The organism is Lysinibacillus sp. NPDC097231 (assembly GCF_044761885.1).
Taxonomy (GTDB): domain Bacteria; phylum Bacillota; class Bacilli; order Bacillales_A; family Planococcaceae; genus Lysinibacillus.
Genome location: NZ_JBIWDH010000043.1, coordinates 1 through 42,251 on the forward strand (window position 1 = coordinate 1; position 42,251 = coordinate 42,251).

Annotated in this window: 38 protein-coding genes; 10 read left to right on the forward strand and 28 right to left on the reverse strand. The window is 36.9% G+C overall.

Features of this window, described 5'->3' with window-relative positions:
- Positions 1–308 precede the first annotated feature (308 nt).
- Entirely contained in the window at positions 309–1,193 is an 885-nt protein-coding gene (locus tag ACIQXF_RS20140; RefSeq protein WP_402786662.1) for a nucleotidyltransferase-like protein, read from the reverse strand.
- 149 nt (positions 1,194–1,342) lie between these two features.
- Between ACIQXF_RS20140 and ACIQXF_RS20145 the strand changes: the two genes are divergently transcribed.
- The gene (locus ACIQXF_RS20145; RefSeq protein ID WP_402786665.1) at positions 1,343–1,693 is read left to right on the forward strand and encodes a YgzB family protein; all 351 of its coding nucleotides are present in this window, start codon (positions 1,343–1,345) and stop codon (positions 1,691–1,693) included.
- Between the two features lie 244 nt (positions 1,694–1,937).
- On the opposite strand, the gene perR is transcribed toward ACIQXF_RS20145, so the two are convergent.
- The 3 genes from perR to bcp form a co-directional block, all read right to left on the reverse strand.
- Complete coding sequence (gene perR / locus ACIQXF_RS20150) at positions 1,938–2,381, reverse strand: peroxide-responsive transcriptional repressor PerR (protein ID WP_402786668.1); 444 nt, start codon at positions 2,379–2,381, stop codon at positions 1,938–1,940.
- Between the two features lie 216 nt (positions 2,382–2,597).
- Positions 2,598–3,542 (reverse strand): D-2-hydroxyacid dehydrogenase, encoded by a 945-nt coding sequence (locus ACIQXF_RS20155; protein ID WP_402786671.1) that lies wholly within the window; start codon positions 3,540–3,542, stop codon positions 2,598–2,600.
- A complete protein-coding gene (bcp, locus tag ACIQXF_RS20160; RefSeq protein WP_402786673.1) occupies positions 3,539–4,015 on the reverse strand; it encodes a thioredoxin-dependent thiol peroxidase in 477 nt (158 codons plus the stop codon). Before bcp ends, ACIQXF_RS20155 begins: the two co-directional genes overlap by 4 nt.
- 131 nt (positions 4,016–4,146) lie before the next feature.
- Here bcp and ACIQXF_RS20165 point away from each other — a divergent pair, with 131 nt between their 5' ends.
- From ACIQXF_RS20165 to ACIQXF_RS20175, 3 genes are all read left to right on the forward strand, one after another.
- Positions 4,147–5,433 (forward strand): glutamate-1-semialdehyde 2,1-aminomutase, encoded by a 1,287-nt coding sequence (locus ACIQXF_RS20165; RefSeq protein ID WP_402786675.1) that lies wholly within the window; start codon positions 4,147–4,149, stop codon positions 5,431–5,433.
- A 282-nt stretch (positions 5,434–5,715) separates the two neighbouring features.
- Positions 5,716–6,804 (forward strand): FUSC family protein, encoded by a 1,089-nt coding sequence (locus tag ACIQXF_RS20170; RefSeq protein ID WP_402786678.1) that lies wholly within the window; start codon positions 5,716–5,718, stop codon positions 6,802–6,804.
- 180 nt (positions 6,805–6,984) lie between these two features.
- Positions 6,985–7,617 carry a TerD family protein gene (locus tag ACIQXF_RS20175; RefSeq protein ID WP_402786681.1) on the forward strand — a complete coding sequence of 211 codons (633 nt, stop codon included), beginning with the start codon at positions 6,985–6,987 and terminating at the stop codon, positions 7,615–7,617.
- A gap of 148 nt (positions 7,618–7,765) precedes the next feature.
- Here the strand turns inward: ACIQXF_RS20175 and ACIQXF_RS20180 are convergent, their stop codons facing one another.
- From ACIQXF_RS20180 to mutY, 19 genes are all read right to left on the reverse strand, one after another.
- Positions 7,766–8,800, reverse strand: a complete 1,035-nt coding sequence (locus ACIQXF_RS20180) for a toxic anion resistance protein (RefSeq protein ID WP_402786684.1) — start codon at positions 8,798–8,800, stop codon at positions 7,766–7,768.
- A 20-nt stretch (positions 8,801–8,820) separates the two neighbouring features.
- The gene (locus tag ACIQXF_RS20185; RefSeq protein ID WP_402786687.1) at positions 8,821–10,452 is read right to left on the reverse strand and encodes a YceG family protein; all 1,632 of its coding nucleotides are present in this window, start codon (positions 10,450–10,452) and stop codon (positions 8,821–8,823) included.
- Between the two features lie 265 nt (positions 10,453–10,717).
- Positions 10,718–11,533 (reverse strand): HAD family hydrolase, encoded by an 816-nt coding sequence (locus ACIQXF_RS20190; protein ID WP_402786690.1) that lies wholly within the window; start codon positions 11,531–11,533, stop codon positions 10,718–10,720.
- A gap of 12 nt (positions 11,534–11,545) precedes the next feature.
- Entirely contained in the window at positions 11,546–12,646 is a 1,101-nt protein-coding gene (locus tag ACIQXF_RS20195) for a cysteine protease StiP family protein (protein WP_402786693.1), read from the reverse strand.
- Complete coding sequence (locus ACIQXF_RS20200; RefSeq protein ID WP_402786696.1) at positions 12,637–13,992, reverse strand: phosphoribosyltransferase family protein; 1,356 nt, start codon at positions 13,990–13,992, stop codon at positions 12,637–12,639. Before ACIQXF_RS20200 ends, ACIQXF_RS20195 begins: the two co-directional genes overlap by 10 nt.
- The gene (locus tag ACIQXF_RS20205) at positions 13,973–15,166 is read right to left on the reverse strand and encodes an HpcH/HpaI aldolase/citrate lyase family protein (RefSeq protein ID WP_402786699.1); all 1,194 of its coding nucleotides are present in this window, start codon (positions 15,164–15,166) and stop codon (positions 13,973–13,975) included. The genes ACIQXF_RS20200 and ACIQXF_RS20205 overlap by 20 nt, the downstream gene beginning before the upstream one ends.
- 89 nt (positions 15,167–15,255) lie before the next feature.
- A complete protein-coding gene (locus ACIQXF_RS20210) occupies positions 15,256–16,002 on the reverse strand; it encodes a TerC family protein (RefSeq protein ID WP_402786702.1) in 747 nt (248 codons plus the stop codon).
- Between the two features lie 30 nt (positions 16,003–16,032).
- Positions 16,033–16,608, reverse strand: a complete 576-nt coding sequence (locus ACIQXF_RS20215; RefSeq protein WP_402786705.1) for a TerD family protein — start codon at positions 16,606–16,608, stop codon at positions 16,033–16,035.
- A 35-nt stretch (positions 16,609–16,643) separates the two neighbouring features.
- Positions 16,644–17,225: a TerD family protein gene (locus tag ACIQXF_RS20220; protein ID WP_402786708.1), complete on the reverse strand. Its 582-nt coding sequence runs from the start codon at positions 17,223–17,225 to the stop codon at positions 16,644–16,646.
- 27 nt (positions 17,226–17,252) lie between these two features.
- Positions 17,253–17,873 (reverse strand): TerD family protein, encoded by a 621-nt coding sequence (locus tag ACIQXF_RS20225; RefSeq protein WP_402786711.1) that lies wholly within the window; start codon positions 17,871–17,873, stop codon positions 17,253–17,255.
- 422 nt (positions 17,874–18,295) lie between these two features.
- Positions 18,296–19,189 (reverse strand): nickel transporter permease, encoded by an 894-nt coding sequence (gene nikC, locus ACIQXF_RS20230; RefSeq protein ID WP_402786714.1) that lies wholly within the window; start codon positions 19,187–19,189, stop codon positions 18,296–18,298.
- Positions 19,190–19,204: 15 nt separating this feature from the next.
- On the reverse strand, positions 19,205–20,209 hold the full coding sequence (locus ACIQXF_RS20235) for an ABC transporter permease (protein WP_402786717.1): 1,005 nt from the start codon (positions 20,207–20,209) through the stop codon (positions 19,205–19,207).
- Between the two features lie 240 nt (positions 20,210–20,449).
- Positions 20,450–22,066, reverse strand: a complete 1,617-nt coding sequence (locus tag ACIQXF_RS20240) for an ABC transporter substrate-binding protein (RefSeq protein WP_402786720.1) — start codon at positions 22,064–22,066, stop codon at positions 20,450–20,452.
- Between the two features lie 21 nt (positions 22,067–22,087).
- Complete coding sequence (locus ACIQXF_RS20245; protein ID WP_402786722.1) at positions 22,088–23,077, reverse strand: ABC transporter ATP-binding protein; 990 nt, start codon at positions 23,075–23,077, stop codon at positions 22,088–22,090.
- Positions 23,052–24,065, reverse strand: a complete 1,014-nt coding sequence (locus tag ACIQXF_RS20250; protein ID WP_402786725.1) for an ABC transporter ATP-binding protein — start codon at positions 24,063–24,065, stop codon at positions 23,052–23,054. Before ACIQXF_RS20250 ends, ACIQXF_RS20245 begins: the two co-directional genes overlap by 26 nt.
- Before the next feature lie 276 nt (positions 24,066–24,341).
- Positions 24,342–26,066 carry an ABC transporter ATP-binding protein gene (locus ACIQXF_RS20255; protein ID WP_402786728.1) on the reverse strand — a complete coding sequence of 575 codons (1,725 nt, stop codon included), beginning with the start codon at positions 26,064–26,066 and terminating at the stop codon, positions 24,342–24,344.
- A gap of 397 nt (positions 26,067–26,463) precedes the next feature.
- Positions 26,464–27,015: a nucleoside tri-diphosphate phosphatase gene (gene ntdP, locus ACIQXF_RS20260; protein WP_402786731.1), complete on the reverse strand. Its 552-nt coding sequence runs from the start codon at positions 27,013–27,015 to the stop codon at positions 26,464–26,466.
- A gap of 294 nt (positions 27,016–27,309) precedes the next feature.
- Positions 27,310–27,495: a gamma-type small acid-soluble spore protein gene (locus ACIQXF_RS20265; RefSeq protein WP_402786734.1), complete on the reverse strand. Its 186-nt coding sequence runs from the start codon at positions 27,493–27,495 to the stop codon at positions 27,310–27,312.
- A gap of 66 nt (positions 27,496–27,561) precedes the next feature.
- Complete coding sequence (gene mutY / locus ACIQXF_RS20270) at positions 27,562–28,596, reverse strand: A/G-specific adenine glycosylase (RefSeq protein WP_402786737.1); 1,035 nt, start codon at positions 28,594–28,596, stop codon at positions 27,562–27,564.
- Positions 28,597–28,801: 205 nt separating this feature from the next.
- On the opposite strand from mutY, the gene ACIQXF_RS20275 reads away from it, so the two are divergent.
- On the forward strand, positions 28,802–29,788 hold the full coding sequence (locus ACIQXF_RS20275) for a metal-dependent hydrolase (protein ID WP_402786740.1): 987 nt from the start codon (positions 28,802–28,804) through the stop codon (positions 29,786–29,788).
- A 46-nt stretch (positions 29,789–29,834) separates the two neighbouring features.
- Here the strand turns inward: ACIQXF_RS20275 and ACIQXF_RS20280 are convergent, their stop codons facing one another.
- The 3 genes from ACIQXF_RS20280 to recX are packed head-to-tail and all read right to left on the reverse strand — an operon-like array spanning position 29,835 to position 31,235.
- The gene (locus ACIQXF_RS20280) at positions 29,835–30,104 is read right to left on the reverse strand and encodes a YfhJ family protein (RefSeq protein WP_402786743.1); all 270 of its coding nucleotides are present in this window, start codon (positions 30,102–30,104) and stop codon (positions 29,835–29,837) included.
- Between the two features lies 1 nt (position 30,105).
- Complete coding sequence (locus ACIQXF_RS20285) at positions 30,106–30,435, reverse strand: YfhH family protein (RefSeq protein WP_402786746.1); 330 nt, start codon at positions 30,433–30,435, stop codon at positions 30,106–30,108.
- Positions 30,432–31,235, reverse strand: coding sequence for a recombination regulator RecX (recX, locus tag ACIQXF_RS20290; protein WP_402786768.1), 804 nt, complete (start codon positions 31,233–31,235; stop codon positions 30,432–30,434). Before recX ends, ACIQXF_RS20285 begins: the two co-directional genes overlap by 4 nt.
- Positions 31,236–31,623: 388 nt before the next feature.
- Between recX and ACIQXF_RS20295 the strand changes: the two genes are divergently transcribed.
- Positions 31,624–32,442 (forward strand): polysaccharide deacetylase family protein, encoded by an 819-nt coding sequence (locus tag ACIQXF_RS20295; RefSeq protein WP_402786749.1) that lies wholly within the window; start codon positions 31,624–31,626, stop codon positions 32,440–32,442.
- Between the two features lie 43 nt (positions 32,443–32,485).
- Positions 32,486–33,865 (forward strand): 23S rRNA (uracil(1939)-C(5))-methyltransferase RlmD, encoded by a 1,380-nt coding sequence (rlmD, locus tag ACIQXF_RS20300; RefSeq protein ID WP_402786751.1) that lies wholly within the window; start codon positions 32,486–32,488, stop codon positions 33,863–33,865.
- Positions 33,866–34,519: 654 nt separating this feature from the next.
- Here rlmD and ACIQXF_RS20305 read toward each other — a convergent pair.
- Entirely contained in the window at positions 34,520–35,701 is a 1,182-nt protein-coding gene (locus ACIQXF_RS20305; RefSeq protein WP_402786754.1) for an MFS transporter, read from the reverse strand.
- Positions 35,702–36,070: 369 nt separating this feature from the next.
- Here ACIQXF_RS20305 and ACIQXF_RS20310 point away from each other — a divergent pair, with 369 nt between their 5' ends.
- Entirely contained in the window at positions 36,071–36,256 is a 186-nt protein-coding gene (locus ACIQXF_RS20310; protein WP_402786757.1) for an SE1561 family protein, read from the forward strand.
- Positions 36,257–36,317: 61 nt separating this feature from the next.
- Here ACIQXF_RS20310 and ACIQXF_RS20315 read toward each other — a convergent pair whose 3' ends face one another.
- On the reverse strand, positions 36,318–37,115 hold the full coding sequence (locus ACIQXF_RS20315) for a YwqG family protein (protein ID WP_402786760.1): 798 nt from the start codon (positions 37,113–37,115) through the stop codon (positions 36,318–36,320).
- A gap of 1,001 nt (positions 37,116–38,116) precedes the next feature.
- On the opposite strand from ACIQXF_RS20315, the gene ACIQXF_RS20320 reads away from it, so the two are divergent.
- Together ACIQXF_RS20320 and ACIQXF_RS20325 are read left to right on the forward strand one after the other, a co-directional pair.
- Positions 38,117–39,652: a fumarate hydratase gene (locus ACIQXF_RS20320; protein ID WP_402786763.1), complete on the forward strand. Its 1,536-nt coding sequence runs from the start codon at positions 38,117–38,119 to the stop codon at positions 39,650–39,652.
- A gap of 351 nt (positions 39,653–40,003) precedes the next feature.
- Entirely contained in the window at positions 40,004–41,908 is a 1,905-nt protein-coding gene (locus tag ACIQXF_RS20325; RefSeq protein WP_402786766.1) for a heavy metal translocating P-type ATPase, read from the forward strand.
- Positions 41,909–42,251: the final 343 nt, after the last annotated feature.

Sequence of the window (42,251 nt, forward strand, 5' to 3'; positions counted from 1 at the left end):
TATGATGTCCAAAATTTGTTTCGTTCACTAACTCAAGGTTAGCTACTAAAAACTTTATTGATTACGTTTTGCTTGTTCAGTTTTCAAGGTTCATTATTAAGTCGTGTTTTCAGCGACTTCTTTATATTAACATTTAACTTAATTTGTGTCAACAACTTTTTTAAAAGTTGTTTTGAAGTTCATTAAGTTTTCGTTATGTCTTAGCGACAATTAATATAATACAATATCAATATATTATTCGTCAACAACTTTTTATAAAAAATATCGAGGTATTTTTCCATACCTCGATTACTAGCATACTATAGTCCTTACTCCATTTCTAGAGCTTCTTTATTCACCTTATAATGACGGTGGAAAATCATCTCGCTTTTTGCAACGATAGGTTCAATTTGAATATAACCTTTGTCTACTAGGTATTCAACAAATACTTCTAAATCAACTGAATAGTTTACGAGCTCGTCGTGATCATGTAATTCCTGAATTGTCCAAGTCTCTTTTGTTTGCATTACTTCTAATATATGTTGAGCACCGTCTCTTGTACGTGAATGTATTAAAAACTCACTTGCTAAAAACAGTAACTCTAATCGTTTTTCAATCGGCTCATTACTCGTTACAAGCTCCTCGTATAGTTTATAAATCGCCGGCTCGATTTTTTTCACTTGAGACCAAACAGTTACTTCGGGGTAAAGTCCACTATCGATGATCGATAAACGGCCTAAATGATGTAGCGAATCTACAACATGATTATAGGCATCGAGATAACTCCCCTTATCAAAATATTCTTTTCCTTCTAAGTAGCGTCGAATTAATTTTGAAAACTGTATGCCAGTCTTTATTTTACGACCGCTAAACGGAAACTCCTGTAATTCGATCTTTAATTTATGAAGGAATTCATTGCGATCAAATAAGACTTTACCAAAGAAAATCCAATCGACCACTTTTTTATTAGAGCCAATTAGCAGCCATTTTCGGATTATTTTCTCAGTAACAGTATGTAATGCTACTTTATTTCCTTCATATAAGTAATGTTTCGTAAAGACTGGTTTTTCAGCTTCCTTAACAATAACAAGCAAGATTGTATCAAATGTATCCGTAACATTACTTTGCTCCTCGCGCTTTTCCACTAAGATAACGCCTAATGTATTCGACTGACTTGCACGTTCCTGGTATATTGTACGCAAAACTTGCTCCATGTTCAGCCCCCCTCTATTCGCTTTTTGCCTTTTATTTCGTTAAAAATTCGACATACTCTAAAAGTATTCCTGCTTTCCATGCTCTCAAAGCTAAAATACTTTGTTCTTATATGTTATAGTAGATTTTAGATTGGGAGGCAAGATGTTATATGAAACCTTACAAAAATAAAATTAATAAAATCCGTTCATTCGCATTGTCACTTATTTTTATCGGCTTTATAGTTATGTATGGGGGAATCTTCTTTAAAAACAATCCTATCTTAGTATTAATTTTCATGACTCTTGGTGTACTATGTATTGTTGGTAGTACAGTGGTATATGCTTGGATTGGGCTTCTCTCAACAAGAGCCGTTCAGGTAGAATGCCCTAACTGCCATAAGCACACAAAAGTATTAGGTCGTGTAGATATGTGTATGTACTGCAATGAACCATTAACATTGGATCCAACTCTGGAAGGAAAAGAGTTCGACCAATCTTATAATAAGACGAAAAAATCCTAGCCCTTATTAAAGAGCTAGGATTTTCTTATCCCGCCTTAATTTATCCGTATCGAAAACCAAGCGTCAGGTACAAGACTCCCATTTTAAGACTTAGTAAAGCAAAAAAATGCCCGTAAAAGCCTGATTGAGGCCAACACGATGTTGGTTACACAAGCGTTTTTCGCAGGATGCGGAGTACTTAGCTTGTGTTCCTCTACAATAATCAGTGGTAGATGAAGAAAATCCCCACTGATTAAGTTTCACTTTATTGCACTTTTACAGATACACCTTTACATGATGGACAAGTACCGTAAATCTCTAAACGATGCGAATGCACATCAAAGCCTGTTACTTGTGATGCAAAATGTTCAATTTCATCGAGTCCAGGATAATGGAAATCGACTATTTTTCCACAGCATTCACAAATCATATGATAATGATCATTTGTAACGAAATCAAAGCGACTTGAAGCATCCCCATAAGTTAGTTCCTTCACTAAACCAACTTCACGAAATACACGAAGATTATTATAGACAGTCGCTACACTCATATTAGGGAATCTCCCTTCAAGTGCTTTATAAATTTCATCGGCAGTTGGATGTGCCATTGATTGAATTAAATATTCCAAAATAGCATGACGCTGAGGAGTAATACGTACACCAGTTGTTTTTAACGTGTCAAGTGCATCTTGTAAATGCGTTGCAGACATCGTCATGCACCTCTTTCATAAATATTATTAATTGATAATTGTTATAAATAGTGTATCGAAAAAAACTTACTTCTGTCAACAATCATACACATTCTAAACTAATTTCATTTAAGTATTAATGGGGAGCATAAGATATATCTCTAGCTTTCATTTGCCCATAGCTAAATCTTTATCCAGTAAGCTAAGAACTTAACAGGCTTCCCTTTACCGCCCGCCTTAATAGCCTCTCGATAAATCCATTACATTTTCTAAATCAGTTTCACCGCGTAACCACTTCTCCAAACTTGGCTTAAAGATCTCTAAGCTACGTTCAACATATCGAGTTGAGTGACTTGAAATGTGTGGGGATACAATAACGTTCGGTAAAGTCCATAAGGGATGATCCGTAGCTAAAGGCTCATGTTCAAATACATCTAAAACCGCATAACCAATTTCGCGTGCTTGAATGGCATGGATTAGAACGTTTTCCTCTACTAAGTTTCCACGACCAAAATTCATGAAAATAGCGTCATTGTTCATCGCTTTAAAATGTTCTTCTTTCAATAGATGTGTAGTCTCTGCAGTTTTAGGTAATACAGAAATAACAATATTAGCCTTAGGTAAAGCTTCGATTAATTGATCAAATCTTATCATATCATTCATATAAGCTGCTTCTTTCCCTGAACGGTTACAGCCGATTGTCGTAACTCCAAATGCTTGCAGCAAACGTCCTACTTCTGAGCCAATCGCTCCAGGTCCTAGGATAAGTGCTGTACTATCACGTAATTCACTTTGCTTCGCTTTTTTTGACCATTCACTGTTCTTTTGCTGCTCATATATCCAAGGCACTGCACGCTTAATCGCTAAAATATGAGCAAGCATCGATTCTGCCATCGGAGTTTTATGAATCCCTCGTACATTTGAAACTAAAATACCCCGATCAATAATAGCTTGAGCTGGCATTTTTTCTATTCCCGCAGAAGCCACAAAAATCCACTTAACATTTGATGCATACTGAATATTTTCATCATTTAAATCTTCACCATATGTAACTAGCACGTCCGCTTTTTGTAGTTCATCGTTTGATAAGCCATTTTCAAAAATAAAATCCACTTGTGGAAATTCTGCTACTAGTGGTTCTCGTAAGTCAGGTCTTGGTTCAAATGTAAAATAGATTCTCATTTTTCTGCCTCCCATTCCGCTAAATATGCATATACTTCTTCGATATGATTTTTCACACGTACTTTGCGCCAAGCTTTTATAACATTTCCTTCTGTATCAATTAAAAAAGTTGAACGCTCTATTCCCATATATTCTCGACCGTACATCTTCTTCAGTACCCAAACCCCATACGCCTCTGCCACTGCATGATCCTCGTCCACTAATAGCGAGAACGGCAATCCATGCTTATCTATAAACTTGGTATGTTTTTTTGCATCATCGGGACTAATACCAAGTACAACTGCATTTAATTTATTAAAATCCTCATGCTTATCACGAAAATCGCAAGCCTCTGTAGTACATCCTGGTGTCATATCTTTAGGATAAAAATATAAAATAACATTTTGTCCTTTGAAATCTGCTAACTTAACCATTTCTCCTTTGTCATTCATAAGGGAAAAATCTGGAGCTTTTTTTCCTTCTATTAAAGTCATATTAATCTCCTCCTCTGTATGCTCTATTTTACTCTAAGTAACAAAACAAGTCATATTCCTTAATTTCTTTGGATTTCTCGCACTGATAGGTCTACAATAGATGGAGTATAAAGATTTAGGAGGCAATATATATGAATCACACAAAATCTGAAGCAGTACACGCAGAAGCGCTACAGCATATCGTTGGTGGTGTAAATAGCCCTTCTCGTTCTTATAAAGCAGTTGGCGGAGGCTCCCCTGTTGCAATGGCTCGTGGGAAAGGGGCTTATTTTTGGGATGTTGATGGCAATCGTTATATCGACTATCTAGCAGCTTACGGTCCTATCGTTACTGGTCACGGTCACCCCCATATCGCAAAGGCTATTACACACGCAGCTGAAAATGGCACTTTGTTTGGTACTCCAACTGAATACGAGGTTACTTTTGCTAAAATGCTAAAAGAAGCAATCCCTTCAATGGATAAAGTACGCTTTAACAACTCTGGTACAGAAGCCGTAATGACAACAATTCGTGTTGCCCGCGCTTATACTGGCCGTACAAAAATTATGAAATTCGCTGGCTGCTACCACGGTCATTTTGACTTAGTATTAGTTGCTGCTGGTTCTGGTCCTGCGACATTAGGTACACCAGACTCAGCTGGTGTTACAGCTTCAACTGCAGAAGAAGTAATTACTGTACCATTTAACAACCCTGAAGCATTTACGGAAGCTATGGATAGATGGGGCGATCAAATCGCTGCTATTTTAATAGAGCCTATTGTTGGAAACTTCGGTATTGTAGAGCCAAACCCTGGCTTCCTAGAGTTCGTTCATGCAACAGCAAAGGAAAAAGGCGCATTAACAATTTACGATGAAGTTATTACTGCATTCCGCTTCCACTATGGCGGCGCTCAAAACTTATTAAGCTTAACGCCAGACCTTACTGCACTTGGTAAAGTAATTGGCGGTGGTTTACCAATCGGTGCATATGGTGGCCGTAAAGAGATTATGGATACAGTTGCTCCGCTAGGCCCAGCCTATCAAGCAGGCACAATGGCAGGAAACCCAGCGTCTATGCAAGCTGGTATTGCCTGCTTAGAAGTATTACAAACTCCAGGTATTTATGATGCAATGGATCGTCTTGGAGGTATATTAGAGGACGGTATCTTAACTGCTGCAAAAAAACATGATGTAACAATTACTGTAAACCGCCTCAAAGGTGCTCTTACAATTTACTTTACAGATGTGAAAGTAGAGAACTATGAGCAGGCTGAAAACTCAGATGGTGAAATCTTTGGCCGCTTCTTTAAATTAATGCTTGAGCAAGGTATTAATTTAGCTCCTTCCAAATATGAAGCATGGTTCTTAACTACAGAGCATACAGAAACAGATATTCTTGAAACAATTAAAGCAGTAGATTATGCATTTTCACAATTGTAATTCTGTGGGCGTACAAAAGTGAAAATCGTCTATTAACAGCAACGAATTACTTTTGCATCGCATAAAATATATTCTTTTTTAAAAAGGCGGCTCCCCACTGAGTCGTCTTTTTCAATTAATGATATACATATCTATGTATTTTATGAGCACTTCCTTCTATAATGTATAGAAGCATCAATTATACCTCGGCATAATTGACTGCATTTATCTCATAACCTATTGAGGTGGAAGACCTCTACTGAAAGAAGTTAAAATTTTAGACAGAAAGGACATCCATTTTCTATGAAATTAGGTGCCCGTGTATTTAAAACTGGTGTAGCCATCGTGTTTGCACTATTTATCGCTGAGTTGCTAAAGCTACCATCACCTGTTTTTGCAGGTATTGCAGCCATCTTTGCGATTCAACCATCTATTTATCGCTCCTATCAAACGATTGTTGAGCAAGTACAGGCCAATATTATAGGAGCTACCATCGCGGTCATTTTCGGCTTACTTTTTAGTCACCATGTAGTAGCAGTTGGCATTGCAGTCATTGTTGCTATCGGTATAATGTTGAAATTTAAACTTGAAAAGTCATTGTCCCTAGCACTTGTTACAGTTGTAGCTATTATGGAGATTCAAGGAGATGACTTCCTTACATTTGGTCTTATTCGCTTTATTACCATATTAGTTGGAGTGTTAGCAGCATTTGTTGTCAATCTGTTCTTCCTACCACCAAAATATGAAGTAAAGCTTTTCCGTAAGATTTACTTTTTACAGGATGATATTATTCGATGGACGCGACTTGCTGTTCGTCAAGCATCTGAGCATACTTCTACAAAAGAAGCATTAAGCAAATTTAAGTCTCGTATGCAACGCGTTGATACACTATATGATTTTTATAAGGAAGAGCGTAATTACTTTAAAAATAAAAAGTTTGTAAAGGCACGTAAATTAGTTGTGTATCGTCAAATGATCACAACTTCAAAGAAAAGTTTGGAGCTGCTTCATCGTCTTCATAATCATGAAAACGAATTAGTAAAGCTACCGACGCAATTTCATCTAATGATTCAAGAGCGGCTTGACTTCCTGCTAACTTACCATGAGCAGCTACTGCTAAAATATACAGGGAAATTGAAGCCCGAACATTCAGAGTGGAGTAAAAACATCGACTACATTCAACGTAATGAGTTAATGGAAATTTTCATCAAACAGATTACCTATGCACATGATGAAGGTGATACTGAATTTTCGAGCTATCATTTGCTTTATATTCTATCGCGTATTTTAGATTACGAAGAAAACTTAGAGCATTTGGATACGCTCATCGTGTCATATCAGAGCCATCATGGTCATGAAATCAATGTGGAATTTGAAGAGGAATTTATTTAATTATTTCTAGTTACGTAGCAAATGAAATGGGAAATTAGTATATTACCAAATAAATAGGTTGAACGACAAATTGGTACAATTCAATTTGTCGTTTTTTCATTTTCTCAATATGAAATTGTATATATCCCAACAATTTATTACAATGGATATAAATAGATAAATGGTAGGTGTTTATATTTTATGGTGAATTTAGGTAAAATCGAATTAACGAAGAAAGGTCAATTTGTAAATTTAACAAAATCGCAAAATCAAGGAATTGGAGAAATTCTCGTAAATTTAAATTGGAATCAGCAAACAGTGAAAAACTCAGGCGGTTTTTTATCTTCTTTATTTGGCACGAAATCTAATGGAGGTATTGATTTAGATTTAGGTTGTTTATACGAAATGACAGATGGTAGTAAAAGTTGCGTTCAAGCTCTTGGTAATGCATTTGGTAATTTGCATTCCTCGCCTTTTATTGAGCTAGATGGTGATGATCGTACAGGTATGTTAAACAACGGTGAAAATTTACGTATTAACGGAAGTAAAGTTAGAGAGATTAAACGTGTATTAATCTATACTTTCATTTATGAAGGGGTAGCGAACTGGGCCGAAGCAGACGGTATTGTGACGGTCAACTACGGAACTGGCCCAAGCATTGAAGTTCGTTTAAATGAACACCGTAATGGCAAAAACATGTGTGCCATTGCCATGATTGAAAATGTAAATAATGAAACGTTTAAGGTTGAGCGCCTCGTAGAGTACTTTAGTGGACATAAAGATATGGACAACGCCTATAATTGGGGGCTTTCATGGCGTGCAGGAAGAAAATAAGGACGAACAAATACGTACAGTGTCTCATTTTCACTGCTAAAATCCAACCTTCTCACGCTACAATCATCTAAAGAAAAGAACATACATAGACAAAACGATTCACAAAAGCTGACAACATTTAAAAGAAATGATGTCAGCTTTTAAATGTTTATGTCCTCAATGCCATCAGTTGTTTCTCCGATGCATTGCGTTGTGCCGTTAGCTCATCGCGAAGCTTACGGTAATTAGAAATACCTAGTATAATGGTATCCCATATTTCTTCTAGTGTTTGTGGTGTTTCAGATTGTTGAGCCATCGACATGCTTAATTGTACCGTATCATTACTAGTTTCTCCGAATTGCCTCATACGATTTTCAAAAGCTGCTAACGAATCATTTTGTAGTTTTTGACGCTTTTCATTGATTGAATTCATAATCCCCATTTTAAAAACAGGGATTGTTGTAAGAAACGCACTATTAATTTGTTCCATCAACTCACTATTACCAATACGAAGCATCTCAATTTGCGGAGCTGTTAATATGGCGACCATACGAGTTTTCTCCAACTCATCTATTTTTAATCTAAGCATTTCAGCAATCGTTTGCAAACTATTTAGTTCCATTTTTGCAATTTGGTTGCCTGCTTCGGATTGCTTTTCAAACATTGGTATCAACGAAGTTGTAACTTCATCCAATTTAATTTCCGATGCTAATATATATTTTTCTAATTCAATATAATACACCAAGTTCTCATTATATAAACGTGCAAGCATACGGTTATCATTTGCCAATGCATCTTCCATACATACAAATTGATAATGAATCTTCTCAATATCTTTACTCAAAGTATTGTATTTTACATACAAATCCTCATCTTTTTTGACCGAACGTTTAAATAGCTTTTTGATAAAGCTTGTTTCCTCTATTACTTCTTTTCTATCGAATTTTGACATCAATTCTTCAAGTTGCTTTAATAATTCATTTGATTCATTTATTTCTGATTTCGCCAGCATTTTTAAGATTTGGTCTGAGAAATGTGACAGCTTTGTTGCAGAATCTTTACCTAATGCTATTAAATCAAGCTGATTTTTAATATTAATGCGATTTACAATTTGTTGTATCTCTGGACTTTGAAGTAGCTGCTTTTTAGTAATCTCTGCTGTTTCTACTGTTAGTTGATTAAGTGTAATTGGTACAATTGACATAGTACGCCTCCTTCCCAAACTCAGAAAAAGCGATTAAATATTTTTTTTATCATTGTATCTGATGGAGACTTTTGTTGCTTTGGTTCTTCATATTGTAAGTCAAATACCATATGCTCTAAACGATGCACATCAAAAGTATCCTCAAGTAAGTGCTTTTCTAAATCTAGCTTACCTGTCGGATTATAGAATACAATATCAATACCGAAGCGATTTAAAAATGCAAACAAAGTAATGTCTTCGCGCGATAATGCCGGTTGCTCTGGTGCTTGATATACTACTAGCTTCGGCACCTCCTGTGAATAATCAAAGCTCTGTAACAAACGTAGTATTTCTTGAGGAATCATTGTCATTTGTTTAAATATAAAGATTTGTAAATCGTATAATGATTCGTTGGGCTGTTGTTTTAGTATTGGTTGTTCACATGAGGCTTTCATTGTATGTGCAATAGCATATTGTAACTCTATTGACAATTCGCCATATTGCCACCAATCGCTTTGAACGATACGCTCTACCGATAGCTCACCATTTACTAAGCAATGCTTATAGTGAAAATGGTAGTTGGCTCTACTAGTTTTCATATATGGAAGCTCTTGCACAAACACAGTTAGCGGACTAGCTAGGAGTTTATGCATATAATGCCAATACTCCTCCCGCATACTTGATACGCCGCTAATTTTCGCGAAAATTACTGGTATTATTACTTCATTATTAATCACTTCAAATTTTGGTCGAACCATCGCTTTCTCATTTGAATAAATAAAAATATCATCGTAAGTCATACGTAACGTTAATGAACGTGGCATATGATCATTAAACTGCCATGGTCGATAAACACCGGATTCCTGATTATACATTAGTTGTTCAAAATGCTGACTCGAACGATAACCAACTGTTGCCTGACGATCGCGTAACTTTTCTGGAAAAGGCTGTAATGATGTTTGATTAGCATAAGAATACGTAATAGAAAACATATTTGTAGGATCAATATCAGCAAATTCATCAACTTTACCTGGGTGAAAGATCAAAACATCACAGCCAAGTTCCATCAATAGTAATAAAAAATAACGCTGGCTTAGTGTTGTTTCACCATACCAAACAACCTTTGGGAAATCATCAGTAGGCTTCATGGATTTTGTCCATTGAATCCAATGATTTTTTAACCATTTCACCATATCAATTAAAAATCGGCGAAAATCATCGGCAAGTAAACCAAGGGATTGCTGGTTTTGGAAGCGTTCTACAACTCGAATCATTGCAAGCTGTAAATGTCTATTCATAAACGCATCATCGTGCTTTGGGATTAACTGATTACCATACATCATAGCAACCAATCGATTAATGGATAACCCTTTAGGTGTTTCCTTATGTTGTTTAAAAATATTTTGTAGCGCATGGAAATCCTTTTGCTCAATTTGCTTATTTAATTCTTCACTTAATATATGAATTTCCGATTTTTGTGCCAAATTATACAATTCATTAAAATAATCATCTTCCTCTAATGGCACACCTAATACACGTACAGTAATACGACTAAAACTTACTTGCTCAGGTCCTATCTCATACATTGGACGAATCTTCGGTGAATCTTGGAACTCCTGTAGCCAATCAACAGGATCACGTTCCAAAACTGACTGTATTGTGAAGGTTTTCAAACAAACATCAACTCCTTGAAATCTTCCTCAGTAAATTTGCTCAAGAATAACACATTTACATCTCCTGTGAGCTCTATACTGTGAGCCATAACATTTAGATACGACAGTTGATTGAAAGCATAAAGTAAAACCTTAGTCAGTGAAGAGTTTTTTATCACTACTGACTATTAGTTTTATCAATCGGACTTTTACAGGTAGTAAGGTTAAGTTTCCTACCTATTATTTATTTTCTAGTTTTTGATTCAAAAAGACATTGATTACTTAATTATATTTCTATTGGCTTTGTTGCAAGTCGCAAAACTGCTTCAAGCAATTCTTTTGTAAAGGCTTCTCCACTATTTGCTGAATATGTTGCATTCCTTAGCACTTGGGGCTGTTTTTCTTTTAAATCTCCATGATGAGGTGTATAAGCTATATCTGCCATCGCTAGCATTCCATAATCCATAATAGAATCACCCGCTGCTAGGTGTACATCATATGTACAAAGTTGTTCTTTCATATACGTGATTGCGGCTTCTTTCGTTAACACTTTAGGCATAATATATAATTTTTTACCCTGTAAAAGTACATGCCAGCCATGCCTATCAAATTCCTGAACGATTGCTTTTAATTCATCATGGCTTAAAATATCATTATTGACATGATGTACATAGAATAATTCATCCATAAAAAATGATTGCTGTAGCCATAAATCTGATTTTACGGTTTGAAAGTGTCTTACAATATCCTCTCTAGGTATGGAAGAATCTTCAATACGTTTACGTAATGTTTTTGTCCATTCTCCATTTGGACGACCATTTTCTAATATTGTACCCCCATTACTTGTAATTGCAAAATCAGGGCCAATTTCTTTTATAAAATGAATACGTTCATATTGATATAAAGCACGCGTTGTTACAGGTACAAATATTGCTTGTTTATGTACCTGTTGTAATAATTTCGTTGTTGACTCAGTCATCATGCTAATGATTTCATGATCTCTTTGTTCAACTACGACAGTTGCTGTTGCGGGTGGAAACTTGTCCATCATGTGCCTAGAATAAATTAATGTACGATCTAAATCAGATGTAAATAATAGCATATTTTGTCTCCTCTATACTTCTTTAATTAAGCCGCAACATGAATAAGACATGTTCGAATACTCTTCAATAGGTACATTTCTTTCCCTAGCCAACAATAATATGTGTTCAAGTTCATCTATATGTTTGGGATTAATTAAAATTTTCCACGGGATACGTCTTAGTAATACTCGTGTGGTTTCCCCTACTCCTGGCTTTATAAAATGAACATTATCAATTCCAAATTCCTCTTGAATTGCTTGAACGGATCTCATGCCTTTCCAAGTAATCGAAGGAGATACTCTTTCTAAAAGTTGTTGTTCAATCTCTTTTTGTACTTTCTCAAAACAAGTAGCTATACGATCTATGTACAAATTTGACACATCTGCATCTTCTAACTCTTTATAATATTTCGCCCCATGAAAATCCCTTTCATCCATGAACTTCAAATTCAACACAGTCCGACTTACTAAGCCAGATACAGTTGAATTTAAACAAGCAGATGGAATTAAGAAATCTGAACGTGTTCCAAAAATAGCTGCACAGTGTCCTGGATCAGCCAATACAGCTAAATTTGCGTTCAATTGTTCTTTATGATTAGCATTGAAATTTTGACATGCCTGTAACAATTCCTTTGTGATGGCACCTTTGCCTGTCCATCCATCAATAAATTGAATACATGCTTGAGGATGCTTTGCAATTATATAACGAATGGCTGTCTCATCTATCCCTCTGCCACGAATAATGGAAATTGAATAATGAGGTACATTAATACTATAGCGCATTTCTATATAACGTTTAATCAAAATGCCGATTGGTGTACCAGCCCTCGCTAAACTTACAAGAACTAAATGTTCTAAACCTCTTTGTACTATAATTTGTTCCGCTACAACCCCAACAGCAATTGCAATGCGCTCTGCATAAGCTTCTAAAGTTTTGTAAAAAAGCTCCATATATGCTTCGGATGGATGAAATTCGACTGGTAGCATTTCAGAATAATGCGTACCTGATTGGATTAAGCTTTCACGTTTTTCATTATCTAGTTCAAGTACAACATTACTAATATCACGTAATAAAAAAACAACATCCTCTGACGTATAGCTTCCCATTTTATCTGGCTGCACCATCATGCCCATGATTCTACCTCCAATTCATGCATACAAATAACGTAAATTTTTGCTTTAATCACAGATTGTAATGCTTGTACACTTTGTAATATAGCTTCTCTACTTGCTATACGTTCCACTATTAAAAAAAGTTCCGTGTAAGGGTGACTTTGTACATTATATAAATAATTTTCAATGCCATTATTTTCAGGGCATTCAAAAGCTATTTTTTCTGAAATCGTATATTCCGTATCATCTGTACAATAAATAGGGCTACGGGTTGTAGATTGAAAATAAACATCCTCTCCTAAATGAGCAGCAATTTGCATAGGCACATACATAAATTCACCTGTGCCAATCACTAGTAATGGTCCATCTGTTCGTAGCTTTTTTAATTGATTGGCAATTACCATTATTTCATCCTTTTGTTTTAAATGCTGTTCTGAAGTTAACATAAATCTCCCAGTGGCTAACATGTAGGGTTGACTATTTTCTAAACCATTCTCAGCAATAGAACGATAATATTTACGATCAATCGGCTCCTTTATGGATATTAACTCCATATCTTGTGTCATATTTTTCGTTAAGTCTACATGTTCACTTGGTAAAAGAGGTGTACCATTACAACTAAAGTGTCCACACATAATCGCAATAAAATCAATGGAGATGTTCCATTGATTCTCTAATTGTTTAAAAATCCCTTGCTGCTGTTCAGATCGCCAATCTAAAATTGATAGCACTGTATAGTGCTTAACTAGAGGAAATTTCTCTCTTAACGATGCAATAATATTCACCACTGTATTTCCTGTAGTAATTTCATCATCGATCAATACAATACGCTTAGCTTGTAACAATTTTTCAGGTTCTAAAGTATAAATTCGATGACTAGTTGCATGTGAATGTTCCTCTTCAAATGTCACAAATGGCTCAATATCAGGTATTATTTCTCGTGTCGTATGAATATACGCCGCATTCGAAAGAAACGTATTAAAGACAGCATGACCAAGTGCTGTCGCAGTCTCTGCAAACCCGATAAACAATGTTTCCTCAGGCAACTCTAAATTTGGTTGTAAAGCATCCTGTCCATTACGCTCTTTTAGTGCATATACAATTTTTTCAATGCCATTTATTTCTTCATCAACAACCCTCCGATAATACATCATTGCTAGAAGTGTTCCTGTAAGTAATGGTATTTGTGGTCTAACAGCTAAATGCTTTCCTAAAACTGTACTGACAAATAAAAATTGTCTTTTCTTATTAATACGAGCAGCCATTTTAAATAAATCCGATAATGCAAAGTTATGCGGATTTTGTGTGATCGAAATGTCAATTTCGTAGTTTTGCATAATATTTAGCCTATTTTTTAGTTGTTGCATAGATATTACCTCCAACATCTTGATTTAATAATAGAGATGCAAAATCTACTGATTCATGATAAACACCATATAAATGCGCTTGGCGTAAAATTCGTTGTGCCCATCTCATATGAGGTTTTATTTCGTTCATTTTATTTGCATAGTGACTTTTTAAAACACCTTTTTGACCATCGTTATTTTCTACGATACTCATGGCATCTAAATATTCTTCATAAGAAATAACATATAATGCATGGACAACACGAACATGGCTTGGGTGAATGACCGTTTTTCCTACAATACCATTTTGCCTATCCATCAGCACTTCCTTCATTAAGCCATCTAAGCATTCGTCCAATAATGCTTTCCGTGTATCCATCGCTCCTTTTTCGCTAAAAGGGGTCATTCTTAATGTCGGCTTTAATATACGGTGATTACTAAAATACTCCCATACAGGTCCAGAAATCACAAAGCCATCTTCTTCACGCCCTAGCACATTGACAATATCCCCCAGACAATCTCGAATAAGGCTTATATCATAAATCGTCGAATCCATGCGACGACGAATACCATATATCCCACAAAAATCAGTTGCACCAATACGTACGTTTAATACACTATGTCTATATTTATGTAAAACTTCTTTAATGGAAAATAACGCTTCCATTCGAGACTCCTTATATAGGATCTCACGACTCTCCAAAATCGGCATACCATATAACGTTAAATTATAGTCCTGAGCCGTTTGCTCCAGTAATTCAAAATATACTGCTCCTTGAACTGCTGTAAATTTAGGAAACACATAACCAGTTAATACTTCTTGTCGCTCACCTAACGTATTTGTTAATAGTTTAAACTGCTTGACATCACGTACACGAATAAATATAAGAGGTAGATTTTGTGGTAGAATTTGTTTACTGCTATAAAGCATAAATAACTCACTGATATCGTCTATTAATTTTGCTTCACATTCTGCTAATTCTGCATCCCCTACTGCATCCTCTAGGTCTATAACAATTGATGTCAGCTCTTTATATTTTTGATTTTGAATTAAATCTACGATGTTGGGCATAGATGCCGGCATATACAATGTAGCACCTAAAGCATATGCCAAAATTTCTGGTGCTTCCCATTTAGTAAAAGGCTGTGGCTTTTTATAGAAAATCCTTTCTGCTGCTGTTTCAAAATGTTGCATCTAATCCTCTCCTCGAAAAAAAGCTTGAACTATTGTAAAAAAAGCACTGCATTAGCCTGTTTCTTACAGACTAATACAGTGCCGCGGTGTTACATAGCTGTTTTCTTATTCATCTTGTGTACAACAAATGTTAATAAGAAGGCCAAAATTAAAATAGCAAAGAATATTTCATGTGATAGATGGAAACCAAAAATACTTGCAAACATTTTTAAGGAAATAATTAAAATTAAAATATAAGCAGTTGTTTCAAGCTCCGGTACTCGCTCAATTAATGCTAGGAAAACACCAGCGATTGTTCGCATCATAATAATCCCTAATACTCCACCTAACAATAGAACCCATACTTGATCTGAAATCGCAAAAGCCGCCAGAATAGAATCTACTGAAAAGGCAACATCCATTAATTCAACTGAGATTACTGTTGCCCAGAAAGTACCGAATACTCGGACCATCCAGCCATTCTTCTTAAACTCTATTGCTCCGTCCTCTTCATCGCTCTTATTTTTAAAATGTACTATTACGAGCCACATTAAGTAAGCAGCGCCTAAGATCTTAACAATTGAGAACTTGACAAGATATACTCCTACACCTATGAAAATAAAACGGAAGAAATACGCTCCAAACATCCCATACATAAGCGCTTTTTTTCGTTGATTTTGCGGCAGATGCTTAACAAGTACGGCTAATACTAATGCATTATCAGCTGAAAGAAGCCCCTCCATAATGATTAGTGAAAAAATAAGCCCCCATGCTACAGGATCTGTTAATACCTTTCCCCACATTTGCCAGTTAAAAAACTGTGCATATGTATTTAATATCTCATTAATAACGTCCAACTAAGTTCCTCCATCATCTATCGATCTAAATTATTGTAGTCCATATGCATTTACTAATGCTCCCAATCCACCTTGATAACCTGAGCCAACCGCAGCAAATTTCCATTCGCCATTATGACGGTATAGCTCACAAAATACAACAGCTGTTTCAATACTGAAATCCTCACCTAAATCATAGCGTAGCACTTCTGCACTTGTATCTTCATTCGTTAAACGAACATATGCATTTAGTACTTGTCCAAAGTTTTGGGAACGTGCTTCTGCATCGTAAATTGTAACTGTTACAACAATCTTTTCAATTTGTGGAGATACTTGCTTTAAGTTTACAAGAACTTTTTCATCGTCTCCATCTCCCTCACCTGTACGATTATCACCAGTATGCACTACTGACTGATCGGGGCTTGTTAAATTATTATAGAAGATAAAGTCTTGCTCACTACGGCATTTTCCTGACGCATCTAGTAAGAATACAGAAGCATCTAGGTCAAAGTCATGCCCGCCATCGAATTGTTTCACATCCCAACCTAATCCAATTCCAACATTATTTAAACCAGGATCTTGCTTTGTTAAATCAATACGTTGCCCTTTACTTAATTGAATACCCATTATAAAATCTCCCTTCTTGTTTAAAAAATAATACGTTAGTTTACATCCAAGCCATAATCGTTACAAAGAGCGGCCAATCCACCTTGATAGCCTGCACCTATTGCATTAAATTTCCATTCACCGTTATGTCGATACAGTTCACCAACAACGATTGCTGTTTCAATACTGAAATCTTCACCTAAATCATAACGAATAATTTCTTCACTTGTTTGTTCATTTACAATACGAATATAGGCATTAGACACCATACCGAAGTTTTGGTTGCGTGCATCTGCTTCATGGATAGTTACAGTAAATGCTAGTCGTTGTATGTGTGCTGGCACTTGAGTTAAAGCTACCTTCACAACTTCATCATCTCCATCGCCGACACCTGTTAAATTATCACCTGAGTGTACAATAGAGCCATTTCCACCTGTAGTATTGTTGTAGAAGATAAAATCATTTTGATCTGATACTTTTCCTGTATCAGCAAGCAAAAATACAGATGAATCTAAATCAAAATCATGTCCACCATCATATTTATTTGTATCCCAACCAAGACCAACAACTACATTTACTAACCCTGGATTCGTTTTTGTTAAATCTACTTTTTGGCCTTTTTGCAATGAAACACCCATTATACTGTTCCTCCAATATTTTTATAATTATTGATATCTTCTAACTACATCGCCAAGCTTAATATCATTAGTACCGGAGCCTACAGCTGCGAACTTCCACTCATTATTATGACGATAAATCTCACCACAGATAAGCGTTGTTAGGTTAGAGTAGTTATCTGTTAAATTATAGCGAATTAACTCGTTTCCTGACCTGTCATCAAACACGCGAATATAGGCATTTTTAATCAATCCAAAGTGCTGATTACGTGCAGCTGCATCATAGATATTAACAACGAACACAAGTTTGTTATACTGCGTAGGCACTGAGTTTAAGTCAACTGTAATTACTTCATCATCTCCGTCGCCGTCGCCTGTTAAATTATCACCTGAATGTCGAATAGAGCCACAATTACTTGTTAATTTTCCGAAGTAAACGACATCATCACCTGCTATAACCTTATCATTCTGTAGCATTAATACTGAAGCATCACAGTCGATATCCCTGCCACTTCCACCTGCACTCCCACCAGAAAATATTTTTCCGAAAAAGCCACCACTTTTTTCTTGACCAATTGGGTCCCAACCTAAACCAACTTTAATACTAGTTAGGTTAGCATTACCTTTTGTTAAATCGACACGTTGCCCTTTTTGTAAATTAATTCCCAACAAAAACACCCTCCTACGAATTGCATTTATTTTACTTTCACCGTAATATTATGTACAAAATACACTAATCTATTTCCATTTAATAGATTAATAGGAAGTTCAATCTTATTTGATTTTAACTATACAAAAAATATATAATTTCAACAAAAATTGACTTTTTCCATATCTTAAGTCTACTGTAATATTACAAGAAATTCAATTAATTCAATTAATAGATTTGGTAAATTCAATCATCTGTTACTTTATTCTAACTTAAAGCTTTAAAATATCATGCCGCTATAGAAAAAAGAGGCTTAAACATAAGTATTTTTTTAAAAAGTTAAAAAATTAACATCAGAAAAGCGCGAGAAATCAACGTTTCTAAAATTGATTTCTCGCGCTTTTTTAAAGTTTTTGATTGTTCCAGCCTCATCTAACATCTATTAGCTTTTCATTTTCGGGTCAAGCGCATCACGTAGGCCATCACCCATTAGATTAAAACCAAGAACCGTTAACATAATAGCCAAGCCTGGGAAAATCATCGTCCACGGTGCCTTTATTAAATAGATACGGGCATCTGCAAGCATTTTCCCCCATTCTGGTGCTGGTGCTTGTGCGCCTAATCCAAGGAAGCCTAACGCTGCCGCTTCGATTATCGCTGTTGCAATGGCTAATGATCCTTGTACGATAATTGGCGTCATTGAGTTTGGTAAAATATGCGAGAATAATATTCGCGAATCACGCATTCCAACTGCTTTTGCTGCCACGATATACTCCTCTTCCTTTACACTCAATACTTTCGAACGAATTAAACGTCCAAAGTTCGGGACGTTAATAATGGCAATAGCAATTAATGCATTTTGTAATGAAGGACCAAGCACTGCTACAACTGCAATAGCTAGTAAAATACTAGGGAATGCTAACATAATATCAAATAAACGTGAAATAATTGTATCAATCCATCGTCCATAATATCCTGCGATTATACCGAGTAAACTACCTACGATAACTGACAAAACAACTGAAAAAAAGCCTACCCACAAAGAAATCTGGGCCCCATGTATCACTCTAGACAAAATATCCCGACCAAAGTCATCTGTTCCAAACCAATGCTCACTGGATGGTGCTAATAAACGTTTTGATAAATCTTGCTCATTACTACCTTCAGGAGCAATCATCGGGCCAGCTATAGCTAGTAAAATGAAAAATAGTACAATGCCTGCGCCTATTAGGGAGATTTTGCTCTTTTTAAAGCTACGCCAGCCTTCTCTCCAAGGACCTGCCGCACGTTCACGACTTGGTGCTACCTCGGTTTTTATTTCTATCGCTCCAGTCATTTTCGCTTCTCCCCTCTATTTGTATTTAATTCGTGGATCAATAACTGTATACAGTAAATCCACAATCAAGTTAATCATGATGAAAATAAAAGCAACTACTAAAATACCAGATTGAATAACAGGATAATCCCGGAAGCCAATAGCATCATAAATATAGCGACCAATTCCAGGCCAACTGAAAATGGTCTCTGTTAAAATGGCACCGCCAAGCAGTAATCCTGTTTGCAAGCCGATTACTGTTAACACTGGTATAATTGCATTTTTCAAGGCATGCTTATAAACTACAACAAACATTTTTTGCCCCTTTGCTCTTGCAGTACGAACATAGTCAGAGCGCATTACTTCAAGCATTGAAGACCTAGTTATCCTTGCTATAATCGCCATTGGAATTGTTGCTAGCGCCATCCCTGGTAAGACTAATCGCTTTAATACCTCAATAAATTGATTAAAACTTCCTTGTATAAGCGTATCTAATAAATAAAAATGAGTAATGGCGGTGACGGGATTCCGAACATCCGCTCGACCAGTTGCCGGGAACCAGCCAAGCTGATTACTAAATGCCCATTGCTCCATTAAACCAAGCCAAAAAACTGGAACAGACACTCCAATTAAGGCAACAACCATTGCTACATAATCGAACCATGAATTTTGGAACCATGCGGAAATAATGCCTGCATTTACACCAACTATTACGGCGATAATCATTGCAAATATCGCTAGCTCTGCTGTTGCTGCTAAGTATGGGAATATTTCTTGTGATACGGGTAGTTTAGTCCGCAATGACACCCCTAAATCACCCTGAAAAATACCGCCTAAATAATTAAAATATTGTGTATACCACGGCTTATTTAATCCTAAACTTGCGTTTAATGCTTCGACCGCCTCTTTCGTTGCCTGTTGTCCTAAAATTACTTGTGCTGGATTACCAGGGATTGCACGAATTAACATGAAAACGATAAAAGTCATTCCAAGCAAAACTGGGATTAATTGAAACACACGTCTTCCCATATAGTGAAGCATCTTCTTCACCTCTCTGTTATTTTCATAATATACTTTTGCATGAAAAGCATTGAAGTCTTTGTACATACTGTAGAAAGGGTCAGCTTTTAGAAAACGGTTTTAACGTTTAGATGATTCGTCTTTCATACAGAAAAAAATATTCTTATCCTGTAAAAAGAATCCGCAAGATTTCTACGGCTTACCCGCAGAAAAGCAAGCAGATTCTTTAATTTCCTCAATTAAATTAGTTAATTCAAAAGACTATTGAATATCTACTGCATCTAAGCGGTCAGAACCTGTTGGATGAGCAATATAATTCTTTACTTTACTGTTAGCAGCTAAAATTGGGATTGAGTGAGCAAGTGGAACCCATGGAGCATCCCCAGAGATTATCACTTGAGCTTGCTTATAAAGTTCATTGCGCTTGTTTTCATCAGTTTCACTTTGAGCTTCAACTAATAGTTTGTGTAACTCTTGATTATCATAGAATGTATAGTTGTTAGAACCAATGTTATCACCGTCTAGTAAAGTATAAAGGAAGTTATCCGCATCTCCGTTATCACCTGTCCAACCAAGTAAAAACGCATCAGCTTCACCATTTTGAGCTTTTTCTAAATACGTAGCCCATTCAAAAGATACAATTTTAGATTTTATGCCCACATCCTCTAAGTTCTTTTGAATAGCTTCCGCCACTTTTTGACCGTCAGGCATGTATGGACGTGGAACTGGCATAGCCCATAGCTCGATTTCTTTGCCATCATAGCCAGCCTCAGCTAATAATGATTTTGCTTTTTCAGGATCATACGTATACCCTGTAACCTCATCGTTGTAGCCTGAAATTACTGGAGGCATAGGATTTTTCGCTGGCTCCGCTAATCCTTCATAGAATGCATCTACTAATGCTTGCTTATTGATTGCGTAGTTTACTGCTTGACGAACTTTTACATTATCAAATGGAGGTCGAGTAACTGTTAAACCTAGATAACCAACGTTCATAGATGGACGTTCGATTAACTGTAAATTCGAATTACCTTCAATTGTTGCTTTATCAGACGGACTTAAACCATCGGCTACATCAATATCGCCGTTCGTTAAATCATTTAAACGTGCAGAGTTATCTGTAATTGAACGGTAAATTACTTTATCTAATTTTGGTAAACCATCAATATAGTAGTCTGGGTTTTTCTCAATTGTTATCGAATCATTACGTACCCAGCTTACAAATTTGAATGGACCTGTACCTACTGGATTTGAAGATAGCCCTTCTTCATCTGCTTCAAAAGCTGTCGGAGAAGCAATTCCAAAAGGAGACATTGCTAGATTTTTCAGGAAAGGTGCCTGTGGTTGGCTAAGCTTGAACACAACAGTATTGTCACCTTCAGCAGTAACTGATTCTATAATTTGCTTGTCACCCACTACAAATTGTGAGCTAAAATATGGATGTTTATCAGCACCTGATTTCCAACGCTCAACATTTTTAACAACTGCCTCTGCATTGAAATCAGTGCCATCATGGAATTTTACACCTTCTTGAAGCTGGAATGTGTATGTTAATCCATCATCCGATGCTTCCCAAGATTTTGCCAATCCTGGTTGAATTGTTACATCTTGCTCGCCGAAATTTACTATTGTTTCATATATATTTGCAGTAACAGTGAAGGATTCACCATCAGTCACAACTGCAGGGTCTAGTGCTACTGAATCTCCACCACGACCATAAACTAATATTTTTGGTTCACCACTGCCAGCTGTATCGCCACCAGTTGTCGTATCTTTACTACCTGTATCCTTTGTATCTGAGCCACCACAAGCTGCTAAGATTGTCGAGAGAATAAGGAGTAGCATTACACCCAAAGACCAAAGCTTTTTTTTCTTCATTGAATTTCCCCCTATGTTTTTTTATATCATTGAATGTTGGATTGCCTCATAGAGATGGCAAGCAACATAATGACCCGGTTTCACTTCTTGCATTTTTGGAACGACTTGAGAACATTCTTCCTTTTTAAAAGGACATCTCGTATGGAAAGTACACCCACTTGGTGGATTCGAAGCACTTGGAATATCTCCAGAAATAATGAGCTGTTCACGCTCAAATGTAGGATCTGGCACAGGAACTGAAGAAAGCAGTGCCTGTGTATATGGGTGAAGTGGCTCAGCATATAAATCTTCACTTGCTGTTAGCTCTACTAACTTCCCTAAATACATCACACCTACACGATTACTTATATGGCGCACAACCCCTAAATCATGGGAGATAAAAATATAAGTTAGCTTTAATTCCTTTTGTAAGCTTTGCAATAAATTCAATACTTGTGCCTGTATGGACACATCGAGTGCAGAAACAGGCTCATCCGCAATAATTAGTCGTGGGTTTGTCATAAGTGCACGAGCAATACCAATCCGCTGTCTTTGACCACCACTAAATTGGTGAGGATAACGCTTTATATGATACTCATTTAATCCAACAATCTCGAGAAGCTCCAATACCTTCTGTTTGCGTTCCTTGGCATTACCCATTCCATGAACAATCAGAGGCTCCTCTAATATTTTTCCAATATTATGTCTCGGATTCAACGATGCGTACGGATCTTGGAAAATCATTTGAATATCTCTGCGGGCTTTACGCATTTCATTATTGGATAATTCTGAAATCATTTTACCTGCAAATTCTATGTTTCCGTCTGTTGGTTCAAGCAATCGCATTAAAAGTCTGCCCGTCGTAGATTTGCCACACCCTGACTCACCTACAATACCTAACGTTTCCCCTTCAAATACTTCAAAGGAAACATCATCCACTGCCTTTACATTACCAACCTGAGTATTAAGGACGCCCTTACGAATGGGGAAATATTTTTTTAAACCATCAACTTTCAACAACACTTTCGACATGATGCTCCACCTCCTGTTTCTCTAGTAAAAAACATCTCGATTTATGCTGCTCTGCTGCCTCAAATAAAGGTGGTGTTTCTTGTAAACAACGTTCCATCGCAAATTCACAGCGTGCTGCGAAACGACAACCTTCCTGAATACTTCCTGGCTTAGGTACGCTACCTGGTATAGAGTACAGATTGTCCTTTTTATAACGCATATCAGGTACAGATTTAATGAGTCCCTGTGTATATGGATGTTTCGGATTAGTGAATATTTCCTGTATGGGTGCTTCTTCAACAATCTGACCAGCATACATCACAATAACACGCTCGCAAGTTTCTGCTACAACGCCTAAATCATGTGTAATTAATAAAACAGCTGTATTCAAACGTTTATTTAAATCTTTCATAAGCTGTAAAATTTGCGCTTGAATCGTAACATCCAGTGCAGTTGTTGGCTCATCAGCAATCAATACCTTCGGATCACAGACAAGTGCCATTGCAATCATGACCCTCTGACGCATTCCACCCGATAACTGATGAGGGTAATCTTTTAATAATTCCTCAGCACGCGGTAAGCCTACAAGCTTCATAATTTCAACTGCTCTTGCAACAGCTTCTTTTTTCGACCATTTAGGATTATGAATTAAAATAGCTTCTTTTAGCTGATTCCCAATTGTAAATAAAGGATTTAAGGAAGTCATGGGCTCTTGGAAAATCATCGCCACATCTTTTCCACGAATTTTCTGCATTTGTTTATCAGATAATGTTGCCAGGTTTTTGCCATCTAATAGTATCTCTCCACCCGTTATTTTTCCAGGTGGTGATGGTATTAACCCCATAATGGATAGTGATGTGACACTTTTACCGCTTCCCGATTCCCCAACAATCCCCAATATTTCTCCTTCATGCACAGAAAAATCGATATCATCTACGGCAGGAATTTGTCCATCGTCTGTAAAAAAGGTTGTTTTTAAACCTTTTATTTCTAGCAGCTTTTTCCTCATGCTCAATCGCCCACCCTATCTAATATTTTACTTAATTACATAATTCTTTAAATATAATACACTAACTATCACTAAATTCCCTATTTTCAGATAATTCTAACTAAAAAATATCTCTCTTTCAATCATTATTATTCTGCAATTAACGGTAATTTTCTACATGATTCGATTTTGTAATAATTTTATGTTATTAAATGATAGTATTTTACAAAAATCATAAAAAAATAGCCTCCCACTCGTACTTGAATGGAAGGCTAATGTTTTATTTAGTACTACTTTTCAATCTAAATGTTGGACTTGGAATAAATTATAATAAGTTCCTTGTCTATCCATTAACTGCTCATGCGTACCACTTTCAATTAATTGACCATGATCTATAACTAAAATTTTATCAGCATGTGTAATTGTAGAAAGTCGGTGAGCAATAATAATTGTTGTACGTTCATGCGCAAGTACATCTAATGATTCTTGAATAAGTGCCTCACTTTCTAAATCTAATGCAGAGGTTGCTTCATCTAGTATTAAGATAGGTGGATTTTTTAAAAATACACGAGCGATAGCTACACGCTGCTTCTGACCACCCGATAACTTCACACCACGTTCACCGACCTTTGTGTCATAACCATTTGGTAAGCTCATGATAAAATCATGTGCATTTGCAGCCTTGGCGGCAGCAATTACCTCTTCGTCGGTAGCATCTGGCTTGCCCATTAAAATATTTTCTTTTACTGAATCACTAAATAAAATATTATCCTGTAAGACGATTCCAATTTGAGAACGCAAGGAATGTAATGTCACGTCTCGAACATCATGTCCATCAATATACACTATCCCACCTGTTGTGTCATAAAATCGAGGAATTAAACTAATAATGGTTGATTTACCTCCACCACTCATTCCTACAAATGCAACTGTCTCTCCAGGACTAATAGTGAAATTGATATTGTTTAAAATCTGCGAGCCCTCTGCTTCATATTGAAAGTTCACATTGTCAAAGCGGACTTCACCCTTTACCCGAGGTAGCTCTAACGCATTAGCCTTGTTTTTTACTTCATAAGGCTCGTCTATTAATTCAAACATTCGATCCATTGATGCAATTGACTGTGTTAACATCGTTGATGAACTTACAAGACGACGGAGTGGACCATAAAGTCGTTCGATATAGGCAATAAAGGCAACCATCGTCCCGACTGAAAGAGGACTATTAATAACCTGATAACCCGCATAAGCAATTACTAGGAGGGGTGCTACATCAGTAATTGTATTCACCACTGCAAAAGATTTCGCATTCCATTTCGTATGATCTAGTGCCTTCTCTAAAAACTCACCATTTGCTTCATCAAATAATTTTTGTTCATGCTTTTCTAGCGTAAAGCTTTTTATAATACTCATTCCAGCTACACGTTCATGCAAATAACTTTGCACACCTGCAAGTGCTTGCGATCGTTTACGTGTTAAATCCCGAAGTTTACCAAAAAAGTACTTCACACTAAATGCATAGAATGGGAGGGCAACTAATGCTACGAGTGTAAGCTTAACATCCATCGCAAGCATAATACCGATTGCAATGACAATTGTCGCTAGGTCGAGCCAAACATTCATCAAGCCTGTCATGATAAAGTTTTTTGTTTGTTCCACATCATTAACCACTCTTGATATAACATCGCCAGCTCTTGTATTTGCATAGTATCTTAAACTTAGTCGCTGCAAATGCGCATATATTTGTTTCCGAATATCAAAAAGCACCTTATTACTGACATGTTGAGCAAAATATTGGCGGTAATACTCAATCGGTGGTCGAATGATAAAGAATACAATGATCGTACCACCTAACCAATAAAACAGTTCTTTTGTCTTTTCTGCATCCGTCAGATGATCTGCACCGATAATATCATCTAATACAATTTTAATGAGCAATGGGATAAATAACGGAATCGCAAATTTCACTATACCAATTAAAATCGTTAAAATAATTTCCCATGTATATGGTTTTACAAATCTCATATAACGTTTTATACTACCCAATTTATGATCACATCCTTTTAAAAAGCCTTACTTTTGTGTAAATTACGCAAATGAAAGGTGTATTTCATCTCATCCAACATGAAACACCTCATATTCACTTCGCAACATAAAAAGAAACAGACATCCACAACTGAATGCCCTAACGTATTATAGCAATATTTCGCTTGAAGTACAGTTAATTCAGCTTTATCACTAACTATTTTATAACTGCTTATTTAAGACATAAAAGAGGCTGGGACAAAAAGAAAAATGTTAGACCGATTTTATTTCGACCTAACATTTTTTTGATTTAGGAAGGAACACTCTACTCATTGAAGCGAAAAAGTTATTATCTATTTTCGCTATTTTTTAAAATAATCGAGTTCTGTCCCAGCCTCTATGAACAATCATCTGCTTGCATATCGAGCTGAAACTTATAACGATTTGTCCAGGCATCGATGAAATCAGGTGCAAAGGGTCCCCTTTTTTGTTGAATCCAGCTAATTAATTTATCGACATTGCGCTTTAAAATTTTATCTATGACATCTGGATAAGACATTTCCTTACGATGCAGCTCATATTCATCCTCATCTAAGAGTGAATAAGACATATCAGGGAAAACTTTAATGTCTAAATCATAGTCAATATATTTAATGGCATTATTATCGAAAACAAATGGTGAGCTTAGATTACAATAATAATACACACCGTCCTCACGTAGCATGCAAATGATGTTAAACCAGTGCTCCGCATGGAAATAACAAATAGAAGGCTCTCTCGTTAGCCACGTTCGACCATCGGATTCTGTCACAAGTGTCCGCTCATTCGCACCGATAATGATATTTTTCGTTCCTTTTAAAATTGTTGTTTCTTGCCAAACACGGTGGATACGGCCATTGTGCTTATAACTATGTATTTGTATCGTTTCTCCTTCTACCGGTATTGCCATCTTTGAAGCCCACCTTTTCGTCTATGCTACCTAAATCTAGCAGTCTCTAGTATATTATAGCAATGTGTACGCGAAAGGTGTAGTTAGAAAACCACAAATTTCCTTGCGTCCTTTTGAATATGTACAAAATTTCGTAATTAAAGTGAATTTATCAAAACCATAACTAAATTTGGACCTAATTTGATTATTGATCTTCTGTCCTTGCTAAACATAATTGATAAAAGAGCTGCCTTTTTAATCTTTTCGATTGTAGACAGCTCTAAGAGGTAAATGCAATTATGCAATTACAAAGTGTTATTCACCAAGGTCTTGGTTAGTTTGGTTGAAATTACCCGAAGCTTGAGCTTTCTTTTGCTCTGCTTTAGCATTTTGCTTTTGCACTTCGTTTACGTCTGTTTCATAACCAAATTCTTCACTTTGACGTTGCATGTTTTTATTCGGTTGGAAATTCGGTTGTTGGTTATTTTGCTTTTTCATCATTCATTCACCTCCACGCTAATTATTGTGTACCGAGGTGAATGCTTTTATGCTCATAAATTTTTTATTTTAATTTTTTATGGCTTGCCAAATTTTTAGCATTGGTACTGGCATCGGTAATAGTTCTATCTGTTCGCGAGTCAGCCATTCGCCCTTTTCTGTAGAATTACATTTCATAAAATAGCTATTTATATGCCATGTTAAATGTGAAAAAACATGTTTAAAGGTTAGCAAGTCCTGTTGTGATTGAACTAATGGAGCATAGTCGTTGATAAAATTTTCTCTAGAATCTGCATCATGCTCAATCATCGGAAACTGCCATAGATTAGCTAGCAGTCCTTCTGCTGGACGTTGTTCCATTAGAATACGACCTTCGTCATCTTCACATACAAGGACATCATATGTGATATGCTTCATCTTTACTTTTTTAGTTTTGTTAGGTAGTTTTTCTGGCTCACCTTCATTAAATGCAATACAATATTCCCGAACTGGACACAATAAGCACTTAGGTGAAGTAGGTGTACAAATAAGTGCACCAAGCTCCATTAAACCTTGATTGAATGACGATGCATTTGCAGAATCTATAAGTTCTTCAACTGCAGCTTCAAAAACCTTTTTTGTCTTTGGCACTGCTATATCATCATGAATATGGAGCACACGACTTAAAACACGCATAACATTGCCATCAACTGCATGTTCGGGTTTATTATAGGCAATACTTAAAATAGCTCCAGCAGTATATGGGCCTACACCTTTTAATTTTGAAATTTCATGACGATTATCAGGGACTATCCCACCGTAGTTTTCTAATACCTCGCGAACTCCGGCTTGTAGGTTACGAGCACGGGAATAATAGCCGAGACCTTCCCAATGCTTCAATAAATATTCTTGTGGTGCTTCCGCAAGTAATTCCAATGTTGGGAAACTTTCCATAAAACGATTGTAATAAGGAATAACTGTATCGACACGTGTTTGTTGTAGCATCACTTCCGATACCCAAATTTTATAAGGGTCCTTCGTATGTCTCCAAGGTAAATCACGTTTCTCAACATTAAACCATTCGACTAAAGATTGTCGAAATTCTGTTACATATGGATAATTCACAGTGACCTCCAACGTCTTTACGATTTAATTTATGGTAAAAAGGGTATACAATTAAGAAAAGATCATCTGTGTGAAACGACAAAAAACGCGTATTGTAGAATTCAGCACAAATGTCTTATTTAAGTAAATATCAGTATTACGTATTTTTGAAATATACTGTATGCAAATTGTACTCTATTTGAATGCATACTAGGAGTGGATATTTTTGGATTCAGGCACACATTTCGTTATGGGTATAGCCCTCGGAGGTCTTGCTTTAGCCGATCCTGTGGTCGCAGATCATTCAATGACCTTTGCCGCAGTAATGGCAGGTACAATTATTGGCTCACAGGCACCTGATGTTGATACAGTTTTAAAACTGCGCAATAACGCAGTTTATATTCGACATCATCGAGGAATTACACACTCACTACCAGCTGTAGCTATTTGGCCCATCTTAATTACAGCAGTTCTAGCATTTATTATTCAAGACGCAAATGTGTTTCATTTATGGCTTTGGACATTTTTAGCAGTAGCACTTCACGTCTTTGTAGATATTTTCAATGCTTATGGTACACAAGCATTGCGACCTTTCTCTAGAAAATGGGTGGCACTTGGTGTCATTAATACATTTGATCCTATTATTTTTTCACTACATTGTCTTGGCATCTTACTATGGGCTTTTGGTGCAAATCCAATTTGGATATTTAGCAGCATGTATCTCATTATTATCGTTTACTATATTTTACGTTTCGCTGTCCAAAAGGCAGTAAAAAATGCTGTACACCATACCATTCAGGATGAAGAATATGTAATTGTAGCACCTACAATGCGATTCTTTCATTGGCGAATTGCAGCAAAATCAAAAACACATTATTACGTTGGCCGTGCTTATGGGCGCACGGTTAATATTTACGATAAATTTGAAATAAAACCTTTACCAAAAACACTTCTTGTTGAAACAGCAATGAAAGATCCCAATCTCGCAGCATTCGTATCATTCTCGCCATTGTATCGTTGGGAAATTTCAGAGCTAGAAAATGACTTAACTGAATTGAGATTAATTGATCTTCGTTATCGCAGTGATAATCGCTATCCTTTCGTCGCTGTCGCTCATTTAAACGATGACAATGAAATTATTACCTCATATACTGGATGGATTTTTACAGAAGATAAACTTCAAAGGAAATTACAAATTGGAGCAAGTAATTAAAAATCCATTAAGAATGAAACCCTGACCAATGTTGGTCAGGGCTTTACTATTGCAACATATCATCACTAGCATCAAGTAAATGTGCATATTTAGGATTGCGCCCCGCAAATGTATGCAGTTTATCACCATAGCTTGTGATTAATTGGCGCACCAAATTTTCTGTGTAATCAGCCCCGCGGTAGTCATAACCGGCTTTTGCAGAAGTTGATTCAATATCACTCCATAAAAGCTCAACCCATACACGCGCACGCCCTACTGACATTTGAGGGTTTTTTGCAAGTAACTCAGCTGTTAGTTTTTCAATTTTTTCTTCCATTTTATTTGGCCACCTTTAAAGGAGAAAGTATCGAAACAGGTAGGGCTTCTTGATATTTTTCGCCCCCTAAGCGATGTCCCCATGCAAAACGTCCTTTTAAATAATCCACTTGGAAAAATTCATTTTCAGAGCCGTCAATACGATACATTTCTCCAGGAGTTATTGTATCCAAATCTACTAAATAGGCAGCTGCCATTAAAGCCTTACGCTCGTACACAGCAAACTCATTAAGGATTCCTAGCTGTTCCGCCTTACGTGCTTTTTCCTTTAGCATGGCTATTTCTTCACGTAATTCATGCTCTGACATAACAGCATAATTTTTTTCGTTCATTCCTCATTCTCCTTCTCTTCTATAAAACGATCTATTATCTCTATAGGAAAACCCTTTTGATAGAGCGCCTGCTTTATTTTCATTTTCATTTCATAACCAGTATACTTCGACGAGTACTTTTTCCAAACTTTTTCGCCTTGTGCTTTAAGAAGATGATGCCACTCATCTTCATCTTGCTCCATCTCTATTTGACTTAGCACCTCATCTACAATAGTAAAAGAATAACCTTTTCGCATAAGAAAATCCTGAATTTTAGCTTTGATTTGTGTTGGTGTTTTCTTTTTTTCTGTTCGAACAACCTTTTCAGCCAGCTGTATCGCAAGTTTCACCTGTTCCTCATGACTATAAGTTGCAAGTACCTCATCCTGTAAGCTTTTATCAATCCCTTTTTTCATAAGGTCTTGTCTAATCGCTTTGGGTCCTTTTTTCATCGTAGCTTTTTTCGTATCGAGTAAAGCCTTAGAGTAAGTTTCATCATTTAAAAAGCCATATGATTTCAGTTTTTGGATGGCCTCTAGTATAACTGCTTCTCCAAATTCTAATGCCAGTAGTTTTTTCTTTACTTCATGTTCACTACGCATTTGATAAGACAAAAAATTTAACGCTTTATTAAAAGCCTTCCGAATCTCATCCTCATAGGCAATTTCTTGAATATCAAATTCTTCAAGCACTTTTCCTTTGGTTAATCCAAATTGAATAAGAATTGCTTCATCAACCGGAAAGGCATATTCCTCGTTCAAGTATATATTATATCGTTCTGGATTGTTTTTTTGACGCGCAATTTTTGTAATAATACGCATGGCAAACACCTCACTACTTTCCATTATAACATCTTTTGAGGGTATTGCTTTTTTCCAGTGGATATTCCCATGTTCGCGGGTATTTGCTTCTCTTCCGCGGGTATTTTCATGTTTCGCGCGGGTATTCGCTTCTCTTCCGCGGGTATTTTCACGTTTCGCGCGGGTATTCGCCTCTCTTCCGTGGGTATTTCACGTTTCGCGCGGGTATTCGCCTTTTTAATGGAACTAAGCATGCTTGTATTAGTATTTCAACATGTACAACCTACTGTTTTAGAAAAACATCATTCATTTATATTCCCTCATTTATAAGAACACTTATTGAATGAAATCAAGTAGGATATTTTTTTAAAAAATACACATTCTAATGAAAAAGAAAGGATGCGTTTTTATGTGGAAACAGCATATAGTAGGAGCGGTGATTGCTACTTTTATTATTGCCGCAGCAATTAGCTTTAATCCGTTTTTTGCCTCTGGTTCTGATGAACATAACTGGGGCTTTAAACGTGCAAAAAACGGTGAACAAGCAGAAGCTGGGGCACAGCTTGATCAGCTACTTGAAAAATATGGCGCTATTTATAAGGGTAAGCCTGACAAAAAAGTTGCCTATTTAACCTTTGATAATGGATATGAGAATGGCTTTACAGCAAGTATTTTGGATACATTGAAGAAGGAAAATGCACCAGCTACATTCTTTTTAACTGGTCATTATTTAGAAAGTGCTCCCGATTTAGTGAAACGTATGGTTAAAGATGGCCATTCGATTGGCAACCATTCATATGGTCACCCAAATATGGCGAGACTAACGCCAGATGGTATGCGTACCGAATGGAAAAAGCTTGATGATAAATTACGTGAACTAACAGGTATAAAACGTACAACATATGCTCGCCCACCTGAAGGAACATTTAATGCAAAATTATTAGAGGTTGGTAATGTGGAAGGTTATCGTCATATTTTTTGGTCTGTTGCCTTCAAGGATTGGGTAAGAGATCAACGTCGCGGTGCAGATTATGCGTATAATGCACTAATGGAACAGCTACACCCCGGTGCCGTCATATTGATGCATACTGTTGCGCAGGATAATGCCGAAGCTCTTCCTATGTTTATTGCAGAAGCCAAAAAGCAAGGCTATACATTTTTATCTCTCGATGACCTAGTCTTAGAATATGAAGATTTCCCACTTGCTTTGCAATCGTCCACTCCTTAGTTATAATGGGGAGATGACATTAAAGAGCAGGGACGTGGAACGCTTGACACAGCAAACAACAATGGAAGTTGGACAAAAATTTCCTCTAACAATAAAAAGACTTGGTATTAATGGTGAAGGAGTAGGCTTTTATAAGCGCAATGTCGTATTCGTAAAGGGCGCTATTCCCGGTGAAGAAATTACAGCACAAGTAACTAAAACTCAGCGAAACTTTGCTGAAGCAGAAATATTAAATATCCGCAAAGCTTCAACATATCGTCAGGAAGCACCTTGTCCAATTTACGATGAATGTGGTGGCTGTCAGCTTCAACATATGACTTATGAAAAACAACTAATTGAGAAGCGTGATATCGTTATTCAAGCATTAGAACGTTACGCTAAGCCTTTAGCTAATACAGTTGAAGTTCGTAAAACACTTGGCATGGACAATCCATGGCATTATCGTAACAAAAGTCAGTTTCAAGTACGAAAAGAGGGTAAACGTGTCTATGCAGGGCTATTTGCTGAAGGTAGCAACAAGCTGCTGAACATCAATGATTGCCTTGTCCAACATCCCATTACATCAAAAATTACAGTGGCAACTCGTAAGATTTTACAAAAATTGAATATTACAATTTACGATGGTCGTTCGCTAGATGGCTTAGTGCGTACGATTGTTGTACGCACAGGAATTCGCACTGGTGAAACACAAGTTGTGCTGGTCACAACACGTAAAGAAATTCCACATTTAGCGGAGCTCATTGAGCGTATTAAAAAAATCGACCCGAGCATTGTATCAATTGCGCAAAATATTAATCGTGAAAAAACATCGCTGATCTTCGGAGAGGACACGATTGTTCTTGATGGCAAGGAAACAATCCACGAGGAACTAGGTGAATTAGCCTTTGATTTATCTGCTCGCGCGTTCTTCCAATTGAATCCAACACAAACTGTACATCTATATGATGAAATCAAAAAAGCCGCAGCATTAACAGGTAAAGAAACAGTAGTCGATGCTTACTGCGGTGTTGGGACAATCGGTTTATGGCTGGCTGACAAAGCTAAAGAAGTCCGTGGAATGGATGTTATTCCAGAAAGTATTCAGGACGCACGTAAAAATGCAAGAAACCATGGCTTCAAGCATACTAAGTATGCAGTCGGTACAGCGGAAAGTGTCTTAGCAAAATGGCGTAAGGAAGGATTTACACCTGATGTTATTACAGTAGATCCACCTCGCACAGGTCTAGCACCAGAATTTATTCATACTGTGCTGAAGCTAAAACCAAAGCGATTTGTTTATACCTCTTGTAATCCATCAACTTTGGCGAAGGATTTACAGGAGCTATCGAAGCTATATAATGTCGAGTATATTCAACCTGTCGATATGTTTGCACAGACAGCTCAAGTGGAATGTGTGGCAAAGCTTGTATTGAAGAATAAATAATGAATAATTTTAAAGGGCGTCCTCATAATTGAAGACGCCTTTTAAAATCAAAAACAATAAAGTTTTAACTGATTCGTCGGGATAAATTAATTCCAACAAATTCAAAGTCCAAATGTTACCTGTTTACTAATATTATTTGATTTTATGATCGCTTGTCTGTATAATATCATTCTAGGTGCCAAACCTACGTGACTTGGACGGAACATCCTTGTCACGCAAAGAACGCCATAACAGCACGGATTTGCTGGGCGTTTTTTGTTTTATGAGCGGGAAGATGAGCCCCGCTCTTTTATTTTTCCAAAAATTGTGCGAAAGTTTTTAAGAAAATCTGAGAAGTGATGAGACCTACTGAGCGATTTTTCTCCTTACCCGAGCAATAATGAGACCTTCCTGAGCAGTTCTTCTACTTACCCGAGCAATAACGGGACCTTCCTGAGCAGTTTTTCTACTTACCCGAGCGATATTGAGATCTACCTGAGCAGTTCTTCTACTTACCTGAGCTATAATGAAACCTTCCTGAGCAGTTTTTCTTACTTACCCGAGCAATATTGAGACCTACCTGAGCAGTTCTTCTATTTACCCGAGCAGTATTGAGACCTACCTGAGCAGTTTCTTCTGTTTACCTGAGTGTTCTCCCTTTGAAAAACTGTGACTTTACGTTATCATTGGCCGCTTATTCTTATTTCCACCGAATAACAGTAAAACAACTGCTACCGCTAACAACAGCAATGCCACTAATAAAAGAAAGCTATAATTTTTTACATATTCTAAATATACGCCACCTAAAAATGGTCCTGTTAAGCTACCGATACTTAGGGCCATACCGCAAAGCAAATTTCCTGTTGGTAGCAGCTCCTTAGGTGTTAAATCAGCCATATAGGTAATGCCCAATGAAAACATCGAACCGACTAATGTACCCGTAAAGAAAAATGCTACAGCAACTGCCATTTGTGAATGCTCTACGAAACTGGCAATCCCAAAAATAATAGCCCCACCAAATGAGCCCACCATCAAGACATTCCGTCGTCCGACTTTATCCCCTATTGCTCCAAGTGGTACTTGTGTTATAATCCCACCAAATGTAAAGACAGATAAAATAATCGGAATGATATTAACATCGAAATCTTTACGCATCGCATAAACTGGGAACAATGCATTTAATGAAGATTCTAAAAAACCATAAACAAATGGCCCTAAAAATGCGATCCATCCAAATACAATGGCCATTTTATAACGATGCCAGCCCCTTGCATTTAGATCTCCTGTTAGACGCTCTGGTTTTTCATTTTGTAAAAAGAACACAAAGGTCCATGCCAATAGGCACATAATCGAGGACACAATAAATGGTAATGCTTCTGCAACTTGTATAAGTTTCACCATTAATGGTCCAACAGCAAAGCCTGTACTAAAGGACAAACCGTAAATCGCCATACCTTTTCCTAAGCTTTTATGATCCGTAGTGCTTGTAATCCACGTCTGTGTCGCATAGTGCAATGCATGATCTCCTACCCCAATCAGTAAACGGAGGATAAACCAAAAAGTCACACTTTTCCATAAAGGAAATGCAAGTAATGAAGCAAAGACAAGTGCACCACCAATTAAAATAATTGGTTTATAGCCCCATTTTCGTAAAGGCTGCTCAATAAACGGGGAGATTAATAAAGTCCCTATGTATAAACCTGTTGCATTCAATCCATTCAACGCGGAGGATACACCATCACGTTCGAAAATAATTGAAATCAGTGGTAATAGCATTCCTTGCGAAAAGCCTGATATAGATACAATTAACACGAGAATGGCAAATCTTTTTTTGCTGTAATCTGAGAAGTACGTCATCTTTTCCTCCAACATCAAGTCATTCTTCCAAATAACAGCATACCAAAAAGCCTTAGCGCTCACCACATGTGATTTTACGCTAAGGCTTAACTAATACTTATATTCATTCAATTGTATAAACACGAATTTCGGCTTTTAATTTGGCCGAGTACTTGTTTAAACTCCCTCCTTTTCGAGTTAGAGTTTTCAGTTCTTTTTAAATCAGCTCCTTTACTATTTCTTAATACAAATTTAACACACTTGCTCAATATTGTAAATATTCTGTCTATTGTTTTTTGCAAAATAATCGCTAAGTCCTAGGTGTTTACCTAAGCATTGAAATTTAGTCCTAAATCAGCTACGATGGAGGGGATGAAATGAGGTGTACGTATGTCAAAGCCAATCACTGATAAAAAACAGCAAGTGAGTTACTTAAAAGAACGTCTTGAAATGTTTTTAGAAGTTTTAGATGCTATTGATCCTGAAACAACTAAAATAGAGGATATAGATCGTTTAATTCAAATGATGGATGATCTAGAAGACAAAATGGAGCAATTTAATGCTCGTGAACAATAACTGATGAAAGCAAGTGGAAGGCTCTATCCCACTTGCTTTTTATTTTTTCCATTGCCATTAATTAATAGCAATCCCAATTATAAAGCACTTTACTAAAATCCTTACGCTTCAGCTCATCCTCTGTGATGAAGAAGTTGCCTACCCCAACATCTCCCCACAAAATATGTTCGCCTACACTGTCAATTTGAAGCAATAAAATTGTTGAATCTGTATAATCGCCATATGCTCTTGGATCTTCCTGGGTAAAAAATGGATATCCTCCGAATTTATGTCCTGTACTATTTAATGTCTCATAAAATGAATCTACTAAATTATCATTGTCTTCTATATCAGCAAGTATCTTTGCATAGTTTTTTTCACTTCTAAAATCATTTGCTGATAATGGTTCTTTGCCCGCTTCAAAGGACAATGCCATTTCTTTTTCCACTGGAAAGTATAATTCTTCTTTCGCTTCAACAAATGAGAAGTCTTGTACTAACTGTGACTGATCACTGATAATATGTTCGTGGAAAATAACGCGAAAGCCCTCCTGATTTTGACCATTATCAAAGTCCATCCCAAGCACATCGTCATAGCCATCAATATAAAACTGTAGGATCCCCTCCTCAGGGAAATTTGGTAAATGCTTAGGTACATCTGCAAAATTGATTTGTGCAAGTAATTTTAATGGTTGCCCCTCTGGACTTTTCGGGTATTCCATCGATAATGGAAAATAGGGATCGCCTGCAAATTTACTTTCAAATAAAGATGTTTTTCTCTCTTCCGTTTCAATCAATATGGAAGGCTGTAACGTTTCTTCTATTATTTCTCTATATTGTTCAAATGCTTCAGGTAACTTAAGTAACTTTTTATCAGACATTCACTTACCTCCTAAAGTTGATTTAATTCCATTTTAGAACAAATGTTCCCTTCGATCAATACTTATTTATATAAACTACAGTTTCTAAGAAGGCAGAAACCTCCTTTCACCAATAGATATAATCGAGTAAGTGCAAAATCAATTGCCTTCCAGGGAGAATTGATTGGGTTAACCCCAAAATCGATCCGTTTCGCAAAAGAATTGATCGGCCGTGACCCAAAATCGATCTGCTTCGCAAAAGAAGTGATCTGCTTTGACCTAAAATTGATCTGCTTCGCATAAGAGTTGATCCGCCTTGACCTAAAATTGATCTGCTTCGCATAAGAATTGATCCGCTTTGACCTAAAATTGATCTGCTTCGCATAAGAATTGATCCGCCGTGACCCAAAATCGATCTGCTTCGCAAAAGATTTGATCCGCTTTTATCCAAAATCGATCCGCTTCTCAAAAGAATTGATCCGCCTTGACCCAAAATCGATCTGCTTCGCAAAAGAATTGATCCGCTTTGACCCAAATTGATCCGCCGTAAAAGAGTTGATCCTCCTTGACCTAAAATTGATCTGCTTCGCATAAGAATTGATCCGCCTTGACCTAAAATTGATCTGCTTCGCATAAGAATTGATCCGCTTTGACCTAAAATTGATCTGCTTCGCATAAGAATTGATCCGCCGTGACCCAAAATCGATCTGCTTCGCAAAAGATTTGATCCGCTTTTATCCAAAATCGATCCGCTTCTCAAAAGAATTGATCCGCCTTGACCTAAAATCGATCTGCTTCGCAAAAGAATTGATCCGCTTTGACCCAAAATCGATCCGCTTTGCATAAGAATTGATCGGGTTACTCAAAAATTCAATCCACTTTAAACTAATAGTATAATTTTACATTTTAATTTCCTAGACCTTTAATTCCTGTACAATGAGTTGAACTCTTTTATTCATTTGTCGAAAATAGTATAATGTTACGTGGAAATAATCAAAATTTTCTATGGGGGGCAATACCAAATGAATATACAAACTTTGGAGAAAAGTCTTTACAATTTAATTACTGAAACATCTACGAACCTACCTAAAGATGTACGTCGTGCAATTAAAAAAGCTAAAGAAGCTGAGAATGCTGGTACTCGTGCTGCAATGAGCTTAGACACAATCTCAAATAATATTATTATGGCAGAAGATAACGTTTCACCAATCTGCCAAGATACTGGTCTACCAACATTTAAAATCTATACTCCTGTGGGTGTAAACCAATTAGAAATTAAAGAAGCCATCAAAAAGGCAATTAATGATACAACAGCAGATGCAAAATTACGTCCAAATGCAGTGGATTCATTAACTGGCGCAAACAGCGGTAATAACCTTGGTGACGGTCTACCTGTTATGAAATTCGAACAATGGGAAAAGGACTACATTACAATTAAATTAATTCTTAAAGGTGGCGGCTGTGAAAACAAAAACATTCAATACAGCCTACCATGTGAACTAGAAGGTCTTGGCCGCGCTGGTCGTGACTTAGATGGTATTCGTAAATGTATCCTGCACTCAGTATACCAAGCACAAGGTCAAGGCTGTTCAGCTGGCTTCATCGGTGTAGGAATCGGTGGCGACCGCTCTTCTGGTTACGACCTAGCGAAAGAACAATTATTCCGTCATGTGGAAGATACAAATCCAAATCCTGATCTTGCAAAATTAGAAGAGTATGTAGTGAAAACTTCAAATACATTTGGTATCGGTACAATGGGCTTCGGTGGTGAAGCAACATTACTTGGTTGTAAAATTGGTGTAATGCACCGTATCCCTGCATCATTCTACGTATCAGTAGCTTATAACTGCTGGGCATACCGTCGTATGGCTGTGGATATTGATCCTCAAACTGGTGAAATTCTTAACTGGCACTACCAAGAAGGCGAAAAAATTACATTTAAAGAAGAAGTTGCAGCAACAACAGAAGATACTACTACAGATGTAGTAGAACTTACTGCACCAATTACTGAAGAGCAAATTCGTGCTTTAAAAGTTGGTGATGTTGTATCCATTACTGGTCGTATGTATACTGGCCGTGACGCAATTCACCATCACTTAATGAGCCACGATGCACCAGTTGATCTTAATGGACAAATTATTTATCACTGTGGTCCTGTAATGGCAAAAGATGAAGAAGGTAATTGGACAGTAAAAGCAGCTGGCCCAACTACTTCAATTCGTGAGGAGCCATATCAAGGTGATATCATGAAAAAATTCGGTATCCGCGCTGTAATCGGTAAAGGCGGAATGGGACCAAAAACATTAAAAGCTCTTGGTGAACATGGCGGCGTTTACTTAAATGCAATTGGTGGTGCAGCACAATACTATGCAGACTGCATTAAAGGTGTAGATGGCGTGGATCTAATGGAATTCGGTATTCCAGAAGCTATGTGGCATTTAAACGTTGAGAAATTCACAGCGGTTGTAACAATGGACTCTCACGGTAACTCTTTACATGCTGATGTAGATAAATCATCACTAGAAAAACTTGCTCTTCACGCGGAAAGAGTATTCTAATAAAAGTAACATTTAAAAGTAAATAATTTGTGCAGTCTTTCAAAGCCGAGGCATTTGACTGCACAATTTTGAAAAGCACAGAATATTCCTAGTGAATAAACTGTGCTTTTCTTATATTCACATTTTTTTCAAAATCCTCGTAATCCCCTCAATGTCAGGCTAGAACGGCTTTTATCACTCCTAAAGAAAGATTTCCTTCAAACTTCACTCTTTCTTTTCTCAAACACCTTTGTTATAATAATTCTAAATTAGGAAGGAGCTAATTGAAAGTAATTTTCAATCTATAAACCTTTAAACATATTAATTTATAAGGGTTTTGATATTGATTTTCATTATCAAGGAGGGTTAAGTATGGAACACTCTAATCGAGAAAGTTTATCATTAATTGAGAAAATAAAAGAACATGCTGAATTAATTGCTGCCCTTTTAGCAGGCTTGTTCATTTTACTTGCATGGCGGTTAGATACAAGCGGGCAAACAACAGCTTCTGTTCTTTTATATATTGTTGCATTTTGTGTTGGTGGATTTGCTAAAGCAAAAGAAGGCATTGAAGAAACCATCAAAGACAAGAAATTAAATGTGGAACTACTGATGGTATTAGCTGCAATTGGCTCTGCAGCGATTGGTTATTGGACGGAGGGTGCCATTCTTATTTTTATTTTTGCTGTAAGTGGCGCTCTCGAAACATATGCAATGAATAAAAGTCATCGTGAAATTTCTGCACTTATGAATTTACAACCTGAAGAGGCTTGGCTTGTTCGTGGTAATTTTGAACCTATGAAAGTTTCTGTCTCTACATTACAAATTGGAGATCATCTACTTGTAAAACCCGGTGAGCGTGTACCAGCGGATGGTGTCATCTTTAAAGGTCAATCTTCTATCGATGAATCAGCTATCAGTGGTGAGCCGCTTCCAGTTGCAAAACGTGAAGGAGATGAACTATTTGCAGGTACGGTTAACTTAAATGGTGCTATTACAATGGAAATGACAAAGCCAAATTCTGAGACATTGTTCCAAAAAATTATTCAGCTTGTTCAAGGTGCTCAAAGTGAAAAATCACCGTCTCAACAGTTCATTGAAAAATTTGAAGGTACTTATGTGAATTTCGTCTTACTCGGTGTTGCTCTAATGATGTTTTTACCCCACTTTTTACTCGGTTGGGACTGGACAACAACATTTTACCGTGCAATGGTGCTACTAGTTGTCGCATCACCATGTGCCCTCGTTGCATCCATTATGCCAGCTACTTTAGCAGCAATTTCAAATGGTGCTAAACATGGTGTGCTATTTAAAGGAGGCTTGCATTTAGAGCATCTAAGTGTTTTACGTGCAATAGCCGTCGATAAAACAGGTACTTTAACACAAGGAAGACCAGTCGTTACTGACTTTATTGTTCGCGAGGGAACGGAACAAGAAATAGCGTTAGCAATCCTTGCTGGTATTGAATCACAATCGAATCATCCGCTTGCACAAGCCATTACAACCTACGCTAAGGCTGAGGGTATTACAAAGTTTCCACAAGCAGCAATTAAAGATATTCCGGGCTGGGGCATAAAAGGTTATGTAAATGATATAGAGTATCACGTTGGGAAACCAGACTTTGTAGGCACAGAGGAAGCTGAGCGTTTTGCAGATAGTGCAGCAACAAAGCTAACAGCAGAAGGGAAAACAGTTATTTTCATTCGTGATAAGGACGGTATTGTCGCATTGACAGCCCTTAAAGATACCGTTCGCGATGAAGCAAAGATAGCTGTGGCATTACTAAAAGAACTTGGCATCGATGTTGTCATGCTAACAGGCGACAATGAGAAGACCGCTAAGGTAATTGCCAAGGAAGCAGGCGTGACTGAATACGTTGCTGAATGTCTCCCTGAAACAAAAGTAACAGAAATGAAACGACTTCTTTCCGAACATAAATATGTGGGGATGGTCGGAGATGGTATTAATGACGCGCCCGCATTAGCAACTGCAACTACCGGGATCGCTATGGGTGAAGGAACAGATGTGGCTTTAGAAACTGCAGATGTCGTTTTAATGAAAAACGATTTATCTAAAATCGCCTATGCAGTACGTTTATCACGTAAAATGCAACGCATCGTCAAACAAAACATCTTCTTCTCTATTGGGATTATTACTTTATTGATCGCCTCAAACTTTTTACAAGTTGTCGATCTACCTCTAGGGGTGATCGGACATGAGGGAAGTACCATTTTAGTTATCTTAAACGGTTTACGTATGCTTAATAAAAACGTTTAAAGTGAAACTTTCAAAAAGTGGGGATTTTCTTATCCCTTACACAAGTTAGAACCTCCACATACGTCTTGAAATAGGAATCTTACTGTCTATTTATACGGGATAAAAAAACAGCCTCGTCTCTGATGGAGGGCACTGAAAAACTTATGTTTTCATAAAAGCGAACCTTTCTCAGATAAAAATAAGGCACTTCTTGTTCGATTTTGAACAGGAAGTGCCTTATTTTTGTCTCTATTCCTTATTCATTTTCGTTTAGTAGCTTTAATATCCGTTTCAAATTGACAGCGAATATCGTTGTGGCACCTTGAATTTCCATGCCAAATAGACCCGCAGTCGATGCCGTATC

Bases quoted from the DNA above. Each gene is read 5' to 3' on its own strand.
- ACIQXF_RS20215 (WP_402786705.1), bottom strand. From the start codon at position 16,608: ATGGGTATTCAATTAAGTAAAGGGCAACGTATTGATTTAACAAAGCAA.
- ACIQXF_RS20140 (WP_402786662.1), bottom strand. From the start codon at position 1,193: ATGGAGCAAGTTTTGCGTACAATATACCAGGAACGTGCAAGTCAGTCG.
- ACIQXF_RS20250 (WP_402786725.1), bottom strand. From the start codon at position 24,065: ATGAGGAAAAAGCTGCTAGAAATAAAAGGTTTAAAAACAACCTTTTTT.
- ACIQXF_RS20310 (WP_402786757.1), top strand. From the start codon at position 36,071: ATGTCAAAGCCAATCACTGATAAAAAACAGCAAGTGAGTTACTTAAAA.
- ACIQXF_RS20325 (WP_402786766.1), top strand. From the start codon at position 40,004: ATGGAACACTCTAATCGAGAAAGTTTATCATTAATTGAGAAAATAAAA.
- ACIQXF_RS20235 (WP_402786717.1), bottom strand. From the start codon at position 20,209: ATGCTTCACTATATGGGAAGACGTGTGTTTCAATTAATCCCAGTTTTG.
- recX (WP_402786768.1), bottom strand. From the start codon at position 31,235: ATGCGTATTATTACAAAAATTGCGCGTCAAAAAAACAATCCAGAACGA.
- ACIQXF_RS20145 (WP_402786665.1), top strand. From the start codon at position 1,343: ATGAAACCTTACAAAAATAAAATTAATAAAATCCGTTCATTCGCATTG.
- ACIQXF_RS20320 (WP_402786763.1), top strand. From the start codon at position 38,117: ATGAATATACAAACTTTGGAGAAAAGTCTTTACAATTTAATTACTGAA.
- ACIQXF_RS20205 (WP_402786699.1), bottom strand. From the start codon at position 15,166: ATGCAACATTTTGAAACAGCAGCAGAAAGGATTTTCTATAAAAAGCCA.
- ACIQXF_RS20305 (WP_402786754.1), bottom strand. From the start codon at position 35,701: ATGACGTACTTCTCAGATTACAGCAAAAAAAGATTTGCCATTCTCGTG.
- ACIQXF_RS20195 (WP_402786693.1), bottom strand. From the start codon at position 12,646: ATGGGCATGATGGTGCAGCCAGATAAAATGGGAAGCTATACGTCAGAG.
- ACIQXF_RS20255 (WP_402786728.1), bottom strand. From the start codon at position 26,066: ATGAGATTTGTAAAACCATATACATGGGAAATTATTTTAACGATTTTA.
- ACIQXF_RS20155 (WP_402786671.1), bottom strand. From the start codon at position 3,542: ATGAGAATCTATTTTACATTTGAACCAAGACCTGACTTACGAGAACCA.
- ACIQXF_RS20265 (WP_402786734.1), bottom strand. From the start codon at position 27,495: ATGATGAAAAAGCAAAATAACCAACAACCGAATTTCCAACCGAATAAA.
- ACIQXF_RS20245 (WP_402786722.1), bottom strand. From the start codon at position 23,077: ATGTCGAAAGTGTTGTTGAAAGTTGATGGTTTAAAAAAATATTTCCCC.
- ACIQXF_RS20175 (WP_402786681.1), top strand. From the start codon at position 6,985: ATGGTGAATTTAGGTAAAATCGAATTAACGAAGAAAGGTCAATTTGTA.
- ACIQXF_RS20165 (WP_402786675.1), top strand. From the start codon at position 4,147: ATGAATCACACAAAATCTGAAGCAGTACACGCAGAAGCGCTACAGCAT.
- ACIQXF_RS20295 (WP_402786749.1), top strand. From the start codon at position 31,624: ATGTGGAAACAGCATATAGTAGGAGCGGTGATTGCTACTTTTATTATT.
- ACIQXF_RS20220 (WP_402786708.1), bottom strand. From the start codon at position 17,225: ATGGGTGTTTCATTGCAAAAAGGCCAAAAAGTAGATTTAACAAAAACG.
- ACIQXF_RS20170 (WP_402786678.1), top strand. From the start codon at position 5,716: ATGAAATTAGGTGCCCGTGTATTTAAAACTGGTGTAGCCATCGTGTTT.
- ACIQXF_RS20240 (WP_402786720.1), bottom strand. From the start codon at position 22,066: ATGAAGAAAAAAAAGCTTTGGTCTTTGGGTGTAATGCTACTCCTTATT.
- ACIQXF_RS20180 (WP_402786684.1), bottom strand. From the start codon at position 8,800: ATGTCAATTGTACCAATTACACTTAATCAACTAACAGTAGAAACAGCA.
- ACIQXF_RS20315 (WP_402786760.1), bottom strand. From the start codon at position 37,115: ATGTCTGATAAAAAGTTACTTAAGTTACCTGAAGCATTTGAACAATAT.
- ACIQXF_RS20280 (WP_402786743.1), bottom strand. From the start codon at position 30,104: ATGGAAGAAAAAATTGAAAAACTAACAGCTGAGTTACTTGCAAAAAAC.
- ntdP (WP_402786731.1), bottom strand. From the start codon at position 27,015: ATGGCAATACCGGTAGAAGGAGAAACGATACAAATACATAGTTATAAG.
- ACIQXF_RS20190 (WP_402786690.1), bottom strand. From the start codon at position 11,533: ATGCTATTATTTACATCTGATTTAGATCGTACATTAATTTATTCTAGG.
- ACIQXF_RS20200 (WP_402786696.1), bottom strand. From the start codon at position 13,992: ATGCAACAACTAAAAAATAGGCTAAATATTATGCAAAACTACGAAATT.
- bcp (WP_402786673.1), bottom strand. From the start codon at position 4,015: ATGACTTTAATAGAAGGAAAAAAAGCTCCAGATTTTTCCCTTATGAAT.
- perR (WP_402786668.1), bottom strand. From the start codon at position 2,381: ATGTCTGCAACGCATTTACAAGATGCACTTGACACGTTAAAAACAACT.
- nikC (WP_402786714.1), bottom strand. From the start codon at position 19,189: ATGACTGGAGCGATAGAAATAAAAACCGAGGTAGCACCAAGTCGTGAA.
- ACIQXF_RS20285 (WP_402786746.1), bottom strand. From the start codon at position 30,435: ATGAACGAAAAAAATTATGCTGTTATGTCAGAGCATGAATTACGTGAA.